The sequence below is a fragment of the Hymenobacter rubidus genome (assembly GCF_016734815.1).
Taxonomy (GTDB): domain Bacteria; phylum Bacteroidota; class Bacteroidia; order Cytophagales; family Hymenobacteraceae; genus Hymenobacter; species Hymenobacter rubidus.
Genome location: NZ_JAERQF010000007.1, coordinates 113,377 through 169,969 on the forward strand (window position 1 = coordinate 113,377; position 56,593 = coordinate 169,969).

The window sequence follows — 56,593 nt, forward strand, 5'->3', positions numbered from 1 at the left end:
TGCCAGTGCGCCCGTAGCCGCACTGAATCTCATCTAAGATGAGCAGGGCGCCGACTTCGGTGCAGCGGGCGCGCAGAGCGGGCAAATACTCTGGGCTGGGCACGCGCACGCCCGCCTCGCCCTGCACCGTTTCGATGATGACGGCGGCCGTGCGCTCGGTGATGAAGGCTAAGTCTTCCAGTAAATTATGGCGAATGTGGCGCACATCGGGCAGTAGCGGGCGGAAGCTGTTTTTGAAGCTCTCGGAACCCGTGATGGACAGCGCACCGTGCGTGGAGCCGTGGTAGGCATTGAAGCAGGAAATGAGCTCGGTGCGGCCGGTGTGGCGCTTGGCCAGCTTCAGCGCGCCTTCGATGGCTTCGGCTCCGGAGTTGGTGAAATACACCGAATCGAGGTGCGCAGGCAGGGTTTGATGGATGGCCTCGGCCAACTGCGCGGGCACGGCCTGCACCAGCTCGCCGTATACCATCAGGTGCAGGTACTTATCGAGTTGGGCCTGAATGCCGGCCAGCACGCGCGGGTGGCGGTGGCCCACGTTGCTCACGCCGATGCCCGAAATCAGGTCGAGGTAGCGGCGGCCATCGGGGGCGTACATGTACACGCCTTCGGCCCGCTCAATTTCCAGCAGCAGCGGAAAATCGGAGGTTTGGGCTTGGTGGCGCAGGAAGAGTTGGCGGGACGTGAGCATCGGGGAAGCAGTCGAATTTCGGGGCGAACTCCTCTGTCATCCTGAGCGCAGCGAAGGACCTTACCACGTTGAACACAATTGTGCGGGCGTGATGAGGTCCTTCGCTGCGCTCAGGATGACAGACGATAAAACGGTCTTTACTAAAACCAGCAAAGGCCACTTTCGATTATCCCACAAAAGTAAAGAGGCCGCTGCGGGGGCAGCGGCCTCTTGGCATAGCTCAGAAAGCAACGGGTTCAGTCGGTGCCGGTAGCCGGTGCGGCCCCGCCCACCCCGGCCACGCGCTTAATGACCTCCTTGGTAAAATCACGCTCGGCCTGAAACAACTGGGCTACCTGGCGCAGGGAAATGACTTTCTGGAACTTGTCGAAATAATCCTTTTCCAGATTCAATTCCTGCTGGCGCGAGGCAAAGCTCTGGGTGAAGGTGTCCCGGATTTGCTGGTCCGTCATGCCCTCGGTGATGTCGCGGCGCAGCAGGCGGCCGTTGCGGTTGAGCTCGCGGCGCTTGGCCGCAAACTCGTTGTAGAGGGGCCAGAATTTCTGGGCCTGGTCCTGCGTGAGCGACACGCGATTGGTAATAAAGGCAATCTTGGCGTTTTCGAGCTGGCCCAGGCGTTGGCCTTTGCGCCCCCCTCCGCCCTGCCCATCCTGGGCCTGGACAGCCGGCGCTGCGGCCAGCAGCAACACGGCCAAAGAGAGCATACGGAACATCATTGAAAAAACAGACATGATACTTAAATAGGAACTATAGATAGGTAGCGTCTTCGGAAGGCTGCGCGTCCAGCGCATCGTTCACTTCATCTTCCGAAACGTGCAAAAAGCCCTTGGCAATGCCGGGATGAGCAGCCGTGAGCACGGCCAAATCGGAGTTTTCGACGCGGGCACCACTCGTGAGCAGGTAGCCCACCAACTCGGTACGGGGCACGGCATCGAGGGCAGCCGTGGGCGCCGAGCGGGGCACCAACGGTGCCGAACCGCTCATGTAGAAGGACGCCGCAAAACCGCCCAGCACGGCTACCGAAGCAATTCCGGTGCGGAGCGCTGGCGTCAGGAAGCTCAGCCAGCGCCAGCCCGGCGTGGCCGAGGCTTCGGCCTGGGGCAGCCGGGCCATTATTTGGGTAGGGAGTTTATCGAAGTAGCCAGCGGGCGGCTCGCTCAGCAGCGGGCGGGGCCGCCGGGGATGCGCGTCTAGCTTAAAAGCAGTTTTCATGATGGTAAGATGAAATAGCAGAGGCGGCGTTTAATGACGCCGGTAAAAATTGTGCGGGGCGGGGTTATTCTTCGGTATGGCGGGTCACGTATTCTTCCACTTTTTTCACGGCATGGTGGTAGCTGGCTTTCAACGCGCCCACGCTGGTGCCCGTTACTTCGGCCATTTGCTCGTAGGGCATCTCGTCGTAATAGCGCAGGTTGAAGACGAGGCGCTGCTTGTCGGGCAGGCGCAAAATGGCCTGCTGCAGCTTTAGCTCGATGGCATCGCCGGCAATAGCGGGGTCGGCTTCAATTTTGGCGGCCAACTCGGCGCCCACGTCATTCAGCGGCAGCAGAAACTTGCGCCGCTTGCTGCTCAGGAAATTCAGGCATTCGTTGGTGGCAATGCGGTAAATCCAGGTGAAAAGCTGGGAATCCTGGCGGAAGTTTTCGAGGTGCTTCCACACCTTCACAAACACGTCCTGGGTGAGGTCGTCGGCGTCGTCGTGGTCCACCACCATCTTGCGTACGTGCCAGTACACCTTGCTCTGGTACTTGCGCACGAGCTGGTTGAACGCCAGATTACGGCTGGCAGGGTCTTGGAACTTGGTGAGGATTTCGTGGTCTTCCAAACGCGCGATACTGGCAAAAACGACTCCTTTGAGGGTTTAAGGTCGGCAATGTTTAATTGAGGGAGAAATATTCTCCATATCCAGCAATTATCGGATATACATTAGTCTTTCTTCCAATTTACTGAACGCCCAATAAAACATAATACTTCAATGACACATCCACCGAGGCGCTTGCGAAATAGTCAGTATAGTCATTGTATATTGCAAGCAGCACCAACAAGCAGCACTAATACAAGCATTAACTGACACTACTGAAATGAAAGAGAATAAAGCATCTATAGTGACAAACTATTTTATTTTGGGCGAGGGCTCAGACGGAATATATTCTGACATTACAATCGAAATAAGTCCATCAACCACCGCAACGCTGAAAAGAGGAGATAAAATAGAAATTAAGGACGAGAGACTACTTGAGAGAATAGAATCTGAGTTTCAAAATAAATGGATAAAACCATACAGTAAATCAGGCATTTTCTTATCCATTCGAATTCTCAACATTGGGATTGACAAGTCGGGAAGAAAGTATGCAGTAGAGAATTCAGTAGGAGGACTGATGCATGATGCACTTCCTAAAATAGGCATTAAGCCACCACAAATATTTAGGCTATAAGAGAGATAAAATCCGCCGCTTTCATCTAAAGATTATGCGGTAATTACTTTCACGAAGCAGAGTTAGCTAACTAGCACACAAAAGCCCCGCAACTGCTGAAGTTGCGGGGCTTTCTGCATGTAAAGAGAAATTACTTCTTCCGCTTCATCACCGCTTCCACCGCTTCCACAATGGCTTTATCGGTGAGGCCGTATTTCTCCATCAGCTGGTCGGGGGTGCCGCTTTCGCCGAAGCTGTCGTGCACGGCCACCATTTCCAGGGGCAGGGGCTCTTCGCGGGCCAGCAGCTGGGCGATGCTGTCGCCGAGGCCGCCGTTCATCTGGTGCTCTTCGGCCGTCACCACGCAGCGAGTTTTGCGCACCGAGGCGAGGATGGCTTCGGCATCGAGTGGCTTGATGGTGTGGATGTTGATGATTTCGGCATTGATACCTTTCTCGGCCAGGAGCTTACCGGCGAGCACGGCTTTCCATACCAGGTGGCCGGTGGCGAAGATGCTCACGTCGGTTCCTTCGTTCAGGGTCCAGGCTTTGCCGATTTCAAACTTCTGGTCGGCGGGCGTGAAGTTGGGCACCACGGGGCGGCCGAAGCGCAGGTACACGGGGCCTTCGTAGTCGGCGATGGCAATGGTGGCGGCTTTGGTCTGGTTGTAGTCGCAGGGGTTGATGACGGTCATGCCGGGCAGCATTTTCATCATGCCCAGGTCTTCCAGAATCTGGTGGGTGGCACCGTCTTCGCCCAGCGTGAGGCCGGCGTGGGAGGCGCAGATTTTTACGTTCTTGCCCGAGTAGGCAATGCTCTGGCGAATCTGGTCGTACACGCGGCCGGTGCTGAAGTTGGCGAAGGTGCCCGTGAAGGGAATTTTGCCGCCAATGGTCATGCCGGCGGCCACGCCCATCATGTTAGCCTCGGCAATGCCGACCTGGAAGAAACGGTCGGGGTAAGCCTTTTTGAAGGCGTCCATCTTGAGCGAGCCGGTGAGGTCGGCGCAAAGGGCTACCACGTTGGGGTTAGAGGCACCCAGCTCGGCCAGGCCAGCGCCGAAGCCGCTGCGGGTGTCTTTGGATTCGGTGTAGGGGAAGTCTTTCATGGAAGTATTGAAGAGATTAAGACGGTCAAAACTCCCCTCCTTTTTTAAGGAGGGGACATTTTCACGAAGTGAAAATTGGGGTGGTTAAGTCGTTGAACGACCCGCGCCACAAAAATTAAGTAGTGTGAAATTTGCTTGCAATCGTCTGCAACACATCATCCAGCGCAGACCAAATCAGTTTATTTTCAAATCGAATTACCTGGATACCCAGCGTATTGAGGTAATCCGTGCGAGCGGCATCGTGCAGGCTACCCGCAACGGTGAAGTGGCCGGCACCATCCAGTTCTACAGCTATTCTTTCTTCGGGGCAATAGAAATCCAGAATATACGCGCCGACGCTGTGCTGACGGCGAAACTTGCGCCCGGCTAGCTGGCCACCTTTTAAGCATTTCCACAGGGTTGCTTCGGCAGGGGTTAACGTATTGCGGAGGGTGCGGCGGGCTTCTTTCTTTTGCGGCAGGTTGTGGTAGTTGTCCATTGCTACTTGGTGAAAGAATTTGCTTACCTGGCGCGAGTCGTTCAACGACTTAACCACCCCAATTTTCACTTCGTGAAAATGTCCCCTCCTTAAAAAAGGAGGGGAGTTTGACGTTCTATCAATTCCCTGCTGACACGTCATTTTCCGAAAATAGCCACCGAAGTCGTTTGTCCGCTCCGAATACTAAAATTGCGCACGTCTGTGTACTTGCTGCCATTGCTGGTGGCGGTGCGAAATACTAACCGGTAGGCGCCCGGCTGCATGGGCAAATTAATTTTGCTGCTACTGCCTTCGGGCAGGCTGTAAATCCAGGTCTGCGACTCATCATCATTCAATTGATAGATGCTGCCATAGCCTTTCAGGTCGGAAGTGACGTTGAGGGTGCCGGGCGACTCGTAGGTGAAGGTGTATTCCTGGCCTTGCTTGATGGTGATGCGACGCACGGTGCGCGGCAAGGTCAGGGCCTCGATTTCGTAGTTGCCGGCCAGCAGCTTCTGGCGGGTACCGAAGACGCCGGTGGTGACCGTGGCTCCGGCCTGACTGCGCACCACCGCCCGAACAGTGCCGTAGGGGTTAGGCGTGAGCGGCGGGTTTTGCAGCCAGAGCGTGCCCTGGGGCGTTTTGTAGGTGAGGACATTGGCCTTGCCGGGCACGATGGGGATGTTGGCCTGGCGCACGGGCGGCACGGTGTTTATCACGAGGTCGTAGCTCTGGAGGGCGTCCACGTCCAGCACGTCGGCCTTGCCCTGCGCGTCGCGGTAGTGCACGTAGTTGTATTCCGGCTGCCCGGTCACGTTGTTCACAAACGTCATGTTGACGTTGCTTTCCACGGGCCGGCCGGTGGCATCAGTGAGGTTCACTGCTACAGTGGTTTTGCTCAGCGTTTTGGCGATTACGTCGTTCATCACCGTGCGGAAGGTGGCTACTTCGGCCGCGTTGTAATACTGGCCGAGGCATTCGAGCTGCTTGCCAAAATCCCGCTCGGCCCCGATGCCGATGACGAAGGGTTTCAGAAAAACGTGCTTGCGCTGCAAGGCGATGGAGGCTGCGCAAGGGTCGCGGTTGCACGATTCGAGGCCGTCGGTTATCAACAGCAGCACGTTGCGCGACGACTTATCCGTTGGGAAGTCGTTGGCCGATTGCAGCAGCGAGTACGTGATGGGCGTGTTGCCCTGGGCCTTCAGTTCGGTCAGCTTTTTCTTGATGGCGGCGGCATTGCGCGGCGCAAATGGCACCTCAAGGCGCGAGTCTTCACAGTTCTTTTCCGAGTTGGGGTACTGGTGGCCGTACACGCGCAGGGCTACCTCCAGGTTGGGGTAGGTGTTGAGCGAGTCGACCATTTTGCTGAGCATGCGCTTGGCCACGTTCCAACGGGGCTGGCCTTCCCAGGGCGCCATCATCGAGCCCGAGGCATCGAGCAGGAAGAGAATGCGGGTGACCTTGGGCTTTTCGGGCGCGGCATTCTGGGCGTGGCTTTGGAAGCTGAGGAGCAACAGTAGCACGGCCCAAACGGCAAACCTCACCCCCGGCCCCTCTCCAAAAGAGAGGGGAGCCTGACGATTACCGTTAAGGTACAACAGGTGCCCCCTCTCCACGGGAGAGGGGGTCAGGGGGTGAGGTCGGCGTGAGGGAAGCATGCTAGTAGTCGCCGTCGGTTCCTACTTTCAGCTCATCGAGGGCGGTGGCCAGCTGTGCATCGTTCGGAGCGACGCCGTGCCACTTGTGGCCGTCCATCATGAAATCGACGCCGAAGCCCATTTTCGTGTCCATGATGAACATGACGGGCTTGGCTTTGCCGGCGGCGGCTACACAGTTTTCGAGGCTGGGGATGAGGGAGTCGAAGTGGTTGCCGTCGCCTTCGATGACGTGCCAGCCGAAGGCTTTGAACTTGGCCGCCACGTCGCCGAGGCCGCCGATTTCGTCGGTCGAGCCGTCAATCTGCTGGCCGTTGCGGTCCACGATGGCAATGAGGTTGTCGATTTTGTGGTGGCTGGCGTAGAGCGCGGCCTCCCAGTTCTGGCCTTCTTCCAGCTCGCCGTCGCCCATCAGGACGAACACGCGCTGCTTGTCGCCGTTCATCTTTTTGGCCTGGGCGGCACCGCAGGCCACGCTCAGGCCCTGGCCCAAGGAGCCCGACGCTACGCGAACGCCCGGCAGGCCCTCGTGCGTGGTGGGGTGGCCCTGGAGGCGTGAGTTCAGCTTGCGGAACGTGGCCAGCTCGCTGATGGGGAAGTAGCCCGAGCGGGCCAAACACGAGTACATGGTAGCCGAGGTGTGACCGTTGGACAGGAAAAACAGGTCCTGGTCCTTGCCGTCCATGTCGAAAGGCTCGGGGTGGTGCTTCATCACCTTGAAGTAGAGCGCGACCAGTAAATCGGTGATGCCGAGCGAGCCGCCGGGGTGGCCCGAATTCACGGCGTGCACCATGCGTACGATGTCGCGGCGCACCTGGGTGGCTATTTCCTTGAGTTCCTCAATGGATTTCTCGGGTTGGTCAACGGTTTTGGCGGTGGTGGTATCGGCCATAATGTTCGGAAGAAGTTGGGTTCAGTGGGTAAAGGTAGCAAACGGCGGCATCCGCCAACCGGCGTTTTTTCGGCCCGGCCTATTGCAATCGGTTACGATAGTGCCCGCCGGAAAAATCAGGTGCTGGCACACGCCTGCCTACAGCAGCTGGGCGGCGTGCTCCTTGGTGTCAACCTTCTTGATAATCTTCTCCAGCACGCCGTTTTCGTCAATCAAAAATGTGGTGCGCACGGTGCCCATGTAGGTTTTGCCGTAGTTTTTCTTTTCCTGCCACACACCGTAGGCCTGCACAATGGTCTTATCGGTATCCACGAGCAGCGGGAAAGGAAGGTCGTACTTCAAGGCGAATTTCTTGTGCGCGCCTTCATCGTCGATGCTCACGCCAATGACCTGAATGTTGCTGGCTTTCAGCTCTTCCTGGTGGTCGCGTAGGTTGCAGGCCTGGGCGGTGCAGCCGGGCGTGTCGTCCTTCGGGTAAAAGTAGAGGGCCACTTTCTGGCCGCGGAAATCGTGGAGGCTGATGGTGTTACCGTCCTGGTCCTGGGCGGTAAAATCGGGAGCGGGTTGACCGGGTTCGAGAGGCATTATTTTAAGAGTTGAGGGTTAATAAAACGTCATGCTGAGCGCAGCCGAAGCATCTCGCTCGAGGGAGTAATCCAATCGCAAGAAAAAAGTTAGCTGTAGCACGCGAGATGCTTCGGCTGCGCTCAGCATGACGTTCTTTCCCACTGTCACCTTCTCCCCTATAGGCTCAGCGGAATCACCCGCTCGTTGCCGGCCTGGTCGGTCAGGCGCAGTTCGGCGGGGCCGTGCAGCCTGGGGCCGAGGGTGTCGCTGGCCACGGTAAAAAGTAACGCCTTCTTGTGCTCGAAGCGCAGCAGCCGGAATTTGCCGCCGATGAGCAGCCGGTAGGTAGCCAGCCCGGAAAGGTCGTCGCCCACGCTGAATGACAGCTGCCCGCCGGCCCGGCTAATGAGACTGGCCTTGGGCGCAATGGTATCGGTGAGGATGCGATAGGAGGCAAACTGGCGAATAGGAGCCGTAATCTGGCCCTGCTCGTCCCACTTGCCGCCCACGTAGGCCCGGCCGCCCTTCAGCGTGGCCGCGTAGATGGCGGTGCGCGCCGGGTCGGCGGGCGGGGTGGCGGGCTTGAGAGTGAGCGTCGCGGTTTTGTAAAGCGGCAGTAGCGGCGAGCCCACCGTCCAGAAGCCGCTACCGGTGGGCTCGGGCTTGTAGGCGGTGCTCAGGTAGAGGTTGTTGAACAGCGTTTCCTTGCCAAATACCAGGTTGAGGTGGGCCGTGGCGTAGCTGAATTCTTTGCCCACCGGAATCATTACCTGGCGGTCAAATTTCTTGGTGATGTCGCCGAACCGGATGGAATCGGGTAGGCCGGCGCGCAGGTCGTAGAGGTACACGTTTTCGCTGTTCTGGGTGTAGCTGGGCCGGATTTCGAGGCGACGGTTGCCGCGCAGCAGCACCAGATTGGCCCCTACGGAATCGGTGCTCGGGTCGGCCGCTACGGCTTTCAGCAGGTTGCGCGTGACTTCAAAGCGCAGACCGGGCCGCTTCACCACCGCCGAGCGGGTTTTGAAGTAGGCCGGCTTTTCGCCGCGCAGCACCAGGTGCACCGGCGTCTGGTTGTTGTAGGAGTCAGCCAGGGTGATGTCGATGCTGTAGACCTTGCCGGCCTCCACGGTCAGGCGGCCCTTGGTGGGGCCGGTAGTATACATCTGCAGGTCGTTGCCGTCGTCTACCCACAGCTTTTGCAGGGTGCGCCCTTGGGTTTGCTGGTAGAGGAAATCGACAAAGTTGCCCACCTGCCGGGTGCCCGTCGGAAACGGCACGGCGTCGATGGTGTGCTGGTAAAACGGCTGCCCATTCACCTTCACCGTCACCCGCTGAATGCCGTTTTTGTTCCAGGCATTGTCAAACCTATCGAAGCCCTGCACCAGCAGGCCTACCGTACCAAAGCAGCTGATGGTATCGGCCCAGGTGGTGGCCACGCCCGGCCCCGGCAGCACCTTGGGCACAAACAGGGCCTTGGCAAATACCTGCTTCACCCGCGCCTCAATGCCCAGCGGCTCCAGCGCGAAGGCCTGCAAGGTGGGCGCCACGTGGTCCTGAATTTCCGGAAAGCCTCCCCATTGCAGGGGGTTGTACTGCCGGTCCTGGGCGTCGCGCACTTCCCAGTGCATGTGCGGGCCGGCCGAGCCGCCGGTGTTGCCGCTCAGCGCCACCAGTTCGCCCCGCTTCACCGGAAACCGGTCCTTCTCGAAAAAGGCTTCCAGCTCGTAGCTCTGCTTGTCATACTGCCGGCGCAGCAGCTCGTCGGCCACGGCGCCTTTGAAGGCGTTGAGGTGGCCGTACACGGTGGTCAGCCCGTTTGGGTGCGTGATGTAGAGCACGTTGCCGTAGCCAAACGACGACTGCTTGAGGCGCGAAATGTAGCCATCGGCGGCGGCAAACACGGGCTGGTTCACCCCGCCGCCGGTCTTGATGTCGAGCCCGCCGTGGAAGTGGTTGGGTCGCAGCTCGCCCATGCTGCCCGCCAGAAAGCCCGGCTGGCCCGGCGCAATGGGAAACATGAAATAGCCCGGCGCCACCGTGGGCCGCCCAGCGTTCAGCAGTTCACTCAGGCTGTGTTCGTGGTCACTCGAATCGGCCTCCTGGCCGCCTACCGCACCCGGCCGCCCCGCCAGTAAGGTCAGGGCCAGACCGAAAATCAACTTCGCTTTATTCTTCAAAATCTCAATAGTCAAAAAGCACGTCATGCAGAGCGCAGCGAAGCATCTCGCTTGCTTTACCTAACTCAATCGTCGCGGGGCATTATATACTGCCACAAGCAAGATGCTTCGCTGCGCTCTGCATGACGTGCTATTATAAAATCAATCTACCGCACGCCCAATTCCAGCAGCTTCTCCCCTTCCAGATACCCGGTCAGCTGGTCGCCGATTTTTACGGCGCCCACGCCGGCCGGTGTGCCGGTAAAAATCAAATCTCCCATTTTCAGCGAGATATATTTCGACACGAAGCTGATGATTTTGGCAAACGGGTGCAGCATCAGGCTGGAGTTGCCGGTTTGGCGGGTCTCCCCGTTTACGTCGAGGTGGAAATTGATGTTGGCCAGGTCGGCAAATTCGGCCACGGGTTTGAAGGTGGGCGAAATCGGGGCCGAGCCGTCGAAGGCTTTGGCCAGCTCCCAGGGCAGGCCCTTCTTCTTCAGCTCACTTTGCAGGTCGCGGGCCGTGAAGTCGATGCCCAACCCAATGGCGTCGAAATACGTGTGGGCAAACTGCTCGTCGATGTGGCGGCCATTCTTGCTCACGCGCAGCACCAGCTCCAGCTCGTGGTGGATGTCCTGCGAAAATTCGGGGATGAAAAACGGCTGGCCGCGTTGGAGCAGCGCCGTTTCGGGCTTCATAAAGATGACGGGTGCGGCCGGCACTTCGTTGTGCAGCTCGGCAATGTGGTCGGCATAGTTGCGGCCGATGCAAATGATTTTCATAGGGGACGGAAGGCAAGGCGGAAGGAAGTCAAAACTACGCCTTAGCGGCCGCTTGCGGCAACTGAAAGGCCGGTTTTCGCGCCCGCCGGACTGCCTCAACTAAACATTTACCCGGCCTCCCGCCGTATAGGCGGCAACCACGGGCCATCAACCTGGGCCCGTAGTTACCCGCCGCACCGCCGGTTATTCCCCTACTTCTTTCCCTTGTGCCATGTTCAAAAAACTCACCCTTGTAGCCAGTCTGGCTTTTGTGGCGGCCTGCTCCACGGTGCCCATCACGGGCCGCCGCCAGCTCAGCCTCGTCAGCGATTCCGAAATCAATACCCTGGCGGCCACGCAGTACCGCGAAGTCATTGCCAAAGGCCCGCTCTCGAACAATTCGCAGCAGGTGGCCATGGTTCGCACGGTGGGCCAGCGCATTCAGGCGGCGGTCGAGTCGTACTTCCGGCAGCAGAACCAGTCCGACCAGCTGGCCGGCTACCAGTGGGAGTTCAACGTGATTGAGGACAAGCAGGAAAATGCCTGGTGCATGCCCGGCGGCAAAGTGGCCGTGTACACGGGCATCCTGCCCATTACGCAGGACGAAAACGGTCTAGCCGTGGTGATGTCGCACGAAATTGCGCACGCTGTGGCCAAGCACGGCTCCGAGCGCATGAGCCAGGGGCTGGTGCAGCAACTGGGCGGGCAGGCGCTGTCGGCCGCTTTGTCGACCAACGCGCCGGCCACGCAGCAGCTGGCGCTCCAAGCCTTCGGGGTGGGCTCGCAGCTGGGTCTGCTCCGCTACGGCCGCAACCAGGAATCGGAAGCCGACCACCTGGGCCTGATTTTCATGGCCATGGCCGGCTACAATCCCGATGGCGCCATTACGTTCTGGCAGCGCATGGATGCCCGCGAGAACCAGGCATCCCCGCCCGAATTCCTTTCTACCCACCCCTCCAACGGCACCCGCATCGCCGATATTCAGCGCGAGCTGCCGGAGGCCCGCAAATACTACAAAGCGCGATAAGTTGATGAATGGGTGAATGGCTGGATGGTTGAAGGGTTGATTGGGCTAGCACTGCCGCCATGCGTATTCTAGTCCACCCATCTAACCATTCAGCCCTTCAACCGTCCAGCCATTCAACCATCCAGCAATTCACCCATTTAGCCATTCCATGAGATACCTGCCCCGTGTACTAGGTTTAGGCCTGCTAAGCCTGCTTATAGCCATGCTCATGTCGTGTGAAAGCACCAAGCCCGGCAAAAGCGAGTTTGGCAGCCCTACCCGCATCAAAGGCGAGGCCATTGCCAAGCCCGAAAGCCGCCAGATAGTGCACTTCACCGATACCACCACGGAGTACAAAACGCCCCGCAATGAGTTGGCGCAGGCATTTATCCGGCAGTTTGGCGATGGTACGGTGGTCGATAAAATTCAAGTTCGGAAAGCACCGGGCGCGTCCGGCAGCTACTACCTTATCGGCCTGGGCCTGCGCAATGGCATGTTCCGGGCTATGGCCCTGCCGCTGAATGGCGGGGGCGACAATACCTACTACCTGCGGCCCTCGGCCGAGCGCTATATTCTCACGAGCGTAGGCTGCCCGGCCTGCTTCTTCAATTTTGAGAATGGCCGCATTGTGGGTACTTCCTGCTCCGAAAATTCCGGCGGCAGCCACTGCGACCTGAAAATAGAGGCTGCCAACGAATTATTTGCCGCCCAATGACTACGCGCAATAAATGGCTGCTGCGTCTCGGCCTCACGGCCCTGGCCTTGCTCATCACCACCGACCGTAAACGGCCAGTGGCGCCCCCAACCCTAAAAAGCCCGCCGAATAGCGGGCTTTTTTAATGCCACTCAATCGCCTGAATGTTTTATACCGGGTGCGCCATGGCGAAGCTCCGTATGCGGTCAGCCAGTCCGACGGCATCCACTCGTTCGAGCGGGTGAGGCGTGTTGGGCAGTAATTCGTGCCGCGCCTGGGGCAGCAGTGCCGCCAGCTCGCGGCCGGCCGGGCTCCCGGCCGTGTGGTCGGCATCGCCGAGCAGCACCTGAACGGGCACCTGCAAACCAGCCAGGGAGGCCGCCGAAAGCGGCGGGTCGTCCGCGGCCGTCAGCATCAGGGCGGCGGTGGCGCGCACCACGGCAGCCCAGTCGGAAGGCGCGTGGCGCTGGCGCAGCACCTCGGCAAAAGCAGGCACCTTGGCCTGCATCTTGTCGGGGTCCAGCAGGCGGGTTTCGGCTGTTGCGCTTTCCAGCGTCCAGTCCAGCTTGGTGCCCAGCGTGGTGATGGAGGCAAACAGCGCAGGCGCCTGGCTGGCCGCCAGCAGCGCCGCGTAGCCGCCCATGCTGTAGCCAAACACATGCGCCGGCAGCACCTCGTGGGCGTCCAGAAAGCTCACCACTTCTTCGGAAAAATGCGGCAGTGTGAACGTTTCGGGCCACACCTCGCGGCCACCATGACCGGCAAAGGCGAAGCTTTTCACCTCAAAATCTGTCCGCAGCAATTCCGCCAGGGGTTCCAGGGTGGCCGGGCTGCCTAGGGCCCCGTGCAACAGCAGCAGCGTGGCCCTGGTCATGAGGCGGTTATTTCAGTGGCCAGCGCCGTGAGGTCGAGCCCATCGAACGTGCCCGACGACATAAGCAGCAGGTTGGCATCGGTCCAGTTCTGGGCCCGCAGGAAAGCGGCCAGCTCCGCGCTGTTGGTAATCACCTTCAGGTCGGGCCGCTGGAAAGCTTCGGCCACGGTAGCGGCGGCCAGCGACGGCAGGCGCTTGTGCTCCAGCACGTGCGGGTTGAAGTACACCACGGCCACGTCGGGCGCATCGAAGCAGTGCGCGTACTGCGGCAGGAAGGCTGGGTTGAGGCTGCTAAACGTGTGCAGCTCCAGGCAGGCCACCAGGCGGCGCTGCGGAAACTGCTTTTTCAGGGCCGTGGCCGTGGCTTTGAGCTTGCTGGGCGCGTGGGCAAAATCCTTGTACACCACCGAGGTAGCGCCCTGCCGCACCAGCTCCAGCCGCCGTGCCGCGCCGGGAAACGAGGCCACCGCCCGAAAAAAGTCCTTGCCCTTAATTCCCAGCTGCTTACACACTTCCTTAGCCGCCGAAATGTTGCGCAGGTTGTGCTCGCCAAATACCTGAATGGGCACTTCTTCGTCCTTCTTGTTAATCAAAAACGTGCGGCCGTCCCGAATCACGTTTTCGTGCGGCCCGTAGCCGATATAGGTCACGTCGGGGTTGGTGGGCACGGCAATGAGCTGGGTCTGCTCGTCGTCGCGGTCGTAGATGAGCACGCCAGCCTTGGGCGTCATGTCGGCGAAGATGCGGAACTGCTCGCGGTAGATTTCCTCGGTCGGAAACACGTTGATGTGGTCCCAGCTGATGCCCGAAATCACCCCGATGTGGTGCTGGTAGAGGTGAAATTTCGGCCGGCGGTCCACCGGCGACGACAGGTATTCGTCGCCTTCGATGATGATGATGGGCGCATCATCCGTCAGCTGCACCATCAAATCGAAACCCGTCAGCTGGGCTCCCACCGCGTAGTCGAACTTGCGGTTGTGAAACCGCAACACGTGCAGAATCAGGGCCGTGATGCTGGTTTTGCCGTGCGAGCCGCCGATGACGATGCGCTGCTTGTCGCGGCTGGCTTCGTAAATGTATTCGGGAAAGGAGTAGATTTTCAGTCCCAGTTCCTGGGCGCGGAGCAACTCGGGGTTGTCGGGGCGGGCGTGCATGCCCACTATCACGGCATCGAGGCCGGGGGTGATGCGGGCGGCGTCCCAGCCCTCCTGCGCGGGCAGCAGGCCGGCCGCGGCGAGCCGTCCCTTGGCGGGCTCGAATATTTCGTCGTCGGAGCCGGTGACGTGGGCCCCGCGCCGGTGCAGCGCCAGGGCCAGGTTGTGCATGATGCTGCCGCCCACGGCAATGAGGTGAATGGCCTGGCGTGCGCCGGCGTGCTGTTCGGGATGGACGGGACTGGTGGCAGATTCCAAATCGGGGGAGTGGTTAATGGGTCGTTGTCAATTATCGGCGAAACGTGTCAGCAAGGTATCCTCGAAATTGACCGCAGGCACCCTATTCCCGACAATTGACAACGAGTAACTGACAATCAGAAAGCAAGGGCGCGAAAGTACAAAATCCCGGCCGCCGCCGCCATTCCATAGCCAAAAGAATCTGTTTTTCCACCCAATCTTTTCCCCTTCGTCGGGGTTAACTTTGTAAGTACTGCCTACCGTACTCGCAGCACTCACCACTATTGCCAGATTTTTAAGCGGTTCTTTAGAAACGGCTTATTTACTCTGTTTCAATCCATAGAATTCCCTGACCCACACTATGCAAGACCGGATGGACGACCGCCTGAAACAATCCGCCGCCCGAGCCAAAGCGGCTTTGGCGAACCGCGGGGCGTCCGGGCTCGTGCCCTTCAATGCCAACGCGGCCGGCAAGCTGCCGCCCCAGGCCCCCGAGCTGGAAATGGCCGTGCTCGGGGCCCTGATGCTGGAAAAAGACGCCCTTACCTCGGTCATCGACCTGCTTAAGCCCGAAAGCTTTTACAAGGATGCGCACCAGCGGATTTACCGCGCCGTCATTCGGCTGTTCGACAAGTCGGAGCCCATCGACCAGCTCACCGTGGTGCACGAGCTGCGCGAAATGGGCGAGCTTGAAGCCTGCGGCGGCCCCTTCTACGTGGCCAACCTCACGCTGAAAGTGAACTCGGCAGCCAACGTGGAATACCACGCCCGCATCATCACCGAAACCGCCATTAAGCGCGAGTTGATTCGAATTTCGAGTGAGATTCAGCGCGATGCTTTCGAGGACACAACGGACGTTTTTAAGCTGCTTGATGACACGGAATCGGCCCTGTTCGAGGTATCGGAGTCGAACATTCGTAAGAACTTCGATGACATGCGCAGCCTGATGGGCAAGGCCATCAAGGAACTGGAGGAGAAGAAGAATCAGAGCGACGGCCTGACGGGCGTTCCCACCGGCTTCACCGCCCTGGACCGCGTCACGAGCGGCTGGCAACCCTCTGACCTGGTGATTATTGCGGCCCGGCCAGGGATGGGCAAGTGCCTCGGCAAAGGCACCAAGGTGTTGATGTTCGACGGCGACCTGCGCAACGTGGAAGACGTGTTGCCCGGCGACCTGCTGATGGGCGACGACTCCACTCCGCGCCGGGTGCTGAGCATTGCGCGGGGCCGCGAAAACATGTACTGGGTACGCCAGAACAAGGGCGACGACTACCGCGTGAACGAGAGCCATATTCTCTCGCTGAAACGCTCGCGCAATGAAGGCCCGCACCGCCACGGCGACGTGCTCAACATCACGGTGAAGGACTATTTGGCCAAGGGGCCGAAATTCCGTTCCAACTACAAGGGCTACAAAGTGCCCGTAGAATTCGAGGCGCAGGAGCTGCCCGTCGACCCCTACTTCCTGGGCGTGTGGCTGGGCGACGGCTCTTCCAAGGACTGCCGCATTACCGGCCAGGACCCGGAAATTATTGACTACCTGCACGAGTACGCCGCCGTGCTCAACATGCAGGTAACGGTGGGCGTGGTGGAAAACCGCTGCAACAGCTACGGCATCACCAAGGGCCGGCAGGGTGGCAATATCGCCGAATACTCCTTGCAGGACGAGCTGCGCCAGCTGGGCGTGCTGGGCAACAAGCACATTCCGCGCGCCTACGCCATCAATTCGACCGAAAACCGGCTGCGCCTGCTGGCGGGCCTGATTGACAGCGACGGCCACCTCGACCCGGTTTCCAACGGCTACGAAATCACGCAGAAAAACCAGCGCCTGGCCCGGCAAATCAAGTTTCTGGGCGACTCGCTGGGCTTCCGCACCTCGCTCACGAAGAAGCGGGCCACTATTTCCAGCATCGGCTACGAGAGCGAAGTGTGGCGCGTGCGCCTCTACGGCGACATTGAGCGGGTGCCGGTGCGCGTGGGGCGCAAAAAAGCGCAGCCCTGGGCGTCGCCCGTCGATTGGCGGCAGACGGGCATCACCGTGGAGTTCGACAAAGTCGATGATTACTACGGTTTTGAGATTGACGGCAACCGCCTGTTTCTGCTTCAGGACATGACCGTGACGCACAACACGGCCTTCGTGGTTTCGGCTATGCGCAATGCGGCGGTGGATTTCAAGAAAGCCGTGGCTATTTTTTCGCTGGAAATGTCTTCGCTGCAGCTAGTCAATCGTTTGATTTCGGCCGAGGCGGAATTAGATTCCGAAAAAATCAAGAAAGGCAGCCTTGCCGACCATGAGTGGCAGCAGCTCAACCACAAAATCACCGCCCTCTCGGCCGCGCCGATTTACATTGACGACACGCCGGGCCTGAGCATCCGCGAGCTGCGCACCAAGTGCCGCCGCCTGCGCTCACAAAAGGACGTGCAGATGATTATCGTCGACTACCTGCAGCTGATGAGTGGCAACACCGACGGCCGGGGCGGCAACCGCGAGCAGGAAATTGCCAGCATCTCACGGGCCCTCAAGGGCATTGCCAAGGAACTGAACGTGCCCGTGCTGGCCCTGTCGCAGCTGTCGCGCTCGGTGGAAACCCGTGGCGGCGAGAAGCGCCCGCAACTGAGTGACCTGCGCGAATCGGGCTCCATCGAGCAGGACGCCGACATGGTAATCTTCCTCTATCGCCCCGAGTACTACGGCCTCGACCAGGACGCCGAAGGCAACTCGACCCAGGGCGTGGGCGAAGTCATCATTGCCAAGCACCGAAACGGCTCGCTCGAAACCGTGCAGCTCAAGTTCATCGGCCGCTTTACCAAATTTGCCGACCTCGACGGTGTCGGCGCGTTCGATACCGGCGGCTACCAGCCCATGGGCCTGCCCGCCAGCACCTTCGACAGCGAGCCGAGCAGCTTCGCGCCGAACACCATTCGGCTGGGCTCGAAAATTAACGAGTCGCCGGTACCGTTTCCGAAAGGCAACCTGAACAAGCACGAGGACCCGCCATTTTAACGCTTCGCTTAATGAGGAATGAAGAATGAGGAATGATGCAACCGACCATAAGGCCGATTCTTCATTCCTCATTCTTCATTCCTCATTCTTCCCCTATGACGTTAGCGCTACTTTGTTTTTTCGCTTTTCTGGCCGGTCTGATTGATGGCATGGTGGGCGGTGGGGGCCTTATTCAGCTGCCGGCGCTGCTGCTGTTGCTGCCCGAGGTGCCGGTGCCCACGGTGTTGGGCACTGGCAAAGTGGCCAGTCTGGCGGGTACATCGGCTTCTGCGTTCCGGTATTTGCGGGGGCTGAAGGGGGTGCCCATTCGCTGGCGCACGGTGGCGGTGGCGGCTGTAGTGGCGGGCTGTTTTGCGCTGTTGGGTGCGCGGGCCGTGAGCGGCCTCAACAAGGAGCTGGTGAAGCCGCTGGTGCTGGCCCTGCTGGTACTCATGGCCGCTTACACCTTCTGGCGCAAGGATTTTGGCAGCCTGCACGCGCCGCGCCTGCACGGCAGGGCGGAGCTGTGGACCGGCGTGGCGCTGGGGGCCAGCATTGGGTTCTATGACGGATTTTTCGGGCCGGGCACGGGCAGCCTGCTGCTGTTTGCCTTCGTGGGGTTGTTTGGCTACGATTTTCTGGCGGCCTCGGCTTCGGCCAAAGTGGTGAACGTAGCCACCAACATTGCCGGGTTGGCTTATTTCATCTCGACTGGGCAAGTGCTTTACCAAGTAGCCCTGCCCATGGCGGTGTGCAACGTGCTGGGCTCATTGGTGGGGGCACGGCTGGCGTTGCGGCAGGGCACAGGCTTCGTGCGGGTGCTGTTTCTGGTAGTCGTCACCGGCTTTATTCTGAAGCTGGGCTGGGAGACGTTTTTCTAACGCTGAAGAAAAGGAGAACCCCGAGATAAAACTTCGGTGCTCTCCTTTTCTTCAGCGTTATGCCACTTGCAGTTGGTGCTTCCGGCGCTGCTTGCGGGTGCGGTTCAGCCACATGATGGTGCCGGTGATGGGGAAGGTGGCGCCGAGCAGGCTGATAACCAAGGCCAGTATTTTGGTGGGCCAGCCGAAGATGGCACCCGTGTGAACCGGCTTAAACAGCCCCCGAATCCGCTGGCCTGCCGGCCGCTGGGCATAGAGCTGGCTGCTCAGCAGCTTGCCGGAATACTGGTCGAGATACACCTCATCGGCTGCATTCTCGGTGATGGCGCCGGGGCGCAGCACGGCCACCCGGATGCTGCCGGTGGGCTCTTTGGGCAGCTGTAGGGCATACGATTCGGCATCGGGAGCCTGCTGGCGCGCCAGGGCCAGCACAGCATCGGCCGCGAACGGAGCCGTTCCGGCTGCAGCTGGCGCGGCCGATGCCGGCGGTTCGGGCCTTTTCAGCGGCGAGTGGGTGAGCTTGTTGATGCCCTGCCCCACCCAGTCGAACGACATGCCCACGCCCGTCAGGGCCATGATGAACAGGAAGACGGAAGCATAGAAGCCCAGCGAAATGTGAAAGTCGTGGTTGAGCCGCTTCCAGCTGCTGCCCCATTTGATGGTGAGGCGCGACGTGAAGGCTTTGCGCGCAGTAGGCCACCACAGCACCAGCCCCGTGCCCAGAATAAAGAGGAATAGCGAGGCGTTAATTCCCATCACCAGCTTGCCGATTTTGCCGGCTACCAGCCCCCGGTGCAGCTGTTCTACGGTGTGGAAGAACGAGTCGCGCGGGTTCATTTCGCCCACGACTGCGGCCGTGTAAGGATTCACAAAAACGCGGGGACCACCGCCGTCGCCTTTGCCCTTGCCGCCCTGGCCGGGCCCCGCGCCGGCTGGCCGACCGCCTTGGCTACCGCTAGCCGCAGGGCCATTCCCCATACGCTCTTCCCCCATCCGGCCACCGCCGGGCTTTTCGCCAGGTTTAGCAGCGCCAGCCAGGCTCACTTCCACGGTGCGGGCCGGGTCGGCGTAGAGTTTGAAGCCGCTGATTTTAGCCTTGGGCTTGTAGGCACGGACGGCGGCGGCAAGTTGGGCCAGCGTGAGGCGGGGCGTGGTGGCGGGCGCCACAAAATAGCGCTCCGAATGCCAGGCCTGCTCGATTTCCTTCTCGAAAACCAGGATGGAGCCCGTCAGGCATACAAAGACTACGAACAGTCCCGACACCAGGCCCAGATAGAGGTGAATGCGGCGAAAGAAGGTTTTGGTCGGGCTCATCAGATTACAGCTTATAGGTCAGCGTGGCCGAGAAGTTGCGGGGGGCAATGGGGTTGATGCTGTTGTCGTCGTGCGCGTTGTAGCTCAACTCATCGAGCAGGTTGGCCAGCTTGAGGCGCACCGAAAACCGCTCGTAGGAGTAGCCCAGCGAGGCATCGAAAAGGAAGTAGTTGGGCAGGGAAATGAGCTTGAAGGCGTCGGCAATGGGCTGGCCATTGGCATCTACCCAGGGCTTGCCGGTGGCGGGGTTGAGAGAGCGGCTGTTGCGGCCGGCGAGGCGGTCGCCCACGTAGTAGGCCGTCACACCGGCATTCAGGCCGCGCAGGAAACCGTTGTTGGCGAACAGGTTGCCGAAGCTGTAGTACAAGCTGCCGTTGGCCGTATGGGCCGGGTTGTAGCGCAGGCGGCTGCCGTCTTCGTAAATGTTGCTTTTGGTGTAAGCCGTGTAGTTGTAGCTATAGCCGGCAATGAACGAGATGCCGCTCACGGGGCGGCTCTGCACGTCTACCTCCACGCCTTTGCTGGTGACCTGTCCGGCCAGTTCCATGGGGCTGGTGGTGGATGCGGTGGTGAAGCGCGGGTCGGTGGGCAACACGCTCTGCGCCTGGTTGCTGTTCACGATGCGGTAGGCCGTGACGTTGGCCGACAGCGCCCCGTTGAATAACTCGTTTTTAATGCCCACCTCGTACTGGTCGATGAGCGACGGAGCCAGGGAATTGCCCTGCAAATCGAGCCCGGTGTTCGGCGTGAAGGAGTTGGCGTACGAGGCAAACAGCGAGGTCGTCTTGATGGGTTGGTACACCAGCCCCAGGCGCGGCGAAAACGCCTGGTCGTAGCGCCGGGCTTCCACGTAGGTGTTGGCCGTTTTGGCGGTCACGTTGGCAATGGTGTTGTAGTTGAACACGTCGCTGGGCGTTTCCTGGTAGCTCCAGCGCAGGCCGGCCAGCACCTTCACCTTATCGGACAGGCTGAGCAAATCCTGGGCGTAGAAGCCGGCGCGGCGGGTGTTGCCCTTGGTCAGCGAGTTGCGCACCAAGCTGTTGAAGCCCGCCAGCCGCTCCGTGGGCTGGGCAATTACTTTGCTGGGGTCCAGCACGTTGATGATGTCGTAGGCAGTAACGGCCGTGGTGGGCTTGGTGGGCGAGGCCGGGTTAGTATAGGCCACCACGTTGCTATCGTACTGGTCGGCGTCGGCGCCCAGCAGCAGCGTGTGGCCTACAAAACCCGTGCGGAAGGTGCCCGTCAGGTCCAATTGGCCCAGGAAGTAGTTTTCGGCCGTTTCGGTGCGGAGCAGGCCGCGCGTCCAGTTGCCATACGTAGCGCCGGGCGTGCTGATGATGGTGCTGGGACGGGCGGCACTGCGCAGGTCGTTGTCGTAGCGCTGAAACGAGCCCACCGCCCGCACCTGCCAAGTCGAGTTGAGGTGCGAAGTGAGCGTGGCCGTGGCGCTGCTCTGGTTGGTGGCGTTGCGGGCATCGGCCACGTTCAGAAAGCGGCTGCGCGAATCCTGAATCTGGTAGTCGATGGCGCCGATGCCGTAGTCGGGCGTGCGGTTGTCGCGCAGGTAGTCGCCTTCAAGCAGCAGCTCTGTCCTGGGCGTGAGGCGAAACAGCACCGACGGGTTGACATACACGCGGTTGCTGGTTACGCCGTCGCGGTAGCTGTCGCCGCGCTCGTAGGTGCCATTCAGGCGGAAAGCAACGTTGTTGCTCTGCCCCACGGCGCCGTACACGTCAAACTGCGGCTTCACGAAGCCAAAGCTGCCCACCCGCAGGCCTACCGAGCCGCCCCGCTCAAACTGCGGCTTTTTGGTCACCAGGTTCAGCACGCCGCCGGCGGCCACGTTGCCGTACAGAATGGCGGCGCTGCCCTTCAGTACTTCCATGCGCTCCAACGAGCTTACTTCCGGAATGATGCCGTTGTTGAAACGCACCCCATTTTTGAAGGTGTTGGCACTGGTGTAGGCAAAGCCGCGGCTGGCAATTTCCTCCTGCGTGCCGCCGGTGGTGCCCATCACGTACACGCCGGCCACGTTGGCCAGCACGTCGCTCAGGCGCAGGGCCTGCTGCTGCTCCAGCACCGCCCGCTCGATGGTGACGGTGCTTTGCGGGTTGTCGAGTGGCGCGATGGGCATTTTGCCGATGCTGGTGGTGCGCTGGTTCAGGCTTTTGGCGCCGGTCACAGTCACTTCGCGCAGCTGCTGCTCGCCCGCGGCCAGCCGCACGGGCTGCGCTTCCACCCGTTGGCCGGGCTTCACTTCCACGGTCACTTCCTGCGGCGTGCAGCCCAGGCAGCTCACCGTGAGCACCTGCCAACCAGCCGGCGCTTGGATGCGGAAAGTGCCATCGGCGGCCGAATTCACGCCCAGCGACGTGCCCTTTACCCGAATAGAAACCTGCTCAGCCGCCTGCCCATCAGCCAGTTCGATGCGGCCCACTACTTCGCCCATCAGGTTGTGGCGCTTTTCGTGGTGGCGGTGCGGGTCGTTGGATTGAGCGGCACTAACCAAGGGCAGTAAGCTGCCAACAACAAAGAAAGAAAGAAGAGCTGAGCGCATAGCTTATTTAGACAGATTCAAAATATGACACAAAGGTGCGGTCTATTTAGAATCATTCCAAACAATTCAAGAATCAAAAGCAGCTTTCCTTCAGAATTACCATTGTGGTTTTTCCCACTTGGTGCTTAACTGATTGATTAGAAAAGAAAAAAGCCTAGCACAAAGGCCAGGCTTTTTTGCAGCAAATAGCGACGCTATTTAGGCAGTGTGTCGCTTGCCGGTCCGACGCCCTAGGCGTCCGACCGGTCGTCGAAAGCACGACTCCCAATTGACTGTCAACAAACAACCGGTCGGACGCCTAGGGCGTCGGACCGGGGGAACCGACTTTCTAGGCCAGTACGGCCTCTTTCTGCAAGGTCGGCGCGGGCGTCAGGGCGAAGACTTCGGCCAGCAGCTCGTAAGAACGGAGGCGGTCCTGAAAATCGGCGGTAATGGTGACGGCGGTCACCTCGTCAACTCCGTAATCGGCGGCCATTTTGGTGAGTTGGGCGTGTACCTGCTCGGGCGTGCCGCTCACAATGCGGTTGCGGTGGTGCAGCAGCTGAACCTGGTCTTCGGCCGTAAACTGGTGGCTGTGCACTTCCTCGGCCGTGGGGAAGGTGCGGAACTCGCCCTTGTTGAACCGGATTAACTGCCAATCCATGGCTTTGCGCAGCTCCTGGGCTTTCTCCTCGGTATCGGCGCACAGCGTGAACACGGCCACGTTGGCCATCGGCGCGCGCAGCTCCTGGCTGGGCCGAAACCGCTCGCGGTAGGTGCGCACGGCCGCCGGGCCGCCGTTGCCGTTGATGAATTGGGCAAAGGAAAACGCCATGCCCAGGTGCGCGGCAAACAGCCCGCTCTGGCCGCTGGAGCTCAGTATCCAGAGTTCCGGCGCGGCGGGCGCCTGCGGAATGGCCATCACTCGCTCGTGGATGGTATCGGGCACCTTTTCATCGCGCAAGTAGGCTTGCAGGTCCATGAGCTGCTCCACAAAATCCTGCTCGCTGAAGGTGTTGTGCGGATTGAGGGCGTGGGCGGTGAGGCGGTCGGCCCCGGGGGCGCGGCCCATGCCCAGGTCGATGCGGCCGGGAAACAGGCTTTCGAGCATCCGAAAGTTTTCGGCCACTTTCAGGGCCGAATAGTGGGGCAGCATGATGCCGCCGGAGCCCAGGCGAATGTGCTGCGTGTGGTTGCCGAGGTGGGCAATGAGCACCTCCGGCGTCGAGCCGGCCAGGGTGTTGGTGTTGTGGTGCTCGCTCACCCAGAAGCGGGTGTAGCCCAGGCGGTCGGCCAGGCGGGCCAGCTCCACGGTTTCGAGCAGGGCCTGGCGGGCGGTAGCGCCCGGCCGGATGGGCGACTGGTCGAGCACGTTGAGGCGGATATCAGAAGGAGTTTTCATAAGCAATAGCTAGGGATAGAACTGCCAAACCACCGGCAAGGCCATCCGGTTCGAGAAGGCTTTTTTCGGATGAGCTGGCCGTTAGTATACGGGGGGCAGCAATGAACAATTTGCGGCTGGGCTGTTACGCACCGAACCTTCCCAACTTCTCACCGAATCAATGAGTGACCAGAATAGCACCGTCCTGCCCGTGGCCGACGGCACCGAAATGCACGCCTACACCGCCTTCCCCGACAGTACTGGTCCGGTGCCGGGCATCATTCTGCTACAGGAAGCCTTTGGCGTAAACCCGCACATCCGCAGCGTGGCCGACCGGCTGGCGGCGGCCGGCTACGCCGTGGTGGCGCCCGAGCTTTTCCACCGCACTGCCGTACCGGGGCAGGAATTTGCGTATTCCGACTTCGCCAGCGCCGCGCCGCACCTCTACGGCGTTACCGTGGAGGGCCTCTCCGCCGACCTGCAGGCCGCGCATGCGTGGCTGACAGCCCAGCCGCTGGTGATGACCGATAAAATTGGCAGCATCGGGTTCTGCCTGGGCGGCCGGGTATCGTTTTTAGCCAACGCGGTGTTGCCGCTGGCGGCGGCCGTTTCCTACTACGGCGGCGGCACCCACCTGCTGAAGGACCGCGCCAAGGACCTGCACGCGCCGCACCTGTTCTTCTGGGGCGGCCTGGACACCCACATCAGCAAAGCGCAAATCGGCGAAGTAATTGATGCCGTGGAAGCTGCCCAAAAGCCCTACATCAACACCGTTATTTCCTACGCCGACCACGGCTTCCACTGCGACGCCCGCCCCAGCTACCACCCCGAAGCCGCCAAAGAAGCCTGGGCCCTGACGCTGGCGTTTTTCAAGGAGAAGCTGGGGGCGTAGGGTGGGCTTGGCGTACCTAGAAAAAGAAACGTAGCATTAAGAACGTCATGCAGAGCGCAGCGAAGCATCTTGCGTGTGATAGTAATTCAATCGATTATATTACTTCGGCACGCGAGATGCTTCGCTGCGCTCTGCATGACGTTCTTCTTTGACGTTCTGCCGTGGCGTTCTGCGGACATAATGGCTCGGCTCCCGCTAAACAGCTACTGCCGGCTCTTGCTCCGTCTGCCGGCCTATGTACTGCGCCATGCTGCTGGCCAGGATAATCTGCAGCGCGTGGTAGAGCATGAGGGGCAGCAATAAAAGCCCGGTAGCGGCGCTGGCCGGAAACAGCAAACTGGCCATGACGCTGCCGTGTACCAACGACTTCTTCGAGCCGCAGAACACGGCCACAATCTGGTCGGCCCGCGAAAACCGCAATGCCCGGCTCAGGCCCCACACCAAGGCAAACACCAATAGGTAGAGCGCCACCATGCCCGCGCCCAGCTTCGCGATATCAGCTGGTAGAAAGCGACTGAAAATGCCTTCGGCGAAGGAGTCGCAAAAAGCCGTAAATACGATGAGCAGAATGGTTATCTGGTCGAAATAACGCAGCCCGGCTTTATGGCGCTCGGCAAAAGCGTTGAAGCGGGAATTGAGCAGTATCCCCGCTCCCACCGGCAGCACCACCTGCCACAGCAGTTGCACGGCCAGGTTCCACAGCTGGCCGCCGCCGGTGCCCGTGTGCAGCACCAGGCTGGTGAGCAAAGGCGTGAGGGCAATGCCCAGCAGGCTGGAAATGCTGGCGTTGAAAATGGCAGCCGGCAGGTTGCCGCCAGCAATGCTCACCATCACCACCGAGGTGGAAACCGTGCTGGGCAGCGCGCACAGAAAAAAGATGCTCTGCCAAAGCAACACGCCACCCTCGCCCTCAAAAAACGGCCTCACCAACAGCGCCAGGGCCGGAAATAGCGCAAACGTAGCCAGCTGCACCAACAGGTGCAGCCGCCAGTTGCGCAGGCCCGCGTGTAGTTGGGTAAAGCTCAGTTTCAGGCCATAAAAAAAGAAGACCAACGCGACCCCAACGGTCGTTATGGTCTTCCAGGGCACAGGGCTGGCCTTGCTGCCCAGGCCCGGCTGCCAATAGGCCAGCGCCACCACGCCCATGAGCGCCAGCAGAAACCAATCGAGCCCGGCACGGGCCAAGAGCGCAACGAAGCGGTTGGGAACAGGTGCGGACGGAGCGGGTTTCGGCATGGCCGCAATACGCGGCAACAGCCCTTTCCGATACAGCCAGCGCACCAAAACGCCTCCCCAACGTAGCCGGGCGCCGGGCTTCAGCCCCCTGCTAGGCCTATGCCCAGCTGAACATGGGGTCTCCGCTTATTGGTCGCCAGCACCGCCGCCACCCAGGCCGGGGGCCGCATTGCCCTGGATGCCTTGCGCGTTGGGCACGCCCATTTTTTCCTCGCGTTTGCGCTGGTATTTGTCAAACTGCGCGGGGTTGAGCACTTCCTTCAGGGCTTCGAGGCGCGAGCGGCCGGCATTCTCAATAATGCCCGCCAGCTTGCGCGGGTCTGCCTTGTAGCGCAGCCGGCCAGATTCCACCATTTCCACGCCCCGGCGGTTGATGACTCGTACTTTTTCGGTTTGCTGCGGGGTCAGGCCCAGGTTTTTTTGCATGTTGGCCGTGAGGGCATTGGTTTTGGCATCCACCATCGCGGCATTGGGCAGCGGCGCAGGCTCCTCGGCAAAGGGCGCGGGCTGGGTGGTTTTGGTTTTGACGCTGGGCTGGCCCGCCGCCTTTACTTTGGTTTTGACAGTGGCCTTGGCGGGAGCCTGCGCCAGCAGAACGGGCGTGGCAGTCAGCGCCAGCAGCGCCGAGAGCAGCAACGGTTTCATCGGAAGGGGGTGGAGAGGCATTGCGAACACAGAAAAGAGGTGGCTTAACGGAAGAGTAAATATCGGAGAAAAACCCTTCCCGCTTCGTCCTATCCCTCGTCTCATTCACGTTCCGTGCCAAGGCCATTCGAAAATTCAGGCAGCCTCCCGCATCCGTGCAACCTTTCGGCCGGTTTTGGCATACAATCCCTCATGAAGCACGACAAACGCACCAACAAAAACTGGCTACTGGCCGCCGGCCTCGGCGCCGCAGCCCTGGCCGCTACCCTCTGGGGCAACCGTCGCGGCTCCTACGACCTCAACCAGCGCGTGGTGCTCATCACCGGCGGCTCGCGCGGGCTTGGGCTGGTGCTGGCCCGCCAGGCCGTGGCCGAGGGCGCCCGCGTCGCCATTTGTGCCCGCGATGAAGCCGAGTTGGCCCGTGCCCGTCAGGATTTGCTGATGGCCGGGGCCGCCGAGTCCGACGTGCTTACTCTGGCGCGCGACATCACCAACGAAACGGAAGTGCGCACCATGGTGGCCGAAGTGGAGAACCGGCTGGGGCCCGTCGATGTGCTTATCAACAACGCCGGCATCATCACCGCCGGTCCGCTCGACAACATGGACGCCCGCGATTTTGAAGATTCCATGGCCGTGCATTTCTGGGCGCCGCTGCACGCCATGCAGGCCGTGCTGCCCAGCATGCGCCGACGGGGCGTGGGCCGCATTGTCAACATTTCTTCGCTGGGTGGCAAAGTGGCGCTGCCGCACATGGCCCCCTACAGCGCCAGCAAATTTGCCCTGGTAGGTTTGTCCGAAGGCTTCCGGGCCGAGCTGCGGCAGCACGGCGTATCGGTGACCACGGTGTGCCCCGGCCTGCTACGCACCGGCAGCGCCGACCACGCCATGGTGAAGGGCCAGCACGAAAAGGAATTTGCCTGGTTCAGCATCGCCGACTCGCTGCCCGGCTTCACGCTCAGTGCCGAGCAGGCGGCCCGCCAAATCTGGAACGCCTGCCGCCGCGGCGATGGCGAAATCATTCTTTCCCTCCCGGCCAAGTTCCTAGCCGCTTTCCACGGCCTGCTGCCCGGCACTACCACCGACATTTTGAGCTGGATGAACCGGGCCTTGCCCGCCACCGGCGAAAGCCCCGCCGCCAACGTGCGGCGCACCGGCTTCGAAAGCGAATCGGACCTGACCCGCTCGCCGCTCACCGTGCTCAACCGGAAGGCCGCCGTGAAAAACAACGAAGTATAAGCGAAGCCGCGCCTGAACGGTAAGCGGTGGACGCAGCGCTGCGCACCGCCTACCCTCAGGCGCGGCCAGGCCGGCGCCCGGACCTACAGGGTGCCCCGGTGCTTCTTGCCAACCGAACTGCCCGACACCTTGGTCTGGCGGCTGTTGTGAATGCCTAAAAAGCCGTTGTGAAAGATGCCGTGATGCCCATAACGCCGATAAATCGGGTGATGGTGCCCCGGCAATATTTTGCGGTTGGGGTCGCGGAAAGAGTCAAACGGCGAAGCAAATGCGCTGGCGGTGGTCAATAAACTCAGCAGGCCAACTAACGCTAAAAAATTGCGGAGCATAACAGGTACAGTTAGTGTGAAAAGTAATTTCTCCAGCTAGCAGCGCCCCTCTGCAGCAAGGCGCCTTCGGGGCAATAACCCCGACAACACGGGAAATATTGCTTCACAGGCCCTTTTTTCGACGGTTTGCCTCTTTTATCCGACTAAATCCGGGTTTCAAACCCGCTTATCCTGCTGGTTTCAGCCCCGCCCCTGTCCCGGATTCCCAGCATGCGCTCCAGCAACCTAACTGGCTGCTGAAACGGGTGTTGGCTGGCATTTCGGACAGATATAAGTAGCCCGGCCGCCAACGTAATACTTCTCAATTTTCACCTTGGCGTGGCGCGGACAAAAAGTATGCGCATCGGTGCTGCCGGGCATAGCCGGCGTGTCCCATTCGCGGGCATGGATGAGAAAGGAGGCCGGAAAATGCCGGTAGTTAGCCTCTTGGCTAATGGCAGTGTTGAGCACCGTTTGCACGGCGCTGTGCAGGGCACCGCTTTCCTGCTCGGTGAGCGAAGAGCCCAGCCGCTCGGGATGAATTTTGGCCTGAAACAGCACCTCGTCCACAATCCAGTTGCCCAGGCCGGCGGTGATGCCCTGGTCGAGCAACAGCGGTTTCAGCAAAGTCTTGCGGCGGCTGAGTTTCTGGTGCAGCTCGGCGGCGGTTATTTGCAGGGCATCGGGGCCAATTTTCTTGGCTTGCTTATGGGCGGCAGCGCTTTCGGCCAAACGAATGCGGCCAAACTTGCGGGGGTCGATGAACGCCAGACGCAGACCGGAACCCTGTAGGTGCAAGGCCACGCGGGTGAAGCGGGGCGCGTCGGGCGCGTCGCGGTAGGCGCCTACATCGCCGGTCATGCCGAAATGCAGCACCAGCACCCGGCCGTTGTCCAGCTCCAGAAAGCAGTTTTTGCCCAGGCGGCTGGTGCCCGTGATGGTGCGGCCCAGCAGGCCGGCGCGCAACTGGTCTTCGGGCGTGGCCAGCACATGGGCATCGTTTACCTGCACGGCAGCAATGGTTTGGCCCACGGCCAACTCGTCAATAAAACGGCGGTAGGTTTCGACTTCGGGTAATTCGGGCACTGGAGCAGGAAGAGGTGAAAGGAATGCAGCCGGGAAGTTGGCTGGCCGTACAGGAGGTCTTTTCTAACAGCACGCGCTTGAGCAGAGTTGCATCGTTCAGCTTCCGGCCAAAAGGCCAAAGCGACGGCAGATGGCAGATGGCAGAAAACTTACGTGAGGAAGCCAGGAACCCCCTTCTTGAAAGGCAACTGGACACTACATATTATTTTAACTATATTACCAGCGCCTTACCATAAATATTCTGCCCCTCAGAAGCTTTTGCTTTTGCGGCTGCGTCTTGTACTATCGAGGATGCCCAAGTCCCGGGCGCTGTTCCTTTCTATGCCAGCCACCACCGACCTCGACGCCCTGCTTGCCCGTTGTCTGCGCCGCGAACCAGCGGCCCAGCGGGCGCTGTACCTGCGCTACGCGGGGCGCATGCTCGGCATTGCCCGGCGCTACGCCTACACGGTGCCGGAGGCAGAAGACATTTTGCAGGATGCTTTTGTGAAGGTATTTGCCCATTTGGGCGACTACCGGGCCGGGGGCACCTTGGAGGGATGGATTCGGCGCATCGTCGTCACCACGGCCATCAGCCACTGGCGTAGCGGGCAGCTGCGCCACGCCAGCGAAGCCCCTCCCCTCGACGAGCCTCCGGCGTCGATGGCTGTTGATGGCACCGCACTCGAAGGCCTGAAAGTGACGGAAGTGCTCAAACTGATTGAACAGCTGCCGCACGGCTGCCGCGTGGTGCTTCTGCTTTATGCCGTGGACGGCTACTCGCACAGTGAAATTGCCGAGTTGCTGGGCATTCAGGAAAGCACTTCCAAAGCCCAGCTCAGCAAAGCCCGCAAACAGCTTACCTATCTCTACAAACGCCAAAACGACTTTATCCGACTATGAGCACCGACCCCGAAGAACATTTGCTGGACCAGTCGCTGCGCGATGCTTTCCGCGACTACCACCTGCCGCCCGCCGGGCACATGCACGTGTGGGACCAGGTAGAAGAGCGCATCGCAGCCCTGCCGGCGCCCCGAACGGGACTTTCCTACCGGCTGGTGTTGCCACTCACGGCGGCGCTGGGCGTGGGAGTCGCCGTGGGGTGGCTGTTGCCGCGTCCGGCCGCGCCACCCGTCGCTCCGGCGGCGGCTCCGGCTGTGCACGCCACCACTTGGGTGGCTCCCCAGCACGCCGCGCCTAGCTGGGCCGCGCATGTTGGTGCGGCCTCTACCGTGGCCTGCGCGCCTGTTCACCGATTAGCTTCGAAAACGGCCGGCCGGAACGCCGCCAGCCATTTATCTGTGCAGCTCCCCAAGCAGGCCGCCTCTAACCCGGTGAAGCCGGCTCGGCCTTCGAAGCCTATACAAGCTGAACAAGTAGCTAGGGTATTGCCAGACTCAGCCACCCAGCCAACGGCCCGGTTGACAGCTCTTGCTCCCGCGCCGCTTGCAGCTGATAGCAACCGTGAAAATAATAACCTTCCCGCGCCAGAACTGAGCACCGCAGCTTCTGCGCTTCCGAAAGAAGCGCCTGCTAAAGCCGCTTCTGTGGCTCCAGAGCACGCAACGGCTCACCCGGCCAAAACGGCGAAGCAAGAGGAAGTCAATGAGAAAATGCTGTATCGGAAGCCAACCCACCGCCAGCCGGAGCGAGGGCTCGGGTGGCGGCGTTGGGTGACACACTTGAGCCAAGTCGTGCACCGCATTCTGTAAGCGAGGCCAGCCTACGGGCTTAACAATTATTTATTTGGCGCCCACCCGCCACCAACGAACATATTTTCTAACGAAACAACCTATACAATGGATTTACCTGAAAATCAGTCGGCTGGACCACCCATGCCTGACTCCAACACGGCCAGCTATTGGCTGTGGCTGGGAGTCTTGCTTGTGCTTTTGGTACTGGGCCGTACGGCAACCCATCCGTCGGTAGCCCGCCCTATACGGCACACGCCGGCTACCAGTATCAGTCCTGCTCCCAACGAATTGGTTGGCCAGAAATCGGCCTTCATGCCCAGCTTGGTAGGCCAGTGATTGAAGGTCACGCATAAGCAACCGTACCGTAAAAGGCGGTCCTGCTGAGCGGAGTCGAAGCACCTCTACTGCGCGGATAAACCGCGGCATGCATGCGGCTTGCCTTTCAAGCCAACTACTCCTTTTACCTAACTTTAAATCCCTACGAAGGGTCATGCAATTTGGCTACGCGCTGGCCGGTTTTGTCGTACACATCGCCGCGCGGGGTAATGAACAACTGCCGCTGCTGCCCATCGGTAAGAATGTACGGGAATTTTTCGCTGGTAGTGCGCGTGACCCGGCCCACTACTTCGGCGGTGTCGTCGGCATCGACCCGCACCACTTTCAGGGCGTTGGTGAGGTAATAGCGTTGATTGGGGTCGTTGCGAAACGTGAACTGGCCCACCAGCCGCACAGCATCACCGGTGTTCTGACTGATGGCCACCAGCTCGCCGGAGGTATCGGTATCGACGGGTGGAACAACGGGGGCGCGACGCACAGCGGCCACGCCCGTAGGCCGCACCGGGGCAGCAGCCACAACAGCCGGAGCATTGGAGGGCGCAGCCGCGTGAATGCTGGCCACAATCTGGTCGTTGGCCCGCTGCCACCCTTGGCTGATGGCGGCAAGGCGGGGCGTACGCCCTGGGTGTGTGGCCGACCCCTGGTCATCGGACACGGAAGCCATGGCTGCCTGGGCCTGGGCCAGGCTGGCCCCCAGCTTGCGCAGCACGAACCCCGAAAACTCGTCGGCCTCCAGCTCGTCGGCGGGCTGCGAGCCGCCGCCACGCAGCGTGTGCCCGTTGAGGTGGTGGCCCATTTCGTGGGCCAGAATGCTGATACCGGCCCAGTCGGTGTGGCCGGCGCGGTTCACGGCATTCAGAAAGTCGGGGTTGTAGAGCAGGAAGCGCTTGCCGTCGTACACCACGGCCGCCGCGTTATCGACCTCGCGGGTGGCCCGAAGCTCGAAGCGGGCTTTGAGGCCCACGGCATCGGTAATCTCGTGGATAACGTCGGTAGGAGCCGGCGCCGTTTGGGCCGAAACCGGCGCGGCAATAAGCAGGGGCAGCGCCAGCAGGAGCGGCGCGGCCAGGCGGCTAACAAAACGAGGGAGGAAACTCATAGCAGAAGGACAAAGGATGGATACTGCTTCCCTGAAAGCAAGGCAAGCACGATGCCAGATATGGGGCAACTCAACCAAACACACTACTTAAAAAAACCGCGCCTGCCCGCCTTCCTTCTCCGTTTCTAACCCGGCCAATGGGGTGGCTTTGGCAAACAACGAAACGCTCCTTTCTACATTGCGGCACCGCCGGATAAAAGCAGCCTGCTCAGCGTGACAAGGACACCGAAACAACGATTTTAGCGCAATGGCAGTTCATTTACTTCACCGCTTGAGGCCTTGCTTTTTACTTCCTGCCCGCCGGGGCAGTGTAGCTTTGCAGCCTGTTCTGTACCGGGACTTGTCCTGCCACTGTTTTCACAATGAACCAAGCTCATATTCACCTCATTGTGAACCACGCGCCCATCCTGGGCAGCTTGTTTGCACTCGTACTGCTGGGCATTGGGCTGTTGCAAAAAAACGACGTGCTTACCCGAGCGGGACTGGGTGCCGTTCTGGTGGCGGGCCTGCTGGGCTTGCCCGCCCAGCTTACAGGAGAAGGAGCCGCCAAAATCGCGCAGGACCTGCCCCGCGTGGGCCGGGCCCTGATAGCCGACCACTCAACGGCCGCCGAACAAGGATTGTGGGCTTTGGAGGGCGCGGCCGTCCTGGCCCTGCTGGCCCTGATGCTGCTGAAGCATGCTTCTCCCCGCGCCCGGCTGCTTGCGATACTGGCGCTAGGCACTGCCCTGCTCAGCTTTGGGTTGTGGCCCGCGCCGGCTACCTCGGAGGCCAGATTCGGCACCCCGAGATTCGGCCCGGATTTGGCACCCTGGACGAACTGTAGGGCGCAGAGGTGCAAAACCCAGCCTGCCCCGGCCATCGGCCACGTCACCTGGGAACTGCCCTATTCCTGAAAAAACCCTTTGCTTGCCCACCCACGCTACCAGTTAAAAATTATGGCTTTCCCTTTCTTTGGCGATGATAAATCGACGGTGGCCCGGTTGCTTGCCACCCTGCCCCAGCGCGGCCGTTTGGAATGGATTGGGCAGCGGCCCGTGCGCCGCGCGCCGCTACTGGCCGTGCCGGAAGCCGAATTGAAAACGGATTCGCACCTGCTCGGCGACCACGCCCGCCCCAAAGCCGGCGGCAAGCGGCAAATCACGCTCGTTCAGCACGAGCACCTGGCGGCGGTGGCCGGCTTTCTGGGGCTGGAAGGCCCCGTGGCGCCCGGCCGCCTGCGCCGCAACCTGGTGGTGAGCGGCCTGAACCTGCTGGCCCTGAAAAACCGTCAGATTCAGATTGGCGAGGAGGTGGTGCTCGACATTACCGGCGAATGCCACCCCTGCTCGCGCATGGAGGAGGAGCTGGGGCCCGGCGGCTACAACGCCATGCGCGGCCACGGCGGCCTCACGGCGCATATCGCGCAGGGCGGCATCATCCGGCTGGGCGATGTGGTGCGGGTGGTAGCTTGAGTAAAAGGCTTACGTTCAGCAGCAAATGCTATTTCACAATTAAGCTTTTTGGCTGCACCAATGCATACTTGCCTTAGTTTATCGGCATTAGTGACCCTATTTTTCATCCGAAATCGATTGGATTATCGTATCTGCTACATTCCAACTCCGGGCACTTTCTTCTTCCTGCTTTAGTTCAGGGACTTATTTAATAAACCTCATTTTTTTAGATGGTATGTCTACACCCCTACAGCCCCCGTTAGCACCAGGTCGCCTGCTTCGGCCATTGCTCTTGGCCGCCCTCCTGCTTGGCAACATAGTTGGAGTACGGGCCCAACAGTTTCTTTACGGCATAGGTACGTTGAGCCGTACCATTGATGCGTCGGAAGGCAACCCGTTCCTCCCAACCGGTGTCACCTATGAAGCCGGCACGCAAGGCATTTTTAGAATTAGCACTGTTCCGAGCACTTTTGGTAGCCCGGCAACGCTGGCCACCCCGATAACTGGGTACACCACTCCTACTACGGCGACTCCGCGCCAAAGCATTATCGGGTCCGATTACCGGACCAGCAATGGCCTGCTGTATGCCCTGGGCTATACTCCACCTAGCAATGCCACGCTGCCGGGCTCGGCGCAGCTCTACACACTGGCACCAACCACCGGGGTCCTGACCCCGGTAGGAACAGCCCAATCTTTGATACTAGGCACAAACATTACGCATATCGGATTTGACTTTAACCCGGTTGAGGATTTGATTCGGGTAGTGGGCTTATCAGGCAAGAATTACCGTTTAAATCCAGCGACCGGAGCCATCGCAAGCATCGATACAGACGTGGCGTATGCAGCTACCGATACCCGCGCGGGCATAACGCCAGGCATTGGCACCGTGGCCTACACCAATGCCTACATTGGCGCTACCACCACGCAACTGTACGACATTGACGAAGTCAATGGCGCCATACTGGTGGGGCAGAATCCGCCCAATGCCGGCACCCTCAACAGCATTGCCCCCATTACCAACCCGCCTAGCTTCGTCAATTTTTCTGTAGCACAGGGCCTGGATATAGATATTTCCCATATTTCCGGTGCGGATGTAGCGTATTTGATAGAAGTGTCGGACCCGGACTTGCGGCCGACAGTGACTGTTTTTGGCACCACTATACCGAACCCCAATTATGGTGCAGCGGCCAGCAACCTGCAAATTCTGAACCTGACCGATGGCACCGTGACTAACCGGACGAACGTAATTCCGGCGCGGAACCTCACTCCCTTCAACATCTACGACATTGCGGTGCCCATGCCCAATCCGCTTATTTCGGTGCGGCAAGGCATTCTTACCTTAGCCAACGGGGCTACCTATTCCGGCTTCCCCAATACCCAGGTGGGCAGCACGTCGGCCCCGGTTACGTTCACCATTTCCAATGCCAGCACAACCGACCCGCTGACGATTTCAGGCATCAGCACCACGGGCGAATTTGCTCTGAGCGGCACGGCACCCACCACGGTGGCTCCCGGTGGCTCGGCTACGTTCGACCTCACGTTTACGCCCACGGTGGCTGGCACCCGCACCGGTACGGTGAGCATCGCCAACAACAGCCCTGGCAACACGCCGTACGTCATCAACCTCAGCGGTGTGGGAGTTGCCCCCAATCCGCTCATCAGCGTAAGCCAGGGCGCTACTACCTATGCCAATGGCAGCACGTATAGCGGCTTTCCCACCACGGCCCAGGGCAGTACTTCTTCGCCGGTGACGTTTACCATCACCAACAGCAGCACCACGGATGCGCTGACCATTGGCGGCATTACCACCACGGGCGACTTTGCCTTGAGCGGCGCGGCCCCTACCACGGTGGCTCCGGGCGCCAGCGCTACGTTCAACCTCACGTTTACGCCCACGGCGGGCGGCACGCGGACGGGCACGGTGAGCATTGCCAACAACAGCCAGACCAACAACCCCTACGTCATTAACCTCAGCGGTCAGAGTCCCGTCAATCCTTTGATTGCGGTGAGCCAGGCCGGTACGCCGGTTGCAAACGGCAGCACCTTCTCGGGCTTTGCCACTACCACCCAAGGCAGCAGCTCCACGCTCACCTTCACCATCACCAACGCCAGCGCCACGGATGCCCTGACACTGGGTGCCTTCACCGTAACCGGGCCGTTTGCCGTGAGTGGCACCGCGCCTACCAACGTGCCAGCCAACAGCACCGCCACCTTTGACCTCACCTTTACGCCTACTGCAATTGGGCTCAATACGGGCTCGGTAAGCATTGCCAACAACAGCCAGGCCAACAACCCCTACGTTATTACCTTAAACGGCCAGGGCACGGCAGCCGCGCCCGTGGACTTGGTGGTAAGCACCACGCAGAACGTGACCGGGACATACCGCAACGTCACCATCTTGGGGCCCAATACCGTGGGCGGCACCTCCAGCAGTGGCATTGCCAACCTGACGGGCTCCCTTTCCTACTCGGGCGCGCTGGTGGTACAGCCCGGCGGCGTGCTGCTGCAAAACTGTCAGTCTATCACCGGCAGCGGCAGCTTTGAGTTGCAGGCCGGCGCTGCCATCGCCATCTGCGACCCGGCCGGCATTGTAGCGGGCACGGCCTTGAGCGGCGCCGTGCAGGTAACGGGAGGCCGCAGCTTCAGCCCCGATGCCAGCTATTTGTACAATAACAACACCAATACGCCGCAAGTAACGGGCTCGGGCCTGCCCAGCCAGGTCCTGAACCTGGGTGTCCTCAACACGGGCAACGTGACCCTTAGCCAGGCTGTGGGCGTGAAGCAGGTACTGCGCCTGCAGGCGGGCAACCTGAACACCGGCGGTCAGACGCTCACGTTGCTTTCTTCTTCTGCAGGCACGGCGTTGGTTGATAATACCGGCACAATCGGCATTGGCGGCGTGGTGAATGGCACTGCCACAGTGCAGCGCTACATCACGCCCAATCTGAACGGCGGCCTGGGCTACCGGCACTACAGCTCGCCGGTGCAAAGCACCACCGTGGCCGACCTGACGACGACCGGCTTCACGCCCGTAGTAAATCCGCTGTATAACACGCAGGGCAACAGCGTGACGCTCTTCCCCACTGTGTATAGCTACGACCAATCCTTCGTCAACGTCAGTACCGGCGCTGCCAACGCCGACTTTGACAAGGGCTGGCGCTCCCCCAACACCACGGGCGATGTACTGGTGCCTACCCTGGGCTATACCGTGAACATCACCGCCTCGGCCAACGTGGACTTTGTGGGCACCCTCAACAACCTGACCCTTCCGACGGGCAGCCTGCTGCGCGGCAGCCAAACCATGAGCGGCTACCATCTGCGGGGCAACCCCTACCCGTCGCCGCTCAACTGGTCGTCGATTCTCAGCAACAACCGCGCCCCCGGCATCGAGAATGCCCTGTATGTGTTCAAAAGCAGCGGCCAGTACTCGGGCACCTACACCAGCTTCGTGAACGGCCAAAGCACCAATACGGGCACCAATATTTTGCCGCTGGGGCAGGGCTTCCTGGTGCGCACGGCGCCTGGCCAGACCGGCAGCATTACCTTCGATAACGTAGACCGCATCACGACCTTCGACCCCACGCCCTTCCAGCGCGGCGCCCGCGATACCCGCACTCAGCTCACCATTGCCCTGGGCAATGCCAGTGTTCGCACCCAAGCCGTAGTCTATTTTGAAGCCGGGGCCACTGCAGCCTTCGATGCAGCCTTCGATGCCCACACCCTGCCGGCCCCCAATGGCCTGCTGCTGGCCACCGAAACACCGGCCGCCGAGCCGTTGTCCATCAATGGCCTGCCGCTTCTGACCGCGACCGATGTATTGGTGCCGTTGGAAGTAGCCACTGCCGCTGCCGGAACCTACACCCTGAGCGTGGACAACCTCACGAACCTCCCCGCCAACTACCACGCCTACCTGCGCGACGCCCTCACCGGCACCTACACCGACCTGGCCACCACGCCCTCGCTGAGCCTGACGATGGCGGCTTCTGGCCCGCCCAGCGGCCGCTACGCCCTGCTCTTCACCACCCAGGCCCGCGTGCTGGCTACTGCCCCGGCCGCTTTGGCTAAGCTGGCCAGCGTGTACCCCAACCCGGCCCATGGCACCGCTACGCTGCTGCTGCCCGTGGCACTACGCGGCACGCAAGCCACCACCGTGGCAATCGTCGACAACGTGGGACGCACGGTGCTCACCCGCACGCTGGCTGCCGGTGCAGTAGAAACGCTGGACCTGCCCTTGGCTGGTTTGGCTCCCGGCATCTACTCGGTGCAAGCCCAGACTGCAACTGGTCTGGTAGCCAAGCGCCTTGTGGTGCAATAAGTGCGTCTCTGCCGCTACCGGCAACTAACAAAAAGGCCCCAATTAGACAATTGGGGCCTTTTTGTTTTTCCTTCAGAATACCTTTTTACTTAAAAAAACCTCCCGCCAGAAGCGAGAGGCTTTCCGAGCTATGAAAACAACTGTCCCCTGTGGAGACACGCTGTAAATACGCTGAATGCCGGGTGGTTGGATTGTAAAGCCCATAATTTTATGCCCCGTCCATCCGCACAATTTTCGGGGTGAACGAGCCTAGCACATCCACCAACTCGCGCTGGCTGGCCATTACGGCACGAATGTCCTTATAGGCCTGGGGTGCTTCGTCCAATCCGCCGCCGATGAGTTCGATGCCGTGCTCGGCAAGGTACTTGCGCACCTGGCCTTCGCCCAACTCGGCCTTGGCGCGGGTGCGCGACATCAGCCGCCCCGCCCCGTGCGAGGCCGATGCCAACGACTCGGCCACGCCCCGGCCGCGCACAATGAAGCCAGGGGCCGTCATCGAGCCGGGGATGATGCCGAGCACACCCGCGCCGGCCGGCGTGGCGCCCTTGCGGTGGGTGATGACCTCGCGGCCGTCGGCCAGCCGTTCTTTCCAGGCGAAGTTGTGGTGGTTTTCCACTTTCGCCAGGGGCTTTTCGCCGAGGGCGCGGGCCAGGCGGCGGTGAATCTGCTCGTGGCAGGCCGAGGCGTAGTCGCCGGCCAGCGTCATGGCGGCCCAGTATTCCTGGCCGGCTTCGGTGTCGAGGCCGAGCCAGGCGAGGTGCTGGGCTTCGCCGGGAAGCTGGCACACGTCCTTGGCGAGCTTGGTGTAGCGCTCGGCAATGCCGGCGCCCAGGCCCCGCGAGCCAGAGTGCGAGAGCACGCCCAGGTACTGGCCCACGGGCACGCCCAGCTCGTTTTCCGCCTCCGTGATTTCGACGATGCCGAACTCCACAAAGTGGTTGCCGGAGCCGGAAGTCCCGACTTGCTCAGCAGCTTTATCGAGCTTATTTTTCAGGAAGGGAATTTCCCGGAACTCGGGCCGGTCAAGCACGGCGTGGTCGAGGCGCTGGCCCCGCTCCCAGCCCCGGCCGCTGCCGAAGCGGGTGTTTTCGAGCAGCAGGCTGCGCAGCTCCTGAGTGCGCTGGGCGAGGTATTTGGGCGGCAGGTCGAACACCGACAGGGCCATGCGGCAGCCGATGTCGACGCCCACGGCGTAGGGAATCACCGCGTTATCCGTGGCGAGCACGCCGCCGATGGGCAGGCCGTAGCCATGGTGGGCGTCGGGCATGAGCGCGCCGGCCACGGTCACGGGCAGTTTCATGGCCGTTTCCATCTGGTGGATGGCGCTGGGGTCGATGTGCTCGGCCCCGAACACGGCGTAGTCCTTGCGCTCCACCAGGGCAATGTGGCGGTTGGGCGGGGGCAGCAAGGCGGCGGCCGTGTGGCTCCAGTCGAGGTGGGTGAGGTAGTTGTTGGGATTATTCAGAAGTTGACCTAGCAAAGCCAGCTGGTCGGTTTGGGAGAGTTTTTTGAGATGCTTGCGCTGCAATTGCGCCAGCGCGAGCCCAATGGCACGGCCTTCGGGGAAACCAAGGTTTCGGAGGTCGTTGCCGCGTAGTGAATTGGCCATGGGAATGGTCGTTGCACGAGGGTGAGGCGCTTAGTTGGGCCTCATTCGTTGATGATGAAAAAGAAATAAAACGGGCCGGGCAACAGACGCAACGCCCAATGATGTGCTCTAACCGACTGAGCGACCGCGAGCCAAAGCCCACGGGCCGGCCTCGAACCGGCGACCCCATCGCCCCTAGCGAAGTAGGGCGGTGCTACGGCACCGGCGCGTTTTATTCAGAAAAAGCCGGAGCAACAGGCGGCTTGCATTGGGCCAAAAGGCGACTTAACAGGTCGAAGAACGCAAGCCTACGGCATCCGGCCGTGTGGCGTATAGAGACGCAATATTTTGCGTCTCATCGTTGAACGAATCGCCGGACGATTTCCAGACGATGAGACGCAAGTGTCGCGTCTCTACCGCAATTTCAAATTCCGCCGGGGCAACAAGCGCCCGGCCTGCTAGTCCTGCTCTACCACTGAGCTACGAAAACGGCCTCATGGCTATTTCCGGCGGGGTTCAAACCCGCGACCTGGGCGTTAAAAGCGCGAAGCATGGCCGGACTACGGCGCCCGGACAGGAATTGAAATCAATGCATTGGGGCAAAAAGCGGCGAGTGACTAGAACGGTATTGCGCTTTCGACCACTCAGCCACTTCAGCCGTTGCCAGCTGAAGGAGGGATTCGAACCCCCGATTCCAATCGGAACAACATAAACGAAGGAACACTCGCCTACGGCACCCAATGCAAGCTTTTGTTTCCGGCTGGGGCAACAGGCGCCGGGCCAGTTGGGGCGGCCCTACCGATGCGCATTCGCGCCGCCTCGCGGCGGCACTTCGGGAGTCGAACCCGCGACCACCCCTCATTTGGAGCGAAGAACGGCCCGGCTACGGCACCCATCTGGAAACGGATTGTTTAACATACCTCCCGAAAAATTCAGGGCAACAAGCGGCGGGCGTGTCAACCGCAACCGAAGCTGCGGAGGGGGAATCAAACCCGAGAAAGGTCCCGAAGGGCCATTCTTTCACCAAGCGAAGTAGCGCCCGCCTAAGGCACCCGAACCAGGCGGAGCTGGCCGAGGTGGGACGTGCCACCCAGTTGGGGGCCCCGTCCCGGTCGGCGACTGCCCCGAGTGGGCAGCCGTCTTCCTCATGTCAGCAATTTTTAAACGTAAGTCATGTCTGTTTTATTTTGAAAGCGCGGTAAGCAAGGGGAATGAGCGGCAGGCCACGTTTGATGAAGGGAGTCGAACCCTTGCCGCTGAAGCGGCCACCAAGCACCCGCGAAGTAGGCCATGCCTACGCCACCTTGCACCGCGCGGCCGGGGGTTCCGCTTTATTGCCCGGCCGGGTTTTCTAATTTATTCCATTTGTCATCGTAACCGTCTGCCATCCTGAGCGCAGCGAAGGACCTTATCACCGAAGAACGGTTTGCAGTAGTCCAATCGTGACAAGGTCCTTCGCTGCGCTCAGGATGACAGACGGTTACAATTATGACAGACGCTGATTACAGCTCTATTTTCTCGATTTCCGTCAGGGCCGAGCCGCCGTTATCGAGCGCGCTCAGCACGTCGAACACCTTGTCGGACCAGCCGGCGATGAGGGCCACGCCCGTTTCGGGGCGCAACTCCAGCGGGGCGGTGCCGTGCCCGGCCAGGTCGAAGAGGTAGAGGCGGGCGTTAGGGGCCACGGTGCGGCGGTAATCGGCCCAGATTTGGCTGAATACGCCTCCGCCGTTGGCGCTGTTCCAGAGCTGGCAGTCGGTGAATAGCAGCACCTTGTCTACCACCTCACGGCGCAGCAACAGCTCCTGCACTACCAGGTGGCCGTTGGTGGAATAGCCTACCTCGCCTTCGCGCTGGTAGAGCTCGTCCACATTGCGCAGCACTGGGCCGCGGGGCAGGCTGATGCGCTTCCAGATGTTGCCGAACATGCCGGTAACTACGTTCTGGCAGCGGCTCTGGAGCAACATGCTCAGCACCAGGCCCACGTCGTAGAGCAGCACTTTGCTACGGGCCGAAATGGGTTGCTGCATCGAGCCCGACACGTCGCAGGCCAGCACCACGCGGGTGTCGTGCCCGAAACCGCGCAGGTTCACGGCGCTGTGCGCAATGGCCGTTTCCAGGGCCGCCAGCACGCCGGCCACGTGGCCGCTCTGCAAGGCTTTCACCTCGCGGTAGGCGGCCAGGAAGCGGAACGGCAGCTGCTTGCTGCGCGCCACCGCAAACCGGTCGGCCAGGGTGTCGCACACCCGCTCCATCGTCGCGGCCGAAACGTTGGCTTCAAGGATGTTGCGCAGGTTGCGGAGCAAGGCCATGTAGCCCAGCTTGCCGCTGCCAATGAGCGTTTCCCAGGTGGCGCGGACGGCCGTTTGCCGGTCCGCCTCGGTGGCGTAGGTGCCCTGCCCTACCGCCGATAGCTCGGTTTCCCAGGTGTAGGGCGTGGGCAATTCGCCGCGCACCAGCTGGTTGAAGAGGGCTTGCTGGGCCTCGTCTTTCGCATTGGGGTGCACCAGGAAGAGGGCATCGCGCAGGCGCACAGCGCCGTCGCGGTCGTACTTGGCCAGCTGGTAGCCGTCGAACCGGTTGAAGCTGAGGGCCAGGCCTTTTTGCAGCTGCTTGGAGAGGCGGTTGAGGATTTTGGTCCCGCTCCGGGCGTTGGCCTGGGCGTAGAAGGCCAGCAACTCCGTGATTTCATCGGGACGTTGCACCACGCGGGCCACCAGGCGGCTCACGAGGTTGTCGCCGCGGTGCAGGCGGGCCAGCTCCACGCACAGCACCAGCGGCACCGAGCGCAAATTCAGGCTTTCGCGGGCATACACCGCCAGTTGCGCCACAAACCGCGGCTCGTTCTTCGCCACCAAGTCCCGCAAACGCTGCAAGCGCGTGTCGGCTTTTTCGTAGAACTGGTCGCTGAGCGCGGCGGTGGCCACGGCGGCGTACAGCTCCACCTGGGGCGTGAGCGTGAAGGCGGGTGCGCCTTCGTGGTTTACCGTGGGAGCGGTGTTTCGGGAGAAGAAATTGAAGCGCATAGTGCTGGTTATTAATGATTTTACTGGTTTATTGGCGCGACTGGCGGAACCTCACCCCCGGCCCCCTCTCCCGCGGAGAGGGGAGCCACGGCGGCGCAATCGCATACAGTCTTATGCAAACGTCAGGCTCCCCTCTCCGCGGGAGAGAGGCCGGGGGTGAGGTTCCGGCGTCAGGCGACTACTCCCACTCAACCCCGACGTGCTTCGACAGCACCAGGCGGGACTGGCTGAGCCACTGAATTATCCAGGCGTGCTCCTGCGGCGTCATCCAGCGGTTGTAGCGGCCGCGGACCTGCACCACGGTGCGGTGGGCGTTGACTTCGATGGTCAGGCCACGGGTGCCGTCTACGGTCAGCGAAAAGATGCCGCAGCGGCCCGCCAGGCACGCCGCATAGAGCTGCGCCAGAGGCGAATCGACGCCCAATGCCTCGTAAAGCGCATGGGGCGAGCCGAAGGAAAACAGGTATTCTACTTGCTTAGACTGGGGCCAATTGCGCCAGTCGATGTGCCGCGCGAGGGCGGCACCGGCCTGCTGGCAGCAGTAAGCTTCTGCCGAAAGGGGTTTGTTACGATTTGCCATAAAGCGAGGGCCTGCCCGCAGACAGTGCCTAGCTAGGTTTTCGATAAGGAGAAGTGGGTGCCCGCAACGGGCGGCCCGATTTCAGCCGTTTCAGGGTGCGCGCCGGGCGCAACCAATGGGCCGCTGGCTGGAGCGGCTGGCCCGCAGCAAGGGGCCGATAAATGGGCGGAGGAGCTAAGAAGCGCATGGCTAAAAAAGGGGAATTAGAAGGGTGAAAAATTGAAATTAATTAGCAAATTGGTGCGCAATAATTATTCGAACCAGTAGTCATTTTTAATTCAATTTGAATTAGACATACTTTTCCCGTTCAAATAAAAATGCGTTTTTATTTGACAATTAATAACACGAAAAAGCCCGGCTTTTGCGGGCCGGGCTTTTCTATTTCGCGGAAGCTTACGCCGAGGTTATCGACGACTCCAACCAGGAAGAAAAGCGCGACCGTGCCAATCCAGCAAGCCACCATCGGGCCGGAACTGGTACTGTTTGGGCAGGTAACTGGGGCGGATGTTGTGCATGGATTGAATGAGGTAAGCGGTTGATAACCGGCTAAAAACAAAAAACCCGAGCTGATGGGCCCGGGCGGTGTCAAACTTCAGCGGGGGCTGAAATCAGGCAAACGTACCGAGCAGGAACAGCCGTTCTGGCTGCTTCTTATCCGAATTACTGATGAGGGTTATGTGGCGGTACATGGTTGTTTGCTTTTAGTAAGACAAAGGTTGAGGATTAATTTTAATTGCGCAAATTATTTTTAAAACAATGGATAAATATTTTTTTGAACACGAATTAAATCATGAAAAGGACTTCGTTTAAATCAATTGAAACGTCATGCAGAGCGTAGCGAAGCATCTTTACTGCTGCAGTAATCCAATCAACAAATTTAGTATTGCGGTAAAGATGCTTCGCTGCGCTCTGCATGACGTTCTAGTGCTGCCATATTGCGCTACTTACAACCGCGCAAAAACCCCACCCACTCATTCGCAGTACCTGCGGCGTATGCCTTGCCTCGCCACTTCCGACCATTACACCCTCGACCTGCCCGCCGGCCACCGCTTCCCCATCGCCAAGTATGCCCTGATTCGGGAGCAGCTGCTGTGGCAGGGCATTGCGGCGCCGGAGGATTTTTACGAGCCCGGGCTCTGCGCCGAGGAAGACGTGTTGCGCGTACACACGGCCGGCTACTGGCACAAGGTGCGCGACTTGCAGCTTTCGGCCCGCGAGGTGCGCAACCTGGGCCTGCCGCAAAGCCCGCAGCTGGTGCGCCGCTCGCTGAGCAGCAGCGCCGGCACCCTGCAATCGGCTTTGCGGGCCCTGCGCGACGGCATCGGGCTGAACCTGGCCGGCGGCACCCACCACGCTTTTGCCGACCGGGGCGAGGGCTTTTGCGTGCTCAACGACCAGGCCATTGCCGCCGCGCACCTGCTGGCGCACAGGCTGGCCCGGCAGGTTCTGATTGTGGATTTGGACGTGCACCAAGGCGACGGCACGGCCAGCATTTTCCGGAACGAGCCGCGCGTGTTCACGTTTTCGATGCACGCCGGGGCCAATTATCCGCTGCGCAAAGAGCAATCGGACCTGGATATGCCGCTGGCGCTGGGTACCGGCGATGCCGACTATCTGGCGCAGCTGGCGGCCACGCTGGAGCCGCTGATGGCGCAGGTGCGGCCCGATTTCATCTTTTACCAGGCGGGAGTGGATGTACTGGCAACCGACAAGCTGGGCAAGCTGGCCCTTACGCCCACCGGCTGCCGGCAGCGCGATGAGCTGGTGCTGGGAATGTGCCGAACGCGGGGACTGCCGGTAGCCGTGAGCATGGGCGGCGGCTACTCCGAGCGGCTGGCCGACATTGTGGATGCGCACTGCAACACGTTTCGGGTGGCGTTTGAATTGTGGCCGTAGGAACGCGCCATGGCGCGTTCAATCGTTGCCGACTTGCGGTAGCATAACCCGTTTCCAACGCCAGACGAATACGCTGCAATCGAATGCGCCATGGCGCGTTCCTACCTTTGCCATTAAATGAAAAAAGCCGATTCTGCGCACCTCGACCGCATTACCGTTCCGGTTCGCACCAACGAGCTGCCCACAGGCACGCCCGCGCAGCAGGCCTTCCGGCAGGCCATTCTGGACGTAGAAAATCTGCGGGAGCGGCTGCGCGACTTGCGCACCGAGCAGGCCGAAGCGCGGCGGCGCTACTGGCAGCAGGTAGGACCGGCCGCCGGAGCCGTGGTGGGGGCCCGCCACGCCCTGTACCCCGCGTTGGAAGAAGCCCTGTTGCTGAGCTACTTCAGCCGCTTGGAGGAACAGCAGATTTTGGGCCTGATTCTGGGAAATGCCCGCTCGCTGGAGAAACGTTTTGGGGAAGATGAGGGCGAAATCATTCGCAAGTACGCACCGCCCAGAAACCGGAACGAAGCCGCTTCCGAAACCACATCAACCGAGAAGCCCACCCCAAAAGCCGAGGCCGAGTTCATCCCCGACCCTACTCTGCCGCCGCACGCGCAGGCTGCCCAAGCGGCCAAGGCGCGCCGCAAAACCAAAGCCCAGCGCCAGCAGGAAGCCGCCGAGCAAGCCGCGCAGGCCGACCAGAAGCAGCTCGAATCCAACACCAAAACCATCTACCGCCAGCTGGCCCGCACGCACCACCCCGACCTGGAACGCGACCCCGCAAAGCAAGCCGCCCGCACGGCCCAGATGCAGCGCATCACCGAAGCCTACGAGGCCGACGACCTGTATACCCTGCTGCAGCTGCTGGCCGAATCCGGCCCGGCCGACTCGGAAACCGACGACGTGCTGGCCCGCTACACCCGCGCCCTGCTCCAGCAACAAACGCAGCTGAAGCAGGAAATGAACGAGCTGAAATACGGCCCCGACGGCTTTATTACGGGCTCCGGCAAAAAGCAGGAGCTGGAACTCCGCCAACTCAAGCGCGACCTGCGGGCTGAGGCGGAATACGTGCAACACATCGGCCGGCTAATCAGTGAGCCCGATGGCATGCGCGAGGTATTGCGCCAACTGGCCGCTGAAGGGCTGGAAACAATATAAATCCAGGCCGCCACTATTCGCTGATAAACGTTACAGCGGATTGCACCACAGCAGCATCGCGCAGAATTCGGTTGTGGCCGAGGCCGCGCGTGGCTTGTAGCACGGCCCCAGGCCAGTCGGCCACAATCTGCACTCCTTCGGCAAAAGGAATGATTTCGTCGCTTTCGTCGTGCAACACCAGCACTTTTTCGGCCCCGGTAGCGGGTCCGGCGGCCGCCACGGCGAAGGAATCGGCGGGCCGGCCGGTTTCCCGCAGAATGTGGTCAGCAAAGCGTGTCACCAGGTTATTGGGCAAACCCAGGAAATCGGCGAAGCGGCCGGCTACCACGCGGGGGTTCAGCGGCGCGCTTATCAGCACGAGGCGCGGCAGCGGGGCAGCATCTGGCAGCTGCACCGGCAGCCCGGCCACCGAGGCCGCCCCAAACGAATGGGCCACGACGGCGCGCACCTCCTCCACCGTATCCACCACGGCCTGCACGGCGCTGCCAAAATCGATAAGCGTGGTTTGCCGGCCACTGGAGGCGCCGTGCGCCGGACCGTCCAACGCCACCACGCGGTAGCCGGCCGCCAGCAAGGGCTGCACCCAGGCCCGCCAGAAACTGGCCCGGTGCTCCCAACCGTGCACCAGCACCACGGCCGGGGCGGTTGGTTCACCCCATTCATACACGGCAAGCTGGCCGGTGCTATGCGCCACGGCTCGGCGGCGAGCATCGGCCAGCGCGGGCGCTTCCCAATCCTTGACAGGCAAGCGGCGCGGCGTAGTAAAAAGCCGCCACGCCTGCCGGAAAGCCAACGCTGGTGTCACGGCCCACAGCGCTTGCAGCTGCCAGCGCAGCCACCGCAGGCCCGGCGGCGGTGAGGGATAACGCACCGAAGGCGCCACGGGCGTGGGCGGCGTTTCGGTCGTGAATAGTTCGTGGGCGGGCGAATAGGTATTGGTCATGCGGTCGCAGGGTTGTAGCACATGCTGCAGCTTGTGCCGGGGTGTGCTAAAATCAACCATTCAAATGCACAGGCCAAAGCATGTGCTCCAAGCATTTACGAAGCAAAAAGCTCCAGCCGCAGTTGGCCCACTATCACCTGGAACGGCGTTTCATCGTGCACCCGCGCTACCTGCAAGGCCCCCGCCAACGTGGTAAGCACTTGCGCCGCCTTGGCCGCCGGGCTGCCCACAAAGCGCAGCGTGCCGGTGGCCCGGCCCACGGCCAGCACCTGGGCCAGCCACTCGGTCAGCTCACGGTTGAAGGTGCGCAGCTCGGCCTGCATGGGGGCGGGCAAGGTGCGGAAGTCGGCCGCCAGCGAGCCAAACAGGCACACACGGCGGTCGTGGCCGAGGTGGTTTTCATACACGGCCAGCAGGGCTTCGAGCTGTTGCTGAGGCGGCAGGTCGGCCACGCGGGGCAGGTCGCGCCACTTGCGCAGGCGGCGCAGCTGGCGCGCTACCAGGGCCGTGCCCAGGTCGTCTTTGCTGGGGAAATGGTAGTGAATAGCGGCCGGCTTCACGCCCAGCTCTTTGGCCAGGTGCTGGTAGCTGAAGGCGTTGAAGCCGCGCTCCAGAAGAAAATCTTCCGCAAGGTCGAGAATGCGCGTGCGGGTATCGGGAACAAGCGAAGGAGTAGCAGGAGTCAGCATATCGGTACAAATATACCACTTACTTACTAGTTAGTAAGTAAGTGGTATATTTTTTAAAACAAGGCTCAACTAGAGCAGATTCGGAGTTAGTGTATATGCGACACCATGTAGGGGCGGGGCCTGTCCCCGCCCGTCGTTGCACGGAATCGTTGAGACGGCGCCACTAGCCGGGCGGGGGCAGGCCCTACATGGTGTCGCATACACACTAACTCCGAAAGCGCGGTAGACTCATTGTTATGGCCATTCCTTACTTTGAACCAATGATGAAACGGTACTGTCTGCTCGGGCTACTTGCCTCGCCTCTTGGGCTTTGCGCCCAGCCTCGTACTGTTCCAAAGCCCCAGACGTCGGCATGGCGCTTTGCTTTGCCGGTGGCGACCTCGGGCCGGGTGACGTACCGCGACACGGCTTATGCGCCGGGCGTTTCGGCCAAACAGCTGCTCGATGCCGCCTACGACACCTTTGCCCGGAACCTGCTTTACTTCGATTACCCGCTCACGCCAGCGGATACGCTGGGCATGCCGCGCCCGCACGAACCAGCTGCGCCCGGCGAAACCATCTTTACCGGCTCCGTGCTGGTGTTTGACCCGCAGTCGCCCCCGCCGGTGTACGTGGCGGGGGTGAGTCCTCCGCTCGACCCCAAGGGCGTCTACCCGATGCTCCGGTACGCCGTTTTCACGCTCCGGCTCAGGGCCGAGGAAGGCATTTGCATCATCTCCATCACCGACCTGCGGCTGCGCAGCATCCCTTTCGACCACCAAATGAAGCGGATGCTGGCTCAATACCCACAGAAATCTGGCGCGGCTCCGCCCCTCACCCACCGGCTACCGGGCCAGGCAGTTGAGGCGTTGTATGCCCGTTGGCTGTCCAATGCAATACCCCGCAAATCGGCGCCTGCCAAATCCGCTCATTCTGCCGCACCCACCGAAGCCGAGGTCCGCCGCCTCGATGAGACCATGCGGAGCACCGCTTACCTGCTGCGAAAACAGATGCAGGCCCAAGCTCCCAAGCCGCATTAAATGCGGGGTGACGTTTTTGCAGCTGCAACTTATTCGCCCTGGCCCAGCGCATTTATGGCCGCTTGCACCGCCTCGGCACGGTAGGCGGGCGCGGTACCAGGTGCTTTCAGCAAGCGCAGCAGGTGCTGGTACTTTCGGCGTCCTTCGGCCAGCATTTGCTCGCTCACTTCAATGGTAAACACTCCGAAGGGCTCGTTTTTCTGGACGCCTACCAGTAAAAATCGGTCGGCACTCAAGGCGTCGGTGTAGAAGGCAGCCTGGCGGTCGTAGTCGTAGGCCGAGCACTGCCAGAGGAAGTGGTCGGCATCGCGGGCGTTGGTGGTTTTGAAGTCGATGATGGTAAAGGGCTGGTCGGGCTGGTTCACCACCAGGTCGGCGCGCAGCTTGCAGAAGGTTTCGGTCTGGGGTTCCGTGAACAGGACGCTCATTTCGGGCTGGCCCTGCTCTAGCAGCTCGGCCAGGCGGGCGTTGAGCTTCACGCCTTCCACCAGCCACCAGACCAAGGTATCGTTCAGGCCGGGCTGGCCGGCTACGTAGTCGGCCGGCTCGAGCAGGGCCGTGTGGAAAGCGGTGCCAAAGCTGAGCGCGCCCTCGTTCGATGTCGATTGGGTTCGTGGGGGCCGGCCGTCCAGGGCATCGCGCAGGCGCGAGAGGTCCGAATTGGCCACGGCGGGCAGCGCACGGTAGGTGTCGTAGTCGAGGCGAAGCAGGTCGGGGCGGCGGGTGGGCGTGGTGGACATATGCCTTTAACAGCAAAACCCCGCATTTGGTGGCGGCGCCCGCCCACCAGCGCCGGGCTGCCCGCTGAATGACAGCAGACAGCCCGGCGCTTCGTTTTCCAATAACTCGTTGTTTTTCGTGAAATTATCCCTTGCCAGCACCGCCGCAGCAGCCAGCAGCTGGGGGCTAATGATTCAGAAAATACAAGGCCAGCTTCAGGCGGTTTTCGTTGCGCTTGGGGCCCCCGAGCACCACCCGCTCCGGGCTGGAAGCGGCCGAAGAAACCAGCAGCACCCCGTTGTTATCGAGCGTGTGGTTGACCACGGCCTGGCAATAATCGGTGATGGCAAATTCGTAGGAACCGGTATCGAGGCCCGTGAGCTTCGACACGCCGTACTGGTAGGGAATGCTGACGGTGAGGCCGCTGCTGTTGGCAATGGGCAGGCCCTGCTGGTTGCCCCGTCCGCTCAGGTAGGGCGTGAGGGCGGTGGGCGGGGCCAGGTAGCGCGTGCTGGAGCCCGGCACCACTTCCAGCGTCAGGCTAGCCTGCACAATGCTCACCAGCGAGCCAAAGCTGCGCAGGTCGTTCAGGTATGGAATTTCGACTTTGGTTTGCAGGCCCAACACGCCGTCAATGTAGCTTTCCTGCGCGGTGCGGGCCACGTCGAGGGCTTGCAGCGACGCAGTGAGCGGGGCCAGCAACGTGCCCGTGCGGTCCACCGTGACTTGGTAGAAATGCTTGGCCCCGGTAGACAGGTCAAAACCGCGGGAAATAACCGTCAACGGGTCGTAGGGCAGGTGCGTGTAAATAACCAGGCCCCCGCCCTCGGTACTGACCTGACTCCGAATCAGGGAGGCATTGTCGGTGGCGGCGGGCGTTAGCACGAGGCCTGCCAGCCGGTCGTACAGCTCGGCTTCGGTGGTGAGGCGGCCGGCCTTGCCGGTGGTCAGCAGCTCCTGGCCCAGGGCATCGGCCAGGCGCAGGCGCAGGGTGCGCCGGCTGGGCTGGGCCTTGAACGGGCGGGCGCTCGGGCCTTGGTTGAGAACAGTTGCATCGTAGCCGAGCTGGCTGAAGGTGTAGTAGGTTTTCGCATCCACCAAGGGGTCGCGCAGGCGGTGCACTTCCAGGCTTTGCAGCTGCGTGGTGTCGCCGTAGCGGTAGGCATCGGGCTTCAGCACCAGCACCAGCGAATCGAATACTTCGTCGGCATCGGGCGCGTAGGCCGTGCCCAGTCCCACGCGCACGTAGCTGCGGGCCATGATGGTGCCCAGGCGCGGGTCGTGGTAGCGGCCCACCAGCAGGTTGTCGCCCGAGGAGGTAGCCACCGAGTCGTGCCACACCGTGGCCAGCCGCACCGTGAACGTGTCCACGTAGTAGGCATTGCTGCCCGTGCTGGTAGCGGGCACGCCCACCGTGATGTTGCCCACGGGGTCGCAGGCGGTGGCGGCCAGGGCCAGCAGCAGGCCCACCGCCCAGCGCCATCCGGTCCCCAGGTAGGCCGGGCAAGCGGGCCGCATCTCGTCGGAAGCGGCCCCTCGAAGCGGGCGCTTAGTCCACATCGGCATCGGGCTCAAGCTCCCAGAGGTCGTCGTAGCGGGTGCTGCCGCTGGCGCCCAAGGCGATGTAGCCGTAGGTGCCTAGGCCAAACGCGACGGCCGCCGTCCGCGACGAGCCCCCGAAATCCGTTTTCTGGTACCAGTTGTCGTCCGACGGGCTGTAGGCCCAGCAGTTGCCCAGCTGCGTGTCTTTGGTGCCCAGGGCCACGTAGCCCATGTTGCCGATGTTGAACGCCACGCCATTGGTGCGCGGCACGGCGCTGAAGTCGAAGCCATCGCCGTTGGTGGCGGTGCCTTCCAGCTTGCGGTGCTCGGTCCAGGTTTCGGTGCCGGGGTTGTAGCTCCAGTTGTCGGTTTCGTAGGTGCCGTTGTCGAGGCCGGTGCAGATATACCCCTCGTTATTCACCACAAAAGCCACGGCGCCCATGCGCTTATTGCCCCCGAAGCTGGGTTTTTGCGTCCAGGTATTGGCGAGCGGGTCGAACTGCCAGAAGTCCTTTTTGTAGTTGCCGTCGTAGCCCGTGCCCACGTAGCCTTTGTCGTTGAGGCCAAAGGCCACGGCACTGTAGCGGGCGGTGCCGCCAAAGTCGGCCTTCTGAGTCCAGACATTGGTGGCGGGGTCGTACTCCCAGAAGTCCTTCAGGCGGTTCAGGCCGTCGTAGCCGGTGCCCACGTAGCCTTTGCCGTTGGCCGCAAAGGCCACCGCGTTGTAGCGGCCCACGCCCGGAAACGAAGCCCGCTGCTTCCATGTATTGGTGCCGGGCGTGTATTCCCAGAAATCCGTGTACTTGTCGGTGCCATCGGTGCCGAGGCCCACGTAGGCTTTGCCGTTCAGCACGAAGCTCACGGCGCCACTCCGGGCCAGGCCTTCAAACTGCGAGCGACTGTACCAGGCCCCCACCACGTAGTCAATGGTCGTAGAATCTTTGGTGCAGCTGTTCAAACTGGCCAAAATCAGCAGCAATACTGCCAGTAAGCGTGTTTTTTTCATAGGAAGATGAATGGTGTTGTATGCCTGAAAGAGGCCTTTCCCGCGAAGTCTGGTTGCAAACCCGTCCTGCCGACCGCCTCTATTTCATCCCAAACCACGTTTCCAGCCCCCTCAACCGGCAACTAACATCGACCAATCTCCCATCTTCCTAGCCGACTTCCGGTTCCTGGCGTACTGCCTTCCCAAGCAACTGTACCACTTCATTATTCCCTCATTCCATGTGGATTCCCTACGCCCTGCTCTCGGCCTTCTTCGCCGCTCTGACCGCCATTTTTGCCAAAATCGGCATCAAAGGCGTTGATTCCGATTTGGCTACGGCCATTCGCACGGTCGTGATTCTGCTGCTGGCCTGGGGCATTGCCATTGCCCGCGGCGCCACGGCGGGGCTGCCGGCGCTCACGCAACGCACCTGGCTTTTTCTGGTGTTGTCGGGCCTGGCCACGGGCGCCTCATGGCTGTGCTACTTCCGCGCCCTCAAGCTGGGGCCGGTCAGTAAAGTGGCTCCCGTCGATAAGCTGAGCGTCGCGCTGTCGCTGTTGCTGGCCGTGGTGTTTCTGGGCGAAACCCTTTCGGTGCGCGGCGCGCTGGGCGCGGGCCTTATTCTGGCCGGCACGGTGGTGTTGGTGTGGGCCTAAACCTAAAAAGCGGGCGACTTGGAATGCCAAGCCGCCCGCTGCCTGGTGCCCACCGTTGGTTATGCTTCCGATGGTTTAAACAGCGGGCTCTGGTCTTTCCAACGTGCTGCCTTGGCCGCAATTTCGACCAGCCCCAGATTGTGCACGCTGCCTAAGTGCGTGGTTCGAAATTCGCGGTGCGGCACGTAGCTGCCGTCTTCCACGGCGCGGCCTACCTGCTGGTAAGCATCACGAAACGGAACCCCGGCAATGATGAGCTGATTGATATTCTCGACGGAGAAAATCGGGTCGTATTTCGCCTGCTCAATCACGCCGGGTTTAATCTTGATTTCGGGCAGCGCAAACAGCAGCATATCCAGCAGGTCGGCAAACTGCACCATGGGCCCAAACAGCAGCTCCTTCAGCAGCTGAAAGTCGCGGTGGTAGCCGCTAGGCAGGTTGCTGGTAGCCAACATGATGTCATTGGGCAGCGCCTGCAGGCGGTTGGCGTGGCCGCGCACCAGCTCAAACACATCGGGGTTTTTCTTGTGCGGCATAATGCTGGAGCCCGTGGTGAACTCCTTCGGCAGCGTCACAAAACCCAAATCCTGGCTGTTGTACATCACCAAATCATACGCCAGCTTGCCCAGCGTGCCCGCGGCGCCCGCAATGGCGAAGGCCAGGGTTTTCTCGGTTTTGCCGCGCAGCATTTGGGCACCCACGCTGCTCACGGCCACACTGCCAAAACCCATCTCGCGGGTGGTCATCTCGCGGTCGATGGGGAAGCTGCTGCCAAAGCCCGCGCCCGAACCCAGCGGGTTTTGGTCGGCTACCTTGTGCGCCGCCTCAAACAACGCCAGGTCCAGCAGCAAATGCTCGGCATAAGCCGAAAACCACAGCCCAAAACTGCTCGGCATGGCCGCCTGAAAGTGCGTATAGCCCGGCAGCAGGTCGTTTTTGTGCGTTTCGGCCTTTTGCAGCATCACCTCGGCCAGCGCCAGCATCTGGGCTGCTGTGCGCTCGGCATAGTCCTTTATAAACAGCTGAATAGCCGTCAGTACCTGGTCGTTGCGCGAGCGGGCCGTGTGGATTTTCTTGCCTGCGTCGCCAAATTTTTCGGTGAGGTAATACTCAATCTTGGAGTGCACGTCCTCAAACTCCTCGCCGATGGTGAATGTACCGGCCTCAATCTCAGCGGCCAGTTCATCCAGCCCCCGCTGCAGCTGCTGGTTTTCGGCTTCGCTCAGCAGTCCAACCTTCGCCAGCATGTTGGCTTGCGCCTTGGAAGCCTGCACGTCGAACTTGGCCAGATAAAGGTCCAGTTCCCGGTCGTGCCCCACGGTGAACTGCTCGATTTTCTTATCAACGGCAATGCCTTTCTCCCAGATTTTCATGCCGGCAAAGGTAGCGCCGCCTCTTTCAGTTGCCCATAAGCACGCCGCCCAGCACCTGTGTGAGCCTGCAAAACTTGGCGCAAATGCCCCGCAACTTGCCGCGTTTATCCAGCCCATCGGCCCTGGCCAAGCACTACATTTGGCCAAACTTGCCCCAAAGAAAGCCATGCAGAAAATCACCACCTTCCTCACCTACGTCGACCAGGCCGATGCCGCCACCAAGCTCTACACCAGCCTTTTTAAGGATTCCGCCATCCTCAACACCACTTATTACGCGGAAGGCGCTCACCTGCCCGTCGGCAGCGTGATGACCGTTGAGTTCGAGCTGGCCGGCCAGCGCTACGTGGCCATGAACGGTGGCCCACACTTCACTTTCACCGATGGCATTTCGCTGGCGGTGAGTTGCAACAGCCAGGCAGAAATTGACGAATTGTGGAATAAGCTCACCGCCAACGGCGGGCAGCCGGGCCAATGCGGCTGGCTCAAAGACCCGTTTGGCGTGTCGTGGCAAATCACCCCAGCCAACCTTGGCCAGTTGCTGCGCAGCGACGACCCCGCGCGCGCTAAAAGCAAAATCGCGGCCCTAATGAAAATGCGCAAAATCGAAATCAGCGCGCTGGAACAGGCCTGAGCCTACGGCGCCAGCCCGCTTAATAGTTCGATATAATCCCGAATGCCCGCTCGAATTTCACTCACCAGAATAAATTCATCTGGCGTATGTGAGCGGGCACTTTCGCCCGGCCCCATTTTCAGGGTTTCAAACGGCATCATCGACTGGTCCGACAGCGTCGGCGAGCCGTAAGTTGCCTTTCCCATGGCCAATCCTTTGCGTATCAGCGGATGGTTTTCGCTGATGCGCGAGGAGTTTAAATGCGTTGAGCGCGGCACAATTTCCGACTGCAATTTGCTGCGCAGAAAATCGACAATTTCCTGGTTCTGATACAGCTCATTCGTCCGCACGTCAATCACAAACTGACAGCGGTCGGGCACCACGTTGTGTTGCGTGCCGGCGCTTATCTGCGTCACCGTCGTTTTCACGGGCCCCAGCAGTGGCGACACCGCCGGAAACTGAAATTGCCGCAGCCATTGAATATCATCCAATGCCTTATACAAGGCATTTTCACCTTCATCGCGGGCAGCGTGCCCCGTTTTGCCGTGCGCAATAGCGTCCAGCACAATCAGGCCTTTTTCGGCAATGGCGAGGTTCATGCCCGTGGGCTCGCCCACAATACCAAGGTCAATTTTCCCTAATTCCGGCAATACGCTGCGAATACCGTTTGGGCCAGAAATTTCCTCCTCAGCGGTGATTGCGCAAATTAAATTAAACGCGTTAGGCTTATCCTGCAAATACAGAAATGTTGCCAGTAAGCTTACTGCCGAAGCACCTGCGTCGTTGCTTCCCAATCCGGTCAATCTATCGCCTTCCAGCACCGCTCCAAAAGGGTCGTATTTCCAACCCGCGCCGGCTTTCACGGTGTCGTGATGCGAGTTGAGCAGGATAGTGGGCTTGTTGGCATCAAATTGCGAGGAAACCGCCCACACATTGTTCTGCTGGCGCTTTGCCGCCACGCCGTGCGCGACGAGAAACTCCTGAATCAGGGTAGCAGTGGCCGCTTCTTCGCGAGAGAATGAAGGGGTTTGAATAAGCCGAATTAATAAATCAACGGCTTCGTCGCACAATTGATTTATCAGGTCAGGCATAGCGTTGTTTTCAGGTTATCGTTGATGTGCAGCGCGTGCTCAATAATTACTTTATCGACGCCAAACTGCAACGCATCAAATGCATTTTCCAATTTCGGCAGCATGCCGTCGGCAATAATTCCGCTTTCTTTTAATTCGGCATAATTCGCAAGATTGATTGTTGGAATCACCGAATTTTCGTCATGCATATCTATTAACACGCCACGCTTCTCGAAGCAGAAATGCAGCGCTACAGCGTATTGCTTGCTCAGAGCCTTTGCCACGGAAGCAGCAATGGTATCGGCGTTGGTATTTAATAATTGGCCGTGTCCGTCGTGATTTATCGGGCAGAATACCGGCGTCAGCCCCAGCGCCAGAAACTGATGAATCAGGTTCGTATTCACGCTGGCTTCGCTCAAATCGCCTACAAAACCATAATCAATTTCGCGCACCGGACGCTTCACGGCCTGAATAACATTGCCATCGGCACCGCTGAGGCCCAGCGCGTTGACCCCGTGTCGTTGCAGCGCCACCACAATTTGCTTATTGGTTTTGCCGGCGTAGAACATGGTTACCAAATCCAGTGTGGCGGCGTCCGTAATGCGGCGGCCATTCACCATGCGCGGGGCAATGCCCAGGCTTTTCATCATTTCGCTGGCGCCTTTGCCACCGCCGTGCACGAGAATTTTGGGTCCACTTATTTCGGAAAATAACCGCACGAATTCCAGCAAATCGGATT

The 56,593-nt window shown here is 60.6% G+C and carries 50 protein-coding genes (2 of these 50 running past the window's edge); 18 read left to right on the top strand and 32 right to left on the bottom strand.

Annotated features, from left to right (window positions below; all coding sequences use genetic code 11):
* The 4 genes from JKL48_RS07445 to JKL48_RS07460 form a co-directional block, all read right to left on the bottom strand.
* A protein-coding gene (locus tag JKL48_RS07445) for an aspartate aminotransferase family protein (protein ID WP_201980769.1) crosses the window boundary here: on the bottom strand, window positions 1-688 show its 5' portion. It extends 509 nt beyond the left edge of the window; only the first 688 of its 1,197 coding nucleotides appear in the window; it begins with the start codon at window positions 686-688; the stop codon falls past the left edge of the window.
* 236 nt (window positions 689-924) lie between these two features.
* Entirely contained in the window at window positions 925-1,419 is a 495-nt protein-coding gene (locus JKL48_RS07450; RefSeq protein WP_201980772.1) for a hypothetical protein, read from the bottom strand.
* 16 nt (window positions 1,420-1,435) lie between these two features.
* Window positions 1,436-1,900, bottom strand: coding sequence for a hypothetical protein (locus JKL48_RS07455; RefSeq protein WP_201980774.1), 465 nt, complete (start codon window positions 1,898-1,900; stop codon window positions 1,436-1,438).
* 64 nt (window positions 1,901-1,964) lie between these two features.
* Window positions 1,965-2,513 carry an RNA polymerase sigma factor gene (locus tag JKL48_RS07460; RefSeq protein WP_201980776.1) on the bottom strand — a complete coding sequence of 183 codons (549 nt, stop codon included), beginning with the start codon at window positions 2,511-2,513 and terminating at the stop codon, window positions 1,965-1,967.
* 256 nt (window positions 2,514-2,769) lie between these two features.
* Here JKL48_RS07460 and JKL48_RS07465 point away from each other — a divergent pair, with 256 nt between their 5' ends.
* Window positions 2,770-3,123, top strand: a complete 354-nt coding sequence (locus JKL48_RS07465) for a hypothetical protein (protein ID WP_201980778.1) — start codon at window positions 2,770-2,772, stop codon at window positions 3,121-3,123.
* Between the two features lie 130 nt (window positions 3,124-3,253).
* Here JKL48_RS07465 and JKL48_RS07470 read toward each other — a convergent pair whose 3' ends face one another.
* From JKL48_RS07470 to JKL48_RS07500, 7 genes are all read right to left on the bottom strand, one after another.
* Window positions 3,254-4,210, bottom strand: coding sequence for a transketolase family protein (locus tag JKL48_RS07470; RefSeq protein WP_201980780.1), 957 nt, complete (start codon window positions 4,208-4,210; stop codon window positions 3,254-3,256).
* Between the two features lie 115 nt (window positions 4,211-4,325).
* Entirely contained in the window at window positions 4,326-4,688 is a 363-nt protein-coding gene (locus JKL48_RS07475) for an endonuclease domain-containing protein (protein ID WP_201980783.1), read from the bottom strand.
* A gap of 137 nt (window positions 4,689-4,825) precedes the next feature.
* On the bottom strand, window positions 4,826-6,190 hold the full coding sequence (locus JKL48_RS07480; RefSeq protein ID WP_317191905.1) for a vWA domain-containing protein: 1,365 nt from the start codon (window positions 6,188-6,190) through the stop codon (window positions 4,826-4,828).
* Between the two features lie 136 nt (window positions 6,191-6,326).
* The gene (locus JKL48_RS07485) at window positions 6,327-7,214 is read right to left on the bottom strand and encodes a transketolase (protein ID WP_201980788.1); all 888 of its coding nucleotides are present in this window, start codon (window positions 7,212-7,214) and stop codon (window positions 6,327-6,329) included.
* A gap of 138 nt (window positions 7,215-7,352) precedes the next feature.
* Window positions 7,353-7,799 (bottom strand): thioredoxin-dependent thiol peroxidase, encoded by a 447-nt coding sequence (gene bcp, locus JKL48_RS07490; protein WP_201980790.1) that lies wholly within the window; start codon window positions 7,797-7,799, stop codon window positions 7,353-7,355.
* A 158-nt stretch (window positions 7,800-7,957) separates the two neighbouring features.
* Window positions 7,958-9,958 (bottom strand): M23 family metallopeptidase, encoded by a 2,001-nt coding sequence (locus tag JKL48_RS07495; protein WP_201980792.1) that lies wholly within the window; start codon window positions 9,956-9,958, stop codon window positions 7,958-7,960.
* 146 nt (window positions 9,959-10,104) lie between these two features.
* Entirely contained in the window at window positions 10,105-10,719 is a 615-nt protein-coding gene (locus tag JKL48_RS07500; protein WP_201980794.1) for a fumarylacetoacetate hydrolase family protein, read from the bottom strand.
* Between the two features lie 211 nt (window positions 10,720-10,930).
* Here JKL48_RS07500 and JKL48_RS07505 point away from each other — a divergent pair, with 211 nt between their 5' ends.
* Together JKL48_RS07505 and JKL48_RS07510 are read left to right on the top strand one after the other, a co-directional pair.
* Window positions 10,931-11,725 carry a M48 family metallopeptidase gene (locus JKL48_RS07505; RefSeq protein WP_201980796.1) on the top strand — a complete coding sequence of 265 codons (795 nt, stop codon included), beginning with the start codon at window positions 10,931-10,933 and terminating at the stop codon, window positions 11,723-11,725.
* 202 nt (window positions 11,726-11,927) lie between these two features.
* Window positions 11,928-12,419 (top strand): hypothetical protein, encoded by a 492-nt coding sequence (locus tag JKL48_RS07510; protein WP_201980798.1) that lies wholly within the window; start codon window positions 11,928-11,930, stop codon window positions 12,417-12,419.
* Between the two features lie 148 nt (window positions 12,420-12,567).
* Here JKL48_RS07510 and JKL48_RS07515 read toward each other — a convergent pair whose 3' ends face one another.
* Together JKL48_RS07515 and JKL48_RS07520 are read right to left on the bottom strand one after the other, a co-directional pair.
* Window positions 12,568-13,272, bottom strand: coding sequence for an alpha/beta fold hydrolase (locus tag JKL48_RS07515; RefSeq protein ID WP_201980800.1), 705 nt, complete (start codon window positions 13,270-13,272; stop codon window positions 12,568-12,570).
* Window positions 13,269-14,684 carry a UDP-N-acetylmuramate--L-alanine ligase gene (locus JKL48_RS07520; RefSeq protein WP_262895980.1) on the bottom strand — a complete coding sequence of 472 codons (1,416 nt, stop codon included), beginning with the start codon at window positions 14,682-14,684 and terminating at the stop codon, window positions 13,269-13,271. The genes JKL48_RS07515 and JKL48_RS07520 overlap by 4 nt, the downstream gene beginning before the upstream one ends.
* Before the next feature lie 340 nt (window positions 14,685-15,024).
* Here JKL48_RS07520 and dnaB point away from each other — a divergent pair, with 340 nt between their 5' ends.
* Both dnaB and JKL48_RS07530 read left to right on the top strand, forming a co-directional pair.
* Entirely contained in the window at window positions 15,025-17,664 is a 2,640-nt protein-coding gene (gene dnaB / locus JKL48_RS07525; RefSeq protein ID WP_201980803.1) for a replicative DNA helicase, read from the top strand.
* A gap of 95 nt (window positions 17,665-17,759) precedes the next feature.
* On the top strand, window positions 17,760-18,524 hold the full coding sequence (locus tag JKL48_RS07530; RefSeq protein ID WP_201980817.1) for a sulfite exporter TauE/SafE family protein: 765 nt from the start codon (window positions 17,760-17,762) through the stop codon (window positions 18,522-18,524).
* A gap of 57 nt (window positions 18,525-18,581) precedes the next feature.
* On the opposite strand, the gene JKL48_RS07535 is transcribed toward JKL48_RS07530, so the two are convergent.
* From JKL48_RS07535 to JKL48_RS07545, 3 genes are all read right to left on the bottom strand, one after another.
* Window positions 18,582-19,838 carry a PepSY-associated TM helix domain-containing protein gene (locus JKL48_RS07535; RefSeq protein WP_201980821.1) on the bottom strand — a complete coding sequence of 419 codons (1,257 nt, stop codon included), beginning with the start codon at window positions 19,836-19,838 and terminating at the stop codon, window positions 18,582-18,584.
* Between the two features lie 4 nt (window positions 19,839-19,842).
* The gene (locus JKL48_RS07540; RefSeq protein WP_201980825.1) at window positions 19,843-22,347 is read right to left on the bottom strand and encodes a TonB-dependent receptor; all 2,505 of its coding nucleotides are present in this window, start codon (window positions 22,345-22,347) and stop codon (window positions 19,843-19,845) included.
* 376 nt (window positions 22,348-22,723) lie between these two features.
* Window positions 22,724-23,776 carry an LLM class flavin-dependent oxidoreductase gene (locus JKL48_RS07545; protein WP_201980828.1) on the bottom strand — a complete coding sequence of 351 codons (1,053 nt, stop codon included), beginning with the start codon at window positions 23,774-23,776 and terminating at the stop codon, window positions 22,724-22,726.
* A gap of 160 nt (window positions 23,777-23,936) precedes the next feature.
* Between JKL48_RS07545 and JKL48_RS07550 the strand changes: the two genes are divergently transcribed.
* Window positions 23,937-24,647: a dienelactone hydrolase family protein gene (locus tag JKL48_RS07550; RefSeq protein ID WP_201980830.1), complete on the top strand. Its 711-nt coding sequence runs from the start codon at window positions 23,937-23,939 to the stop codon at window positions 24,645-24,647.
* Window positions 24,648-24,842: 195 nt separating this feature from the next.
* On the opposite strand, the gene JKL48_RS07555 is transcribed toward JKL48_RS07550, so the two are convergent.
* Window positions 24,843-25,883: a bile acid:sodium symporter family protein gene (locus JKL48_RS07555; RefSeq protein ID WP_201980833.1), complete on the bottom strand. Its 1,041-nt coding sequence runs from the start codon at window positions 25,881-25,883 to the stop codon at window positions 24,843-24,845.
* A 126-nt stretch (window positions 25,884-26,009) separates the two neighbouring features.
* Window positions 26,010-26,528: a hypothetical protein gene (locus JKL48_RS07560; protein WP_201980836.1), complete on the bottom strand. Its 519-nt coding sequence runs from the start codon at window positions 26,526-26,528 to the stop codon at window positions 26,010-26,012.
* Window positions 26,529-26,720: 192 nt separating this feature from the next.
* On the opposite strand from JKL48_RS07560, the gene JKL48_RS07565 reads away from it, so the two are divergent.
* Window positions 26,721-27,764 carry an SDR family NAD(P)-dependent oxidoreductase gene (locus JKL48_RS07565; protein ID WP_201980839.1) on the top strand — a complete coding sequence of 348 codons (1,044 nt, stop codon included), beginning with the start codon at window positions 26,721-26,723 and terminating at the stop codon, window positions 27,762-27,764.
* Between the two features lie 83 nt (window positions 27,765-27,847).
* Here JKL48_RS07565 and JKL48_RS07570 read toward each other — a convergent pair whose 3' ends face one another.
* Both JKL48_RS07570 and mutM read right to left on the bottom strand, forming a co-directional pair.
* The gene (locus JKL48_RS07570) at window positions 27,848-28,093 is read right to left on the bottom strand and encodes a hypothetical protein (RefSeq protein ID WP_201980841.1); all 246 of its coding nucleotides are present in this window, start codon (window positions 28,091-28,093) and stop codon (window positions 27,848-27,850) included.
* 225 nt (window positions 28,094-28,318) lie between these two features.
* Window positions 28,319-29,158, bottom strand: coding sequence for a DNA-formamidopyrimidine glycosylase (gene mutM, locus JKL48_RS07575; protein ID WP_201980843.1), 840 nt, complete (start codon window positions 29,156-29,158; stop codon window positions 28,319-28,321).
* A 321-nt stretch (window positions 29,159-29,479) separates the two neighbouring features.
* Here mutM and JKL48_RS07580 point away from each other — a divergent pair, with 321 nt between their 5' ends.
* The 3 genes from JKL48_RS07580 (at window position 29,480) to JKL48_RS07590 (ending at window position 31,167) form a co-directional block, all read left to right on the top strand.
* Window positions 29,480-30,040, top strand: coding sequence for an RNA polymerase sigma factor (locus JKL48_RS07580; RefSeq protein ID WP_201980846.1), 561 nt, complete (start codon window positions 29,480-29,482; stop codon window positions 30,038-30,040).
* Window positions 30,037-30,849, top strand: coding sequence for a hypothetical protein (locus tag JKL48_RS07585; protein WP_201980848.1), 813 nt, complete (start codon window positions 30,037-30,039; stop codon window positions 30,847-30,849). The genes JKL48_RS07580 and JKL48_RS07585 overlap by 4 nt, the downstream gene beginning before the upstream one ends.
* Window positions 30,850-30,972: 123 nt before the next feature.
* The gene (locus tag JKL48_RS07590; protein ID WP_201980850.1) at window positions 30,973-31,167 is read left to right on the top strand and encodes a hypothetical protein; all 195 of its coding nucleotides are present in this window, start codon (window positions 30,973-30,975) and stop codon (window positions 31,165-31,167) included.
* A 142-nt stretch (window positions 31,168-31,309) separates the two neighbouring features.
* On the opposite strand, the gene JKL48_RS07595 is transcribed toward JKL48_RS07590, so the two are convergent.
* A complete protein-coding gene (locus JKL48_RS07595) occupies window positions 31,310-32,266 on the bottom strand; it encodes a M48 family metalloprotease (protein WP_201980852.1) in 957 nt (318 codons plus the stop codon).
* Window positions 32,267-32,628: 362 nt separating this feature from the next.
* Here JKL48_RS07595 and JKL48_RS07600 point away from each other — a divergent pair, with 362 nt between their 5' ends.
* The 3 genes from JKL48_RS07600 to JKL48_RS07610 all read left to right on the top strand — a co-directional run bounded on the left by JKL48_RS07600 (window position 32,629) and on the right by JKL48_RS07610 (window position 38,014).
* Window positions 32,629-33,162, top strand: a complete 534-nt coding sequence (locus JKL48_RS07600; protein WP_201980854.1) for a hypothetical protein — start codon at window positions 32,629-32,631, stop codon at window positions 33,160-33,162.
* Between the two features lie 42 nt (window positions 33,163-33,204).
* Window positions 33,205-33,720 carry an MOSC domain-containing protein gene (locus JKL48_RS07605; RefSeq protein WP_201980857.1) on the top strand — a complete coding sequence of 172 codons (516 nt, stop codon included), beginning with the start codon at window positions 33,205-33,207 and terminating at the stop codon, window positions 33,718-33,720.
* A gap of 340 nt (window positions 33,721-34,060) precedes the next feature.
* The gene (locus tag JKL48_RS07610) at window positions 34,061-38,014 is read left to right on the top strand and encodes a DUF4394 domain-containing protein (RefSeq protein ID WP_201980859.1); all 3,954 of its coding nucleotides are present in this window, start codon (window positions 34,061-34,063) and stop codon (window positions 38,012-38,014) included.
* Window positions 38,015-38,222: 208 nt separating this feature from the next.
* On the opposite strand, the gene JKL48_RS07615 is transcribed toward JKL48_RS07610, so the two are convergent.
* From JKL48_RS07615 to JKL48_RS07625, 3 genes are all read right to left on the bottom strand, one after another.
* Window positions 38,223-39,623, bottom strand: coding sequence for an RtcB family protein (locus JKL48_RS07615; RefSeq protein WP_201980861.1), 1,401 nt, complete (start codon window positions 39,621-39,623; stop codon window positions 38,223-38,225).
* Between the two features lie 1,481 nt (window positions 39,624-41,104).
* Window positions 41,105-42,628 carry a TROVE domain-containing protein gene (locus JKL48_RS07620; protein ID WP_201980863.1) on the bottom strand — a complete coding sequence of 508 codons (1,524 nt, stop codon included), beginning with the start codon at window positions 42,626-42,628 and terminating at the stop codon, window positions 41,105-41,107.
* A 178-nt stretch (window positions 42,629-42,806) separates the two neighbouring features.
* Entirely contained in the window at window positions 42,807-43,208 is a 402-nt protein-coding gene (locus JKL48_RS07625; protein ID WP_201980864.1) for a hypothetical protein, read from the bottom strand.
* A 993-nt stretch (window positions 43,209-44,201) separates the two neighbouring features.
* Between JKL48_RS07625 and JKL48_RS07630 the strand changes: the two genes are divergently transcribed.
* Both JKL48_RS07630 and JKL48_RS07635 read left to right on the top strand, forming a co-directional pair.
* Window positions 44,202-45,104 (top strand): histone deacetylase family protein, encoded by a 903-nt coding sequence (locus JKL48_RS07630; protein WP_201980866.1) that lies wholly within the window; start codon window positions 44,202-44,204, stop codon window positions 45,102-45,104.
* 117 nt (window positions 45,105-45,221) lie between these two features.
* Window positions 45,222-46,247, top strand: coding sequence for a J domain-containing protein (locus JKL48_RS07635; protein WP_201980870.1), 1,026 nt, complete (start codon window positions 45,222-45,224; stop codon window positions 46,245-46,247).
* Window positions 46,248-46,260: 13 nt separating this feature from the next.
* Here JKL48_RS07635 and JKL48_RS07640 read toward each other — a convergent pair whose 3' ends face one another.
* Complete coding sequence (locus JKL48_RS07640; protein ID WP_201980873.1) at window positions 46,261-47,190, bottom strand: alpha/beta fold hydrolase; 930 nt, start codon at window positions 47,188-47,190, stop codon at window positions 46,261-46,263.
* 95 nt (window positions 47,191-47,285) lie between these two features.
* Window positions 47,286-47,879 (bottom strand): TetR/AcrR family transcriptional regulator, encoded by a 594-nt coding sequence (locus tag JKL48_RS07645; protein ID WP_201980876.1) that lies wholly within the window; start codon window positions 47,877-47,879, stop codon window positions 47,286-47,288.
* A 371-nt stretch (window positions 47,880-48,250) separates the two neighbouring features.
* Between JKL48_RS07645 and JKL48_RS07650 the strand changes: the two genes are divergently transcribed.
* Window positions 48,251-48,898, top strand: a complete 648-nt coding sequence (locus JKL48_RS07650) for a hypothetical protein (protein WP_201980878.1) — start codon at window positions 48,251-48,253, stop codon at window positions 48,896-48,898.
* 29 nt (window positions 48,899-48,927) lie between these two features.
* Here JKL48_RS07650 and JKL48_RS07655 read toward each other — a convergent pair whose 3' ends face one another.
* The 3 genes from JKL48_RS07655 to JKL48_RS07665 all read right to left on the bottom strand — a co-directional run bounded on the left by JKL48_RS07655 (window position 48,928) and on the right by JKL48_RS07665 (window position 52,166).
* Complete coding sequence (locus JKL48_RS07655) at window positions 48,928-49,638, bottom strand: PD-(D/E)XK nuclease-like domain-containing protein (protein ID WP_201980881.1); 711 nt, start codon at window positions 49,636-49,638, stop codon at window positions 48,928-48,930.
* Between the two features lie 166 nt (window positions 49,639-49,804).
* Complete coding sequence (locus JKL48_RS07660) at window positions 49,805-51,136, bottom strand: DUF4270 family protein (RefSeq protein WP_201980883.1); 1,332 nt, start codon at window positions 51,134-51,136, stop codon at window positions 49,805-49,807.
* A 31-nt stretch (window positions 51,137-51,167) separates the two neighbouring features.
* Window positions 51,168-52,166, bottom strand: coding sequence for a Kelch repeat-containing protein (locus tag JKL48_RS07665; RefSeq protein WP_236668658.1), 999 nt, complete (start codon window positions 52,164-52,166; stop codon window positions 51,168-51,170).
* A gap of 218 nt (window positions 52,167-52,384) precedes the next feature.
* On the opposite strand from JKL48_RS07665, the gene JKL48_RS07670 reads away from it, so the two are divergent.
* Window positions 52,385-52,801, top strand: a complete 417-nt coding sequence (locus JKL48_RS07670; RefSeq protein ID WP_201980885.1) for an EamA family transporter — start codon at window positions 52,385-52,387, stop codon at window positions 52,799-52,801.
* 59 nt (window positions 52,802-52,860) lie between these two features.
* Here JKL48_RS07670 and argH read toward each other — a convergent pair whose 3' ends face one another.
* The gene (gene argH / locus JKL48_RS07675; protein ID WP_201980887.1) at window positions 52,861-54,174 is read right to left on the bottom strand and encodes an argininosuccinate lyase; all 1,314 of its coding nucleotides are present in this window, start codon (window positions 54,172-54,174) and stop codon (window positions 52,861-52,863) included.
* Between the two features lie 166 nt (window positions 54,175-54,340).
* On the opposite strand from argH, the gene JKL48_RS07680 reads away from it, so the two are divergent.
* Window positions 54,341-54,805 (top strand): VOC family protein, encoded by a 465-nt coding sequence (locus tag JKL48_RS07680; RefSeq protein WP_201980892.1) that lies wholly within the window; start codon window positions 54,341-54,343, stop codon window positions 54,803-54,805.
* A gap of 2 nt (window positions 54,806-54,807) precedes the next feature.
* On the opposite strand, the gene JKL48_RS07685 is transcribed toward JKL48_RS07680, so the two are convergent.
* Together JKL48_RS07685 and argB are read right to left on the bottom strand one after the other, a co-directional pair.
* Window positions 54,808-55,875: a M20 family metallo-hydrolase gene (locus JKL48_RS07685; RefSeq protein ID WP_201980893.1), complete on the bottom strand. Its 1,068-nt coding sequence runs from the start codon at window positions 55,873-55,875 to the stop codon at window positions 54,808-54,810.
* On the bottom strand, window positions 55,863-56,593 hold the 3' portion of the coding sequence (argB, locus tag JKL48_RS07690; RefSeq protein WP_201980894.1) for an acetylglutamate kinase. 52 nt of this gene lie beyond the right edge of the window; the window shows 731 of its 783 coding nt (coding positions 53-783); its start codon lies beyond the right edge, outside the window; it ends in the stop codon at window positions 55,863-55,865. Before argB ends, JKL48_RS07685 begins: the two co-directional genes overlap by 13 nt.

What these genes read in the sequence shown, in the direction of transcription:
- JKL48_RS07455 (WP_201980774.1), bottom strand. Translation starts at nt 1,900, where the DNA reads ATGAAAACTGCTTTTAAGCTAGACGCGCATCCCCGGCGGCCCCGCCCG.
- JKL48_RS07485 (WP_201980788.1), bottom strand. Translation starts at nt 7,214, where the DNA reads ATGGCCGATACCACCACCGCCAAAACCGTTGACCAACCCGAGAAATCC.
- JKL48_RS07685 (WP_201980893.1), bottom strand. Translation starts at nt 55,875, where the DNA reads ATGCCTGACCTGATAAATCAATTGTGCGACGAAGCCGTTGATTTATTA.
- JKL48_RS07600 (WP_201980854.1), top strand. Translation starts at nt 32,629, where the DNA reads ATGAACCAAGCTCATATTCACCTCATTGTGAACCACGCGCCCATCCTG.
- JKL48_RS07510 (WP_201980798.1), top strand. Translation starts at nt 11,928, where the DNA reads ATGCTCATGTCGTGTGAAAGCACCAAGCCCGGCAAAAGCGAGTTTGGC.
- JKL48_RS07535 (WP_201980821.1), bottom strand. Translation starts at nt 19,838, where the DNA reads ATGAGCCCGACCAAAACCTTCTTTCGCCGCATTCACCTCTATCTGGGC.
- argH (WP_201980887.1), bottom strand. Translation starts at nt 54,174, where the DNA reads ATGAAAATCTGGGAGAAAGGCATTGCCGTTGATAAGAAAATCGAGCAG.
- JKL48_RS07475 (WP_201980783.1), bottom strand. Translation starts at nt 4,688, where the DNA reads ATGGACAACTACCACAACCTGCCGCAAAAGAAAGAAGCCCGCCGCACC.
- JKL48_RS07605 (WP_201980857.1), top strand. Translation starts at nt 33,205, where the DNA reads ATGGCTTTCCCTTTCTTTGGCGATGATAAATCGACGGTGGCCCGGTTG.
- dnaB (WP_201980803.1), top strand. Translation starts at nt 15,025, where the DNA reads ATGCAAGACCGGATGGACGACCGCCTGAAACAATCCGCCGCCCGAGCC.
- JKL48_RS07655 (WP_201980881.1), bottom strand. Translation starts at nt 49,638, where the DNA reads ATGTCCACCACGCCCACCCGCCGCCCCGACCTGCTTCGCCTCGACTAC.
- JKL48_RS07585 (WP_201980848.1), top strand. Translation starts at nt 30,037, where the DNA reads ATGAGCACCGACCCCGAAGAACATTTGCTGGACCAGTCGCTGCGCGAT.
- JKL48_RS07555 (WP_201980833.1), bottom strand. Translation starts at nt 25,883, where the DNA reads ATGCCGAAACCCGCTCCGTCCGCACCTGTTCCCAACCGCTTCGTTGCG.
- JKL48_RS07500 (WP_201980794.1), bottom strand. Translation starts at nt 10,719, where the DNA reads ATGAAAATCATTTGCATCGGCCGCAACTATGCCGACCACATTGCCGAG.
- JKL48_RS07595 (WP_201980852.1), bottom strand. Translation starts at nt 32,266, where the DNA reads ATGAGTTTCCTCCCTCGTTTTGTTAGCCGCCTGGCCGCGCCGCTCCTG.
- JKL48_RS07625 (WP_201980864.1), bottom strand. Translation starts at nt 43,208, where the DNA reads ATGGCAAATCGTAACAAACCCCTTTCGGCAGAAGCTTACTGCTGCCAG.
- JKL48_RS07570 (WP_201980841.1), bottom strand. Translation starts at nt 28,093, where the DNA reads ATGCTCCGCAATTTTTTAGCGTTAGTTGGCCTGCTGAGTTTATTGACC.
- JKL48_RS07560 (WP_201980836.1), bottom strand. Translation starts at nt 26,528, where the DNA reads ATGAAACCGTTGCTGCTCTCGGCGCTGCTGGCGCTGACTGCCACGCCC.
- JKL48_RS07450 (WP_201980772.1), bottom strand. Translation starts at nt 1,419, where the DNA reads ATGTCTGTTTTTTCAATGATGTTCCGTATGCTCTCTTTGGCCGTGTTG.
- JKL48_RS07670 (WP_201980885.1), top strand. Translation starts at nt 52,385, where the DNA reads ATGTGGATTCCCTACGCCCTGCTCTCGGCCTTCTTCGCCGCTCTGACC.
- JKL48_RS07545 (WP_201980828.1), bottom strand. Translation starts at nt 23,776, where the DNA reads ATGAAAACTCCTTCTGATATCCGCCTCAACGTGCTCGACCAGTCGCCC.
- JKL48_RS07620 (WP_201980863.1), bottom strand. Translation starts at nt 42,628, where the DNA reads ATGCGCTTCAATTTCTTCTCCCGAAACACCGCTCCCACGGTAAACCAC.
- JKL48_RS07615 (WP_201980861.1), bottom strand. Translation starts at nt 39,623, where the DNA reads ATGGCCAATTCACTACGCGGCAACGACCTCCGAAACCTTGGTTTCCCC.
- JKL48_RS07530 (WP_201980817.1), top strand. Translation starts at nt 17,760, where the DNA reads ATGACGTTAGCGCTACTTTGTTTTTTCGCTTTTCTGGCCGGTCTGATT.
- JKL48_RS07630 (WP_201980866.1), top strand. Translation starts at nt 44,202, where the DNA reads ATGCCTTGCCTCGCCACTTCCGACCATTACACCCTCGACCTGCCCGCC.
- JKL48_RS07590 (WP_201980850.1), top strand. Translation starts at nt 30,973, where the DNA reads ATGCCTGACTCCAACACGGCCAGCTATTGGCTGTGGCTGGGAGTCTTG.
- JKL48_RS07565 (WP_201980839.1), top strand. Translation starts at nt 26,721, where the DNA reads ATGAAGCACGACAAACGCACCAACAAAAACTGGCTACTGGCCGCCGGC.
- JKL48_RS07635 (WP_201980870.1), top strand. Translation starts at nt 45,222, where the DNA reads ATGAAAAAAGCCGATTCTGCGCACCTCGACCGCATTACCGTTCCGGTT.
- JKL48_RS07660 (WP_201980883.1), bottom strand. Translation starts at nt 51,136, where the DNA reads ATGCGGCCCGCTTGCCCGGCCTACCTGGGGACCGGATGGCGCTGGGCG.
- JKL48_RS07470 (WP_201980780.1), bottom strand. Translation starts at nt 4,210, where the DNA reads ATGAAAGACTTCCCCTACACCGAATCCAAAGACACCCGCAGCGGCTTC.
- JKL48_RS07665 (WP_236668658.1), bottom strand. Translation starts at nt 52,166, where the DNA reads ATGAAAAAAACACGCTTACTGGCAGTATTGCTGCTGATTTTGGCCAGT.
- JKL48_RS07465 (WP_201980778.1), top strand. Translation starts at nt 2,770, where the DNA reads ATGAAAGAGAATAAAGCATCTATAGTGACAAACTATTTTATTTTGGGC.
- JKL48_RS07580 (WP_201980846.1), top strand. Translation starts at nt 29,480, where the DNA reads ATGCCAGCCACCACCGACCTCGACGCCCTGCTTGCCCGTTGTCTGCGC.
- JKL48_RS07680 (WP_201980892.1), top strand. Translation starts at nt 54,341, where the DNA reads ATGCAGAAAATCACCACCTTCCTCACCTACGTCGACCAGGCCGATGCC.
- JKL48_RS07505 (WP_201980796.1), top strand. Translation starts at nt 10,931, where the DNA reads ATGTTCAAAAAACTCACCCTTGTAGCCAGTCTGGCTTTTGTGGCGGCC.
- JKL48_RS07645 (WP_201980876.1), bottom strand. Translation starts at nt 47,879, where the DNA reads ATGCTGACTCCTGCTACTCCTTCGCTTGTTCCCGATACCCGCACGCGC.
- JKL48_RS07640 (WP_201980873.1), bottom strand. Translation starts at nt 47,190, where the DNA reads ATGACCAATACCTATTCGCCCGCCCACGAACTATTCACGACCGAAACG.
- JKL48_RS07515 (WP_201980800.1), bottom strand. Translation starts at nt 13,272, where the DNA reads ATGACCAGGGCCACGCTGCTGCTGTTGCACGGGGCCCTAGGCAGCCCG.
- bcp (WP_201980790.1), bottom strand. Translation starts at nt 7,799, where the DNA reads ATGCCTCTCGAACCCGGTCAACCCGCTCCCGATTTTACCGCCCAGGAC.
- JKL48_RS07550 (WP_201980830.1), top strand. Translation starts at nt 23,937, where the DNA reads ATGAGTGACCAGAATAGCACCGTCCTGCCCGTGGCCGACGGCACCGAA.